Source organism: Klebsiella sp. RIT-PI-d (assembly GCF_001187865.1).
In the GTDB taxonomy this organism is placed as follows: Bacteria; Pseudomonadota; Gammaproteobacteria; order Enterobacterales; family Enterobacteriaceae; genus Superficieibacter.
The window spans coordinates 1-57671 of the sequence record NZ_LGIT01000017.1 but is presented as its reverse complement, the minus strand read 5'-3'; the positions used below and the strand labels follow the sequence as shown (position 1 = coordinate 57671).

Here is a 57671-nt window from a genome sequence, read left to right as displayed (position 1 = left end):
AGCCGCCATCAAGGATAATCACATGTTCAAACTCTTCGCCCTTGACGCCATGTACTGTGCTTAATAATACGCCGCTGCCAAAACGCACCTGACGACGCTGGGCATTCAGATACTCCTGTAAAAAAAGATCAAAATATTCTGCGGGAAGCGCCTCGTCTCCCTGAGCGCCCTCCCACTGATCGATCAGGTCGTGCAGCAAGATGTGCCAGCGGTTTGCCAGCGCCAGCGCGGGTAACGCCTCGCGTAATTCCTGCGGCGTAAGTGGCGTCAGCCGCTGCTCCCGTAGCCATTGCTGATAATCGACAATTTCACGGCAGGCGCGGACCGGAAAACCGGCGTCTTTATCAAGCGTAAAGCGGCAGGCAATATCGGCGTCGGCCAGTGCAGAGCGCACCCGAACCAGTTCGTTTTTATCAATGCCGTTACGCGCGAGCACTGCGATCTGCTCGTGCGGACAGGTGGGATCGATCTCGCGTATTCGCTGAACTTGCTGCACAACTTCGGCAGCCTGCTGCGCGCTGTCCTGACAACGGACAATTTCAATCGTGCCGCGGCAGGGTTCTGTGGCCTGCCATTTACCGCCGCGAGGCTCGAGGCGTCGATTTTCGTCAATCGTAATGGGATGGGCGTTTTTCATGCGGTTGTGGTTATGTTCAATCAGCTGATTTGACGCCGCAATGATGTTTGCCGTCGAACGATAGTTCCAGGTGAGATAGTGAGTCTGGGCCTCGTAGTCGGCGGCAAAACGCTGAATAAACGTTACGCTGGCATCACGAAAACCGTAGATAGACTGATCGTCGTCCCCCACCGCCATCAGGCTCAATTTCACGTCGTCTTCACCGGCGCTCATGCCGGCCAGCGCGGCAATAAGCTGATACTGCTGCTCATCAATATCCTGATACTCATCCACCAGCAAATATTCCAGCCCGCCCAGCAGGTGCTCGCGCTGTCCTTCCATTTCGAGGCCCAGCTGCGTTTCTTCACCCTTTAACAGGGCGATGGCATCCTGTAGCAGGCTGGTAAAATTGATCTCTTCGTTATCCTGACTGCCCACGGCGTGTCCGGTCAGGCTCAGTGCCAGACCATGAAATGTCTGCACCGTGACGCGGCTCCCGTCTCGCCCCAGCAGGGCTTTTAACCGGCGGCGCAGCGACTGTGCCGCATTATGGTTATAACAGAGCAGCAGGATCTTACGTGGATCGACCTGTTTCACGCGCATCAGATACGCGCAGCGATGGACGATCACTTTGCTTTTTCCCGATCCGGGTCCGGCCAGCACCAGCATATTTTGATCCAGACCGGCCTGTACGATCTGCTCCTGACTTTGATTATGCAGATCGTCGACGATCCGCTTCCACGAGCTTTCGCTGGTCGCCAGATCCAGCACCTTACGGCGGCCTTTAAAGTACAGCGGCAAGAATGACTCCGCGTCCAGCGCAAAATAATCTTTCACCAGCTTTTGTGCCGCTTTGGGCTTATCCAGTCCGAGCTTCGCATATTCGTTCATGACATGAATTTGCAGTATTTTTTGCTGGTAATGCTGTTCAAGCGGCTGGTAGTCAGCCTTCACGTAGCGGTGCGCCTTTTCGACGTTGAGTCTTAGCGACATCGCCGCACGGAACACCGCCAGCCCGTTTTGCAACGTAATCGCATGCTGCTCGTGCAGATAAAGCAGCGCCCGTTCCGCACCTTTTATCAGCCACTCTTGCTCATTACCGGGATCCCGCTCCTGCAGAAGTGGAATGATATCTACATCCTGGCGCAGATAATCGAGCACCTGCTCCAGGGCAAAGGACAGCATGATCCGCCTGACGCTGTTCTCATCGCTTGCTGCCGCCTGATGATACAAAAAGCCCAGCACGGCATTGGTTAAGCGATGACGCTGCTGAATAATTTTTTCGATAGTGGACCATTGACGATTAATGGCCATCTGATAGCTGTCGCGGCTGTCGTAACGAAATTCAATCGAGCCTTTTTGCCCGCTCTGCCGCCCGTCCTGCGACCAGCTATAAAGCAGATTACGCAGCAGCGACGGGTGGCTTCGCTCGTGACCCAGATCGATAATCAACTGGTTAAATTTGCGCAGATGCAGCGAATAAAATACGCCCAGTTCAGGATCGGGAAATTGCTCGCGTAACAGCGAAAGCATCGCTTTTTCGATCTCCTGGATCTGGCTGGCTGTCACCCGGGCATTGTCTTTCCCTTTCGGGCGAATATGTGCGGTAAGCAGCAGTCCTTTGGTGATTAGCCCCAGATCGGCCATCTGGGTCAGCACCCGCATCACGTCTTTGGCTTCGGTCATGCTGGAGCCATGACTAAGATACTTTGCTGCATCATCGGCAATCGTGTCGGCACTCAGCCCATCATCGTCGTCCGCGTTGATCAGCGCCTGCAATATCGCATTCCACAGCTGCGCGGCGGGAGGATTCAGATTCAGCGCCCGAATTTTTTCCTGCGCCTCCTCCAGCGAGGCGAAGGCGACTTTACCCTGAAAGACCTGAGTAATATTGTCGCTGCGCTCGACATAGCCTACCCGCTCCAGCCAGGCGATGCCGGTCTTCACCTTCGTATCCGCTCCGCTGTCGTCGGCGGTGAAACTGGTTTCTACCATCGGCTGATTAATCAGCTCCGCGCTGGTCGCCACCACTTCATTTTTATCATTGACCTTGCGTTTGATGCCGCTGAATATCTGGCGAATATCTTTAAAGCTGACTTCACTGATAGCCTGTAGCCGGAACTGTTTCTCAATATCCTGCTCGTCAAAAAGCAGTACGCAGTGCGCGTCCAGGGTATCGCGCCCGGCGCGACCTGCTTCCTGCAAATAGTTTTCCAGCGAGCCGGGGATCTCCGCGTGGACCACCAGCCTGACATCGTCTTTGTCGATCCCCATCCCGAACGCATTCGTTGCGCAGACGATCCGGTATTGTCCGGCAATAAAGCCTTCGAGGATCTCTTTTTTCTGCGCGCTTTCGAGGCGGGCATAAAATTTTGCTACCGGCAGCGACTGCTGTTGCATCAGCGCATCGGAAATTTCATCCACCGATTTACGCGTCGCGCAGTAGATCACGCAGGAGCCGGGCTGCCCGTCGCCGAAAAACTGTTCGAGCAGAGAGAGGATTTGACTGAGCTTGCTCAGCCCCCGGCTTTCGAGAATGTCATAATGCAGATTAACGCGCTCCACCCCGCCTTCAAAGCGCGCCAGCGGCTGCGGGATCTTATTCTGAAAGTGTGAGCAGATGTCGTTGATGACATCCAGCTTAGCCGTGGCGGTGTAGCAAAAAACTGGCGGGACCGGAACCTGCTGCTCTTTCGCCAGCGCATCTATAACGGTGGCGCAGTAGAGATAATCCGGGCGAAAATCGTGCCCCCATTTTGACAGGCAGTGGGCTTCATCAAATACCCAGCCGCCAATTTGCCGCTGGCGGATGGCATTTTTTACCGCCCGATTGCGTAGCTGCTCCGGTGACAGATACAGAATGGCGATATCGCCCTGTCGCACCTGCTCAAGGATCGCCCCGCGCTCCGGCAGGGTCAGCATACCGGAGATTGCCGCCACGCCCTCAATGCCCGCTTTCTGCCGCAGATTATCGACCTGATCTTTCATCAGCGCCTGCAATGGCGAAATAACGAGGGTCAGTGAACCGTTACGCTGGTTGCGCACAATCGCCGGAAGCTGGTAGCAGAGCGATTTACCGCCGCTGGTCGGCAGTATTCCCAGCAGTGGGCGACTGGCCAGCCCGCACTCTACGATGTCGCGCTGAAGCGGCGTTCCGTCAGGCAGATTGCGAAAATCCGGCAGTTCAAATATATGCTGTAAATGGCGTCTGGCATCGTGATTTTGCAGGCAGTATCCACAGGTGGCCTCCTGGCACTTCTCTTCTCGCAGTTCGCGAATAATATCGGCCGTGGCCGGAAATTTTCGCCAGACCCACGGTGGCAGCACCGAGTTTCCGCCGCTGACCGGCAGCCACGCACAGGCGAAGGCCAGCGGCAGCAGCTTCTGCGGCTCGCGCAGCGCATCACCAATCACCCGGCTCAACTGATTCGGGCAGACCTTATGTTGCGCGATGGCTTTAACCAGCGTCGGCAGCGCCGCCGCCTGAATCGACTTCTTACCGGTAAGCGCCGCAAAAACCTGCGCCAGTCCACGAGTAGTAAAATGCGCGGAGATGCCATGCTCAAACAGATATTGATAAAGCTGAAGCTGCTCCAGCGGCTTGCTTCGCAGCGCCGTCAGCTGTTCAGCGAAAATCTGCAGCGCCAGCCGCGAGTCATTCACCGGATCGTTAATCGTGTCCCTGACCAGCTTGTAGTCTTTGATCAGCCGGTGATAAGGATTGGCCGGAAAGGCCAGAGGCGAAAGATAAAGTGTATCAATGATGGGTTTATCAAGCAGGATATGCGGGCGTACCGGCTGAGCGGAGAGCCACGGTAAATCAAAATCTAAAATATTGTGCCCAAGAATGACATCGGCATCTTTTGCCAGATGATCCAGCCGGGCGATGGCATCGTCCTGATGACCTTTTATATTCAGGATCTCATCGGCCAGCACCGCGCCTAACTGTCTGAATGTATTATCTCTGCTTAACTCTATATCAAAGGACAGGACCCGTTTCAGATCCAGCACGCTAGTGGTTTGTTCCATTTAACCGACTCCATAATCTCCCGCAGAGAAACATGAAATCGCTAAATCTGACCGGAGATGACAGCTTTAATTTGCACCGATTAAATCATGTGCAGAAGAGGATATCCAGTCAACAGCGTGATTTCTAAGGAAAAAAATCTCATTAATAATACTTATCAATAATTGAGAACGCGTGATTATGCCGTCCCACATCGCTGTACAGCCCGATGTGCATCTTCTATATCCCTGTTAATTATACGATTAGTTAACAGGATATCGTGACGCCCGTCGGGCAGCCCCTGAGCAGCGAATCATTCCTGCCGGTTAAGGATCTTCTCCAGATAGCCTTCAAGCTGATGCCGCCGCAGATAGTCGCTGACCTCACGCGTCCAGCCATCACCTTTTCCCAGTATCGCCCGGCTGCTGGTAGACGCATACAGATAGCGGTTATCGTAGAGATTGATCAGCGTCTGATTCATGCCATCAACGTTAAAGTCCGGTTTTTTGCGCTGCTGAAGCTCCAGCGAACGTAATATGCGCGCCTGTTGTTCGGGATCCGGGGTAAAGACCTGCTCGTTAAGTTCGCTTATCACTAAAAATTCGGGCGGGATGCCCTCTTCACGCGCGGCCTGGAACCGGTAGTGTCCGTCGAGGATCACGAACGATGCCAGCCCGGCGATATACCAGACGAGGATCGGCGGAAGCTGACCTTCACGCGATTTTTTGCGCCACCACTTCAGCCGTCCGGCATCCGTATCGATCGGATAGCGCCCCAGCAGCAGATTACCGCCCCACCACCAGTCCACCAGCCTGACTTTTTCCGGCTGGGTAAGATCGGCCATGTCCTCCGCATACAGCGTCCAGTCGCAGCCCATTTTGTCCGTACTGGCCGGTGACTGAAAATGCCAGTTTTCCGCCGTTAACGGTGTTTTTAGCGCATAAGGGGCGCGATCTTTTACCTGCTCCATCGGTCTTATCAACCAGCGGCGCGGGGCCAGTAGCGGTGAGGGCAGCGTCATTAACTGACGGGCAAAATAGCGGCACCACTCGCCGGTCCATGCCTCCCGTCCCTTACGTGCAATGACTTCCACATCCTGTGATGTGACCGGCGGCAGCAGGTTTTGCCGGTCCGGATGATCGGCATTAAATACCAGCCAGACGCCGGAGTGGTCTGACAGTACCGTGGCCCAGAACAGCGTTTCACCGCGTACTTTCAGCGCCATACGCCCGTGATGACCGCTCAGCATTTGCAGGGTTTGTGCGCAATCCGTCTCGCGGACGATAAGCTCAAGACCCTGCCACTGCGCGTTACGGTCGAGAAGGTCTTTCCACCAGTAGTCAGTCATAAAGAGGATCCCGGTTAAGCCATTGTTTAAGGATGATAATATATTTTTATTATTACTCTTAACGTCTCTCACAGACAAACAACGGCGTATCGACAATCATAAAAACCAGCAAATCGTCGCTGCTTTTTATCACGCGGGTCAGCATTTTCATATCGCTACGGGTGGTGAAGAAAAATGCCGGCAGATACCGTTTAAAGGTGCTGAAGGCCTCTGCGCTACTGAAATTCATCACGCTCGCATCGTTAGACAAGACCATCACATCATTCTTTTTTAATTGATAATGAAAGGTCTTACGCAGCCTCAGTACCGCATCGCTGGCCGAATCTTTTGCCATCAGCGTGATAAATCCGTCGCCGTTATCAAATGAAATATTCATTCGAAAATTGAGGGTCCTGGCGTTATCAATGATGCTGAGTCTGGCATCACAGCTAATGGCCTCACTCTCTGAGCGAAAATAGCTAACCAGGTACAGACTAAGCATCAATATCATCAGGGAAATGAAAGCGATTGCATAATTAATGTTCACATTTATGTTCAACATACATCGTCAATCCATCAATAAAAAAAGTAGAACGACTGGCAGCCGGGGCTGAGCCCGGTGCCAGGCTGGTTACGGCAGGCAATAAATGATGGATAGTCAGCGACGTGATTTCCTGTAATGTAAACCCAGCGGCGGGCACCACAATCGACCGCCGAACGTTTGATTAGCGACTGAAAAATCACGCTGTCATCAGGAATGTTGTTCACAAACACTTTACATTCTTCGCTATCATTGATTTCAATGTAAGCGGAAAAATAGTTTCTCGGCGGCGTGATGATATGCCACAACACGACCACCAGCGGCAATAAAAGCGCGCCAGCCGCAATGAAACTCCGGATGCCCTTTCGCCTCAGGAAGACACCTTTTTCAATCGGCACTGCGGTCATAACGCCAGGCGGCGCAGCGACTTCAGCCATTTCATTTTCAGGAGGGTCAGACTCTACATCCTGAATTTTTTGCTGAATAGTCACGTCAGTCGGAATAGTGAATCCGCGTTTTGGAATGGTTTTTATAACGCTTCGGCCATTTTCTATTTGTGATAACGCTTTTCGCAATAGCGAAATATTTTGATGTAAAGTATTCGCATTCACATTCATCCCTCGCGCATTCCAGACGCGCGTAAGCAATGTTTCCTGACTAATAATTTCACCGTGATTATCGAGCAAAATTTTAAAGCAGTTACTGGCGGGAATAGGTAATGTCACCGTTTTATCATCGCACGTGTAATGCAGTAAATGTGCCTGAGCATCATAGATAAGTGCTTCATTTATAATATAAACCACAGCCACTCTACCAACCTCCTCCATTAAGATAGCTCAGACACAGTCTTTCTTTCGCTATAAATTCATAGCGAGAGATTATGTTCCACGACTGATTAATTGTTTTTAATTATATTAAAATCTCTTATGTCACTCAAACAAAATAACACCTTCTTTTGTGGTGTCATTGTACATTGATTTAACTTTACTTCATAAATCACAACTAAATCATAGCATTGTATTTGTCATACAAATAAATAAATCATTAATTTCACAAATATATGAGTAGCAACCACACGTCTTTAACGGATACATTCTGCCACCAGAGCAGGACACCTCATGCAATTATTTGATTGCCAGCAGAGTAATAACGTCAGTCATCAATCAGGTAATCGATACCGTTATGAGGCTGGCAACTGTCCGCGTTAATTCGTCAACAACACATCAGGATCATATTATGAAAAATAGCCACGCCCGCTACGCCTTATTTATTACCCGCACCCTCATAAATAGGTTTAGCAGGATAAACCGCGCCGGATGTCATTTACTGTCCTGCACTCTGTTTTCTTTTTCGCTAAATAGCGACCATAACCTTATCAGCGCCATATCGCCGAATACATCCTGAGCCATATTTAATATTGGCAGTAATACGGATGAAATATGCAGAACCGGCGATCGAACGTTTTTCCTGAAAAGGAAAATACAGAACGCCTCTTATTATGATTCGTAGTCTTTCTCTCGATTAAAAGGAATATTTCATGAAATTGAAAACGCTGGCGCTTACCGCCCTGTCTGCTCTGTGCCTGAGCCCGGTAGTATTTGCTGATACCACCGTGGTCAATGGCGGCACGGTGCATTTTAAAGGCGAAGTGGTTAACGCTGCCTGCGCGGTAGATGCCGATTCTCTCGAGCAAACCGTGCCAATGGGCCAGGTACGTACTGCCAAGCTTGCTACCGCAGGCAGCACCAGTAATTCCGTGGGCTTCAATATTCAGTTGAACGACTGTGATACTACCGTCGCAACGAAAGCGTCTATCGCGTTTTCGGGCACCGCGGTCAACAGCGAAAATGCCAATGTACTGGCGCTGCAAAGCTCTGCCTCCGGTAGCGCGACCAACGTCGGCGTACAGATCCTTGACCGAACCGGCACGCCGCTTGCGCTGGATGGTGCATCGTTTAGCACTGCAGTGACCCTGAACGACGGCAATAACGTTCTGCCTTTCCAGGCACGTTACTTCGCCACCGGAAAAGCCACTGCTGGTACCGCAAATGCGGATGCCACGTTCAAAGTGCAATACGAATAATTCGGCGTAAAGCAGGGAGGCACCGCGGGCCAGGATGGCTCGTTATGTTTAACGCGTGCAAGGTGACACCGATGCAAAGGATAACCACCGGTCTGTTGATGTTGCTCATCTCCTCGCAGGCCCCGGCGGAAGGCATGATGCGTTTTCAGGGCGTCATTATTGCTGAAGCCTGTCGCGTCGAGGCGGGCGATCGCCAGATGACGGTCAATATGGGGCAAATCGGCAGTTATCGTCTGCATGAGCCTGGAGAGGACACCAATCCCGTCCCTTTTGATATTCATCTTCAGGACTGCACCACGGCAGTCAGCGAGCGCGTCGGGATCGCCTTTCGGGGCGTCGCCGATGGTAAAAACCCGGACGTGCTGTCCGTCGGCGAAGGCCCTGGAATTGCCAGCGGCATCGGCATCGCCCTGTTTGACGCTGAGGATAACTTGGTGCCGCTGAACAGCCCGCCACTCGCCTGGACACCGCTGCATAGCGGCCCGTTGACCCTGCACTTTGTTGCCAAATACCGGGCGACAGGCAGACAAATTACCGGCGGCATCGCCAATGCGCAGGCGTGGTTTGCCCTGACGTACCAGTAAGCGAAAACACGATTAATAACCAAAGAGCATGAGATGAAGACCACGACAATGCGCCGCCTGCTGGCAGGATTAATGATGATGTTAACGTTTGGCTATGCGGCCCACGCCGATGCGGGTGTCGCGCTGGGCGCAACCCGGGTGGTATATCCCGCCGGACAAAAACAGGTCCAGTTACCGGTCACCAGTAACGCAGAAGGTAGCACTTATCTGATCCAGTCATGGGTCGAAAACGCTGACGGACAAAAAGAAAGCCGCTTCGTTATCACCCCACCGCTGTTTGCGATGCAGGGTAAAAAAGAGAACACCCTGCGCATTATTGATGCGACCAATAATCAGCTGCCGCAGGATCGGGAAAGCCTGTTCTGGATCAACGTTAAGGCAATTCCGTCTATGGATAAGGCCAAACTCAGCGACAACACGCTCCAGTTGGCCATTATCAGCCGCATTAAACTGTACTACCGTCCGGCAAATCTGGCATTGCCGCCGGATCGGGCTGCCGAAAAGCTGCGTTTTCGTCGCAGCGCCTCGCACCTGACGCTGAGTAATCCGACGCCCTATTACCTGACCGTCACCGAACTCAATGCCGGTACGCGGACGCTGGAGAATGCGCTGGTACCGCCGATGGGCGAAACCTCGGTGCCTCTGCCTTCCGATGCCGGAAGCACCATTACCTACCGGACCATTAATGATTATGGCGCGCTAACGGCCAGAACGCAGGGCGTTATGCAATAACACCGCGCCGCCGCTGAACCTGAACCAACACCATCATTATCGGGCAACGACGGGCCGGAGGGACTATGTCATATCTACACTATGGAACGCGCGGCGTCAGGCCCCACATGAACAGCGGCCCCGCCCTGCGTCCGGGACGGCATGTTATACAGACGCTGGCGCTGCTGATCGCCGCGCAGGCTTTTGCGGCGCGCGCCGAGCTGTATTTTAATCCGCGTTTTTTATCCGACGATCCTTCTGCGGTGGCGGATCTCTCCGGCTTTGAAAAAGGTCAGGAAGTACCGCCTGGCCTCTATCGCGTGGATATTTACCTCAACGACGGCTTTATGACCACACGTGATGTCAGGTTCAGTGCCGGCGATAACGGCTATGGCCTGGTACCGTGCCTGACGCGCGGGCAGCTTGCCGGCATGGGCGTTAATACCGCCGCTGTCGCAGGAATGAACGCCCTGGCGGTCGATGCCTGCGTGCCGCTGACTACCCTCATTCAGGACGCGACCACCCGATTTGATGTCGGTCAGCAGCGCCTTTATTTGACGGTACCGCAGGCTTTTATGGGTAATACCGCGCGGGGCTATATTCCGCCACAGCTGTGGGATGACGGGATCACGGCGGCGCTGCTCAATTACAACCTGACCGGCAATAACGTGCACAACACGCCCGGCGGCTCCAGCCATTATACCTGGCTTAATCTGCAAAGCGGGCTTAACGTCGGCGCATGGCGACTGCGTGACAATAGCAACTGGAGCTACAGCGGCGGGGCGTCCACTCGTCGCGAGAACCGCTGGCAGCATATTAACTCCTGGCTTGAACGCGATATCACACCGCTGCGCTCGCGGCTGACCCTTGGCGATAACTACACCAACGGCGATATTTTCGACGGCATTAACTTTCGCGGCGCGCAGCTTGCCTCCGATGACAACATGCTGCCGGACAGCCAGAAAGGGTTTGCGCCGGTGGTTCACGGCATCGCGCGGGGCACGGCGCAGGTTTCCATCAAACAAAACGGCTATGAGATCTACCAGAGTACGGTGCCGCCCGGCCCCTTTACGGTTAACGACCTGTATGCGGCGGGCAACGGCGGTGATTTGCAGGTGACCATTAAAGAAGCCGACGGCAGCACACAGATCTTTAGCGTGCCGTGGTCGACGGTCCCCTTCCTGCAACGTGAAGGGCACACGCGCTACGCCGTTACCGCCGGAGAGTATCGCAGCGGCAACGGGCAGCAGGATAAACCCGCCTTCTTTCAGACCACGCTCCTGCACGGACTTCCGGCGGGCTGGACGTTATATGGCGGTACGCAGCTGGCAGATCGTTACCGCGCCTTTAACCTCGGCATGGGCAAAAATATGGGCACCCTCGGCGCGCTGTCGCTCGACGTCACCCAGGCCAATGCGCAGCTGGCGGACGACAGCCATCATCAGGGGCAGTCGCTGCGTTTTCTGTACAACAAATCGCTGACTGAGACAGGCACCAACATTCAGCTCGTCGGTTATCGCTACTCAACGCGCGGCTATTTTAGCTTCGCTGACACCGCCTGGCGTCGAATGAGCGGTTACCGTATTGAGAGTCAGGACGGGCCGGTGCAGGTGAAACCGAAAATCACCGATTACTACAATCTGGCGTGGAATAAACGCGGTAAAGCGCAGGTCAGCGTTACCCAGCAGCTGGGGCGTACCTCAACGCTCTATATCAGCGGCAGCCACCAGACTTACTGGGGCACCGACGGTGCTGATGAACAGCTACAGACCGGGCTGAATAGCGTGATCAACGACATTAACTGGACTCTGAGTTACAGCCTGAACAAAAACGCCTGGCAGCAGGGGCGCGATCGGGTGCTGGCCCTTAACGTCAATATTCCCTTCAGCCACTGGCTGCGTTCCGATACTGCTTCCGTCTGGCGGCACGCCAGCGCCAGCTACAGCATGTCGCACGATCTGAACGGGCGGATGACTAACCTTGCGGGCCTGTACGGCACGCTGCTGGAGGATAACAACCTCAGCTACAGCATGCAGACCGGCTATGCGGACGGCGGGGAAGGCAATAGCGGCAGCAGCGGCTACACCGCCCTCAACTACCGCGGGGGCTACGGCAACGCTAACCTCGGCTACAGCCACAGCGAGGGCATTAAACAGGTCTATTACGGAATGAGCGGCGGCGTGCTGGCCCACGCCGACGGCGTCACCTTCAGCCAGCCGCTGAACGATACCAGCGTGCTGATTAAAGCGCCCGGGGCTGAAAACGTGAAAATCGAAAACCAGACCGGGGTGTTTACCGACTGGCGCGGCTACGCCGTCATTCCATATGCCACCGAGTATCGGGAGAACCGGGTGGCGCTGGATACCGGGTCGCTGGCCGACAACGTGGATGTGAATGAAGCCGTGGCCAGCGTAGTGCCAACTCACGGCGCGGTGGTGCGCGCCGAATTCCGCGCCCAGGTCGGCCTCAAACTGCTGATGACCCTGATGCACAACGGTAAACCGGTACCGTTTGGCGCGATAGCCACCTCCACGACCCGCCACAGCAGCAGCATCGTGGCGGATGGCGGTCAGGTCTATCTTAGCGGTATGCCGGCGACCGGTCAGGTCGAGGTGACATGGGGCAGTGGCGCAAACGCCCGCTGCGTGGCGGACTACCGTCTGGATCCGCGCCAGACGCTCAACCAGATCGTGGCTATCTGCCGCTAAGGAACCGACATGATCATTCTGCAACGCGTGTTGTTCGTGCTGCTATCCGGCTTGTTTATGGCGCACGCCGTCGCCGCAGACAGCACGATCTCTATCAGCGGCAGAGTTCGCGATAACGGCTGTGCGGTCGCCACCGACTCGAAGGAGTTTACCGTCAGGATGGGCAGTGAAGCGGATAAACAGTTTCCCACGGTCGGCGCAGCGACCCGGCCGGTGCCATTCAGCATTGTGCTGTCGCCGTGCGGCACGGCGGCAACGGCGGTCAAAGTGGGCTACACCGGCCCGGCGGATAATGACAACCCGACGCTATTAAGGCTCTCTGCCGGGGCCAGTTCCGCCGGTGGTATCGGCGTGCAGATCCTCGATAAAAACCGCCGCGCGCTGGCGCTTAACGCCAGTTCGTCGTCGCTTGAGTGGACAACTCTCACGCCGGGCCAGACCAACATTCTCAGCTTTCATGCCCGCTTAATGTCCACCCGGGTTCCGGTTACCGCCGGGCAGGTTACGGCGACCGCCACCTTCACCCTTGAATTTCAATAGCCGGAGACTGACATGCAACGCACTCTTTCCCGCTGGCTGCTGGCGGGCATGCTGGCGGCCAGTATCGCCCCCGGACACAGCGCCGACGTGACCATCACCGTTAACGGCCGGGTGGTCGCTAAACCGTGCACCATCGCCACCCCCACCGCGAACGTGACGCTGGGCGATCTCTATACCTTCAACATGATCGCCCCGGGGGCCGCCTCTGCCTGGCATGACGTGATCCTCGATCTCACCCAGTGCCCGGTCGGGACATCCATGGTCACCGCCACGTTCAGCGGCGCGGCAGACAGTACCGGCTATTACCAGAACCAGGGCACTGCCGGCAATATTCAACTTGAGTTGCAGGATGAGGAGGGCGCCACGCTCAACAACGGCAAGCGTAAAACCCGGCCGGTGGACGAAACAACCCAGTCAGCGCGCTTTCCGCTTAAGGTTCGGGCGCTGACGGTTAACGGCGGCGCAACGCAGGGCACCATCCAGGCCGTCATCAACGTTACTTACACCTGGGCCTGACAGGAGATCCTCATGCCAAAACTTATTGCTTTTATTACCTCGCTCCTGATGCTGGGCTGGTCCGCCAGCGCCTGGTCTTTTGCCTGTCGAACCGCCGCAGGGGTGACGATCCCGATTGGCGGCGGCTCGGCGAACGTCTACGTCAATATGGCCCCCTCCGTCAGCGTGGGGCAGAACCTGGTGGTTGACCTCTCGACGCAGATTTTTTGCCATAACGATTTCCCGGACACCATCACCGATTACGTGACGCTCCAGCGCGGCTCGGCCTATGGCGGGGTCCTCAAAAACTTTACCGGCACCGTCAGGTACAACGGGCTGGCCTATCCCTTTCCCACCACCAGCGAAACGGCGCGGGTGATCTATAACAGCAAAACCGATAAACCGTGGCCCGCCGTCCTTTATCTGACGCCGGTCAGTACCGCGGGCGGCGTCGCCATCAGCGCCGGCTCGCTGGTCGCCGTGTTGATCCTGCACCAGACCAACAGCAAAGACGCCGACGACTTTCAGTTCATCTGGAATATCTACGCCAGCAATGATGTGGTGGTACCGACCGGCGGCTGTGACGTCTCCGCCCGCAACGTGACGGTAAATTTGCCGGACTATCCTGGCACCGCCCCCGTTCCGCTTACGGTACGCTGCGCGCAGAACCAGAACCTGAGCTATTACCTCTCCGGAAGCACCGAGGATAGCGGCAATTCGATTTTCAGCAACTCCGCCGGGGGCCTTGCGGCTCAGGGCGTCGGGGTTCAGATTGCACGCAGCGGTACGACTCTGGCGGCCAACGACCTGGTGTCGATGGGCGTGGTCGGCACCTCCCCGGTGGACCTGGGGCTTACTGCCCGCTACGCCCGCACTCACGGGCAGGTCACCGCCGGCAGCGTGCAGTCGATCATCGGGGTGACGTTTGTCTACCAGTGACACCATGATCCTCTCCCCGTGCACGCTGGCTGCCGGCGGGCTGGCCGGTTTGCTGGCGGACGCGCATCCGCAGATCGTCTATCCACAGCAGGACACATTAGTACCGCAGCCGGCGCACCGGGTGGTGGTCTATCTCCCGGACGATCCCTACTGGCTGTTGATGACCCTGCAATACGCCGCCTCCCTGCTGCACCAGATGCATCGACCGATGAACATGCTGATCCTCAGCCGCCTCCCCGCCTGCTGGCTGTGGTCAACGCTGCAAAAACTCGTCAAAAAGCCGCAGGCGCTGGCCTGCGTCAGAGCAAGCTGTTCCGACCTGCCCTGTTCACAGCTTGCCGCCCTGCTGAACGGCGCGCTGTGCACCGGTTCGCGGCTCTCCTTGCAGGCGCAGAACGCGTCTTTATCAGGATTACCTCATTACGACGGTCTGACCCCGAAAGAGATCGTCGCGCTAATAGATCTTTTTCACGGCGACAGCATCCGTCAGCAGTCGCAGCGCCGACAGCGCAGCCATAAAACGCTTTATTGCCAGCGGGTATCAGGACTCAAAAAAATGCCTTTTCCCCTCACCTGCCTGCCGCGTGCCGCGCAATACCCGCAGAACAAGCGTTATCCGCCAATGGATGCCTTTGAACGCGAGTGTATGCAGGCGATATATAGCCACCAGCTGTTTTGCGTTTTTCAGCCCATCGTCAACCCGCAGCTGCGGCTACTGGGTTGTGAACTGCTTGTCCGCTGGTATCGTGACGGACATATTCTTACCCCGGCGGAGTTTCTGCCGCAGATCCACGCCCACCACGTCTGGCTACTGCTCACCGCCGCCGTCCTCCATCAGGCCGTGCGGCAGATTAACGCCTGTGAAGGCCGCTACTATTTCTCCGTCAATATACCGCCCTGCCTGGCCGGGCATCACGGTCTTATAGCGATGATGGACGCCGCCCGCCGTCAGCTTCACGATCCCGCCTGGGCAGGTCAACTGGTGCTGGAGTGCGCCGAGACCACCGATCTGCGCCCGGATGCACCCTGCGCGACCACTCTCCGGCACCTTCAGGAGCAGGGGTTTCGCATTATGCTCGACGACTGTTTTTCCCAGACCAGCGTGATACTGCCGGTCAGAACGCTGCAATTCAGCGACTATAAACTGGATAAAAGTATCGTCGACGCATGCCTGCACGATGCCCACGCCCGTGCGCTGGTCAAAAGCCTGGTCTATTTTGCTGAACTGACGGGAAGCGGGTGTATTGCCGAAGGGGTAGACAGTGAGAAGAAGCTGGAGATGCTGCGCGGAATGGGAGTGACGGGCTTTCAGGGGTATTTTATCTCGCTGCCGGTGACAGAGCAGGAACTGAGGGGGATGATGGGGAGGTTTGGGTGAGAGGCCGTTGTTACACGCCCCGGGCTAAGGATAGCCCGATGGTGACACACATACTTTACGCTTTCTGTTGATTCATCGAACGCATTAATTTTCGACGATCCACTAACATTCCATTTTCGTCATAATAGCGGCTGGGCCAGATCGCCGAAGGGTCCATTTCCAGCGCATCAGCAATCAGATACTCTCCTTTAGGCCATGGGCGGATCAGCGTATTTGCCAGTGTGGACGAACATAGCCCCGCCTGGCGCGACACCTTTGCCATCGATAAATGCTTTTTCTTAAGCTGGGCAATAATCTCTGCCGGGTGCATATCCGTTTTCTTCATTTCCTGTTCTCCTTTATCGCTAATAAACCGTACAAATTTGCGACACAAATACTAAGCAATACTTAGTACATTTTCAACTATCAGATCTCAAAATTGCGATTCTGTTTCCAGACTTACAGGATCGTCATGCTGCCGCACCGTTTGAAAGAAGCACGTCTCAACGCCGGTTTATCCCAGCAGAAACTGGGCATTCTGGCCGGTATTGATGAAGCCACAGCCAGTGCGCGCATGAACCAATATGAGCGCGGCATTCACACGCCTGATTTTGCGCTGGCGTGTCGGCTGGCCGAGGTGCTGAAGATCCCTGCCTGTTATTTTTATACGGTTGAGGATGATTTGGCGGAAGTGGTGATGGGATGGCTGAAGAGGTAAGCCTTACTTTATTCAATATGACTCAAATAACGCGTCTGGCCTGCAATGGGTTTACATCTCATGGCGCTAACTACATCAGCCATCGCCCCTGAACACTTCTTTTCGGTGCCAGTCCACAAACGGTTCGCCCGGATAATTCGCTTTAACCGAAGGTAGAGCAATGGCTTTACCGGCAAAATCCCGAAACAGTCGCTGCACTATCCCACCGCCGTTCACCGCATCAGAGATCACCACGCGCATGTTTTCATCCAGCCCAATCGACCCCCGATCGAACGCTTTATGATGAATGGCACACAGCGCCAGACCGTTGGGAACGTCACACGGACCACGATGCTGTTTCCAGCGGATATGTGCGGCTTCAAGCGCAATTAGCGCATTGTCGTGACGCATATTAAAGCCGCAAATCGCACACTGATAGTTGTAAGCACGCAGTACTTTCTGGCGAAAGGCGGGATCGCGCTGGCGAAGAGAGTGCTGAAGGTTAAATCCCATTTCGTCAGCGATATCATCCTGAATGCTGGCCGGAAAATGTGCCTCAAGGATTTGATGCGCCAGCGTGTCGATTAACGCCGGTTTTTTGGTAATTAGCGCAAAATTTTCGGCATCAAATCCACCCGCAACATGATGTTCGATAAGCTCCCGCCGGGGTGGCTGGCGGCTACCGCTGGTTGAGCATAATTCTGCGTTATGCAACTCCCAAAAACCGTCACCTTTCAGGCGCCAGAAAGGCATGTCCGGCCGCTGATCGCGACGCTGTGGTCCGTAACGTTCCAGAAGATCCAGCAGTGGCGCGTAAATTTCCGAACCATAATCAAAGAGCCGGGCATGACCCTGCCGATAGTGCGAAAGCACGTACAACAGAAGTAACGGCTTATGTGGCGCTCGCTGCTCGCCTTTACGCCAGAGGGTAATACTTGCTATCGCCTGCCGGAGAGTCTTATCGGAAACCATAATATCCGCGCGCCTGAATGCTTATGTTTGCGATCATGCTCGCAAAGTTTTATGCAATCAAGACGTTATTTTTAGAACTGGAAAACCGTGACGGTGGTATGACGCTGCGCCATATATCACAGCTTACTGAGGATACTGGCAGGATCGAGGCTTACCAGACGGCAGACGCGAACAAACTCGACAACATCCAGGCGACGCTCTCCATTTTCAACTTTTGCCACGAACGACTGCGGCTTGTCTAATGCCTTTGCCAGCTGCGCCTGCGTCATCCCCTTAGCAAGCCTGCCAGCACGAAGCGCTTTTATAATCAGCTGATAATCTTCTGAATAAATTGATGCCATTTTTAACATCCGATTTTAATCCCAAAATCGAATATCTGCTGTTTACATAATTATCCCAAAACAGGATAATCAAACATTCCATAACATACAGGAGTAATCGAAATGACAAAAAAAGACTGGCATCCCGCCGATATCATTGCCGCAGTGCACAAACGCGGCACCAGCCTGGCCGCGGTCTCGCGAAGCGCGGGATTATCTTCATCTACACTGGCAAATGCATTGATCAGACCCTGGCCAAAAGGAGAGATGCTAATTGCTCAAGCGATCGGTATGGATGCGGCGGATATCTGGCCAGAACGCTACTACGATAACAATCATAGACGGCTTGATCGGGAGAGTTTAATACGTTGTCGTTTACAGCCTGCCACTGAAATAAATTAATTATTCTTGCCACTGCGCGCCGACTTGCTTTGTACTGGCAAGATGCGGCGCGGCACGTAATTTATATCACTGATGCATTTTTTAGCTACACAGATGGTATGACGATTCCCTTAATCTAATTTCTGAAAAATTTACCAGCCTGTAAAAGATTTTTTATATATCTGCATCAAGATCAATGCGCCTCTATTACTCCAGCGCCTGACCAATAATCAGACTGCTTACTCTCTTACGGCTTCACAAATAACTGTTTTGAGATTCTGGATACAACATCTTTGGCTTATGTCATTAAGTCATATGTAAACTTAGGTGGATTACTGTCCCGGCATAGTGTTACCAATAACTGATTACTAATGCACAGAAATAATGGAGGGGACAAAAGCTCTCTTTCTTTAGGAATACTTAACTCAAAATTTAAATACGCTACATTAATAATTCTATTACGTCTGATCGTTTACTGTCCACCCACCTGTAGGTACACTTTTATTATGGATTTTATAACAACATGAGGAATAGAAAAAATGGCAATTCCAGCTTATCTATGGCTTAAAGATGACGGCGGCGCAGACATTAAGGGATCTGTAGACGTTCACGATCGTAACGGCAGCATTGAGATCACCGGATTTTCCCATAATCTCAGCATTCCAACGGACGGAATGACGGGAAAGATCACAGGAACCCGTAAGCCCTCACCTATGCATGGTTTTATCAGCAGGTAAGAGGGCATGGCCCGTGGGATTACAAACAGCGCGGGAGACAGTTCGAGAGTTTTGGTAACTTTCATTACGGGGCTGTTGGTCACGCTGCGGGAATTCCTGAAGAAGTATTACTTCGGGGTGCAGGATGGGCGCAAAGTCACGCAGAAACCACCGATCCGGCCTTTGGTAATTGGTATGGCTCAACGCCTTACGGTGATGACCCTAACGACCAGTATTGGATAAGAGCGGGTATCGACTATGCAAAACGCACAGGCTTTTAAGAAGCGTTATCTATTCTTAATCCTGCTGGCAGTTGTCGTCTTCGGGGCCTACAAGGCGCTGCACTTATCATCCCTTGAGCAAGAGATTATCAAGAAGGTCAAAGTAAACAGCCTGGCTAATCTCTACATCACGGAAACGAGCGCAGGAGCCACCACAGGCTTCTCCTATCGCTTCTATCTGTATGATGCAGCCAAAGACGATAAAGCGTTTATAGCGAGCCTGGAGGACGATCACGAACCTTTCATGATCACCACGGACAAAGACGCATTGACGAAGGCCGAGAATGACGCGATCTATCTGTCAGTGAAGGGAACCATCTACACCTTTCACAACCAGGCGGCTTACAAAGTACGTGATTCCATCCACTCCGTGCCTGTCTACCTTACCGCCTCTCCATTCTAAGAGCATGGCCAGCTTTGCGCTGGCATGCTCTTCTGATTTTAGGCAATAGAAGCCAATAAGCCCGTTGAGGGTAGGGCAACGACGTCTCGATATCACAACTCACAGCCTTTACGCCTGAATAAAGAAGTACGGTCCGGATTCTTCTACTCATAAAGAATAGTCAGGTGCCCAGGTCGAGATACGCCGTCTCCAGAAAGAGCTGAAGCGGGTTACCGACGAGCGGGACATATTAAAAAAGCCGCGGCATACTTCGCAAAGCCGTCTGACTGAGTTACGACTTTGTCCGTGACAACATCCGTTGTTGGCCTGTTTGCCTGCTCTGTCGGGTGCTGGATGTTCATCCCAGTAGCTTTTACGTCTGACCTTAGCAGCCGCATTCTCAACGCCATCAGGCAGACCTGAGACTGACAGCACAGATTAAACAGTTCTGGCTGGAATCGAGATGCGTCTATGATTATCACAAGATCCATCTGGATCTGAGGGCACGCAAAGGCGAGGCCAGTATCGTGTCGCCCAACAGGCTCCAGCGACAGTTCAATCCGGATGCCTTGGGTGAATGTGGGTAACGTATATAACCTATATCAGGATCCACGAAGAATGGTTGTATCTTGCCGTGGTTGTTGATTTGTTCTCACGCAAAATTATCGGCTAGTTTATGCAATCCCGGATGGCAAAGGACATTGTCCTGAACGAACTGCTGACAGCTCTATGGCGGCATAACCCCCAAAAAACAGGTGCTGATTCATTCGGATCAGGGCAGTCATTAAACAAGCTATGAGTGGTAGTCGTTCCTGAAATCACACGGTCTGTAGGGCAGCATGAGCCGTCGCGGTAACTGCCACGTTAATACGATAATGCGATTGCAGGCTTTTTCCAGTTGTTGAAACGCGAATGGATAAAGAAAAAGATTTACGGAATGCGAGAAGAAGCACGCAGCGATATTTTTGATTACATCGAAATGTTTTATAACAGTAAGCGTCGACATGGTTCCAGCGATTAGATGTCACCAAAAGAATATTAACCTAGCATTATCAATGATTTGTAAGTTTTTAGGTTATCCGTGGTATTCATTCTTTTAGCTAGTTAGGCCTCGTAACAAACTACTGCTCTGCCTGAGGGCAACAAACCCTAACGTAAGCAATCCTCCTTTAAGATCCTTCATAGCCCAAACATTTCATTTCTCAGCTAGAGGCAATGCAAACAATCCAACATCATTGTATAGTTCGAACAATTATTAACTCGCAAGGACGTGTAGATGTCGACTTTTGATAGCACTAAGCTTCCCCTTAAAGACCTTCTCAAAGAGATCATAGAGGGGAAAATTCAGTTACCAGATTTTCAACGAGGTTGGGTGTGGGATGATGAACATGTCCGTAGCCTACTCGTCAGCCTTGGTCGCTCATTTCCTGTAGGTGCAGTGATGCTTCTGGAAACAGGAGGTGAAGTCCGTTTTCAGGTCAGACCGGTGGAAAATGTTCCCTCTTCTGATTTGCCATCCCCAGAAAAACTAATCTTAGATGGGCAGCAACGGTTAACAACATTAACTCAGGTGCTAAAACTTCAGGGCCCAGTGAAAACAACGACCGATAAGGGAAAACCCATCGATCGCTATTACTATATCCATATTCCTACAGCTCTTACGGGAGCGGACAGGCTGGATGAAGCTATTATTGCAACTGATGGTAATCGTCAAATACGCAGTGATTTTGGTCGGAAAGTTGATCTTGACCTTTCAACCCGAGAACTCGAATGTCAGCAGCTTTATTTCCCATGCTCTGAGATCCTTGAGGCGATGACTTGGTTACAAGATCTTTACACCCACAATTCTAGGGCTGTTCCACATTTCTTTGAATTCAAAACACAGATACTGGATGCCTATAACGATTATCAAATTCCCTTAATTGTGTTGAAAAAAAACACTACCAAAGAAGCGGTGTGCCTTGTATTTGAAAAGGTTAATACCGGAGGCGTACCACTGTCTGTATTTGAGCTTGTTACCGCAAGCTATGCAGCTGACGGCTACAATCTTCGTGATGACTGGTATGGAAGTGATGACAGAGGTGTTTCCCCGCGTAAACAGCGCATTTCCGAAGAACAGATCTTAAATGGTATTGAAAGCACAGATTTTCTACAAGCCATCACCATGCTGCATACGCTGGAGAAACGCAAAGCGGATATAGCAGCAGGAAAAACGGGTAAACAAGTATCCCCAGTCAGTGCAAAACGCGCCTCTGTTCTTGAACTTCCCTTATACGCTTACAAAAAGTGGGCTGACGATGTAGAAAATGGCTTCACGTGTACAGCTAAGTTTCTTCGCCAGGAATGTTTTAGTTCTCAGCGTGAGTTACCTTACCGAACCCAGATTGCCCCCCTCGCAGCTGTGATGACCCTAATTTGCAGCAAGGACGAAGAACGTTGGAGAGAACCACAAATTAATCAGAAGCTTGCCAGATGGTTCTGGTGTGGTGTATTGGGCGAACTTTACGGTGGTGCAGTAGAAACGCGTATTGCTAATGATGTTGAAGAATTACTTACGTGGATTGAAAGTAACGGGGACCTTCCTCGAACAATTAATGATGCCAATTTCCAGATCGACCGTCTGGGATCACTCGCATCAAGGCTGAGCGCTGCTTATAAAGGTATAAACGTGCTCGTATTACGAGAGGGTGCACACGACCTCTTCTGGAAATCTCTGATTCGTGACCTTGAAAGTGACGACGTTTCATTGGATATCCACCATATCTTCCCGAAAGACTGGTGTGAAAAGAAAGGAATACCAAGACGTCAGTACGATTCAATCGTCAATAAAACACCAATTTCGTACAAGGCAAACAGGATGATAGGCGGATCAGCTCCATCGGCATATCTGGCCTCACTACAATCACACACCCAAGTACAACTAGATGATGACTCAATGAATGATCTCTTGAGAAGTCATCACATCCCAATTGAACCCCTACGAGCCGACGATTTTGAAGCATTCTATGAGCAGCGACAAAAAGAGCTACTCGGACTGATAGAGAGGGCGATGGGTAAAGCTTTGAGCTAATAGCATCCAACTAAGCGTGATTATTTAGTTGTTAAGCTCAGATTTATCCCCAGACATTCACGAGTCATGTTGAGATCAAGTCTAGCGCATTACTTTGAGCCAAAAGCTGATTTATTTTAAGATATAGAAACATAAAAACACATTGTTAATCAACAAGATAAAGTTATTAAAAACAACCTTAGTAACGGCCGATCCAAACGTTATCGACTACAGTTTCGTGTGTGGGTTATCATTAACTCATTGCATGACCTTATCTATGGAGCCTAGCGCACAATGAGCAATGTTGTTAACGCTTTAGATATTAATGCGAGTAAGCATGCTGTTCGTGGAGACGTCAGGAATGGGCAAGACGTACTTCGTGAGCTCCGGACCAATGAAGTATTTGTAGCTATCGTTGGACCTGCTGGCGCTGGTGCTGGAACTGCGGCTAAAATTCTGAGTGCATTTTTCAAAGAAAATGATTATCAGGCTGAAATTATAAAAGCGAGCACCCTGATACGGCAGGAAGCAGAAAAAGCAGGTCTAGCAGTACCTGCTCAAGGAAGCCGTAAGTCATTGGATAATGTCAAAATAATGCAAGATAGAGGTGATGAGTTAAGAAAAGGAGAACTCTATGGTCGACAAGAAGATCACTCTGCCGTTGCCCGGCTGGTATTAGGAAATATCAGCGAATGCCGAGCGAAGTTACAAGGTAATGAGTTTAATGGTGAACCTGTTGTTCCTAATGGTTTACCACGAGTATTTATTATCGACTCACTAAGACATCCAGAAGAAGTGTCTTTGTTTAGAGAACTTTATCAAGATTCATTTTCCTTGATAGGAATTGTTTGCGATCCAATTCAAAGAGAAGAACGCATACGGAAAAATTTATTTGATCGCTCTGAGATTGGAAAAGCATCTGTTAAGACGCAAGTTAGAGAATTTTTAAACCGTGATGAAAATGCAGAAGAAAAATATGGTCAGCATGTTTCAGATACTTTTTATGAGGCTGATTTTTTTGTTGATAACACTCAAGATGCAAATGAAGATTTGACAATTACAGGCATGAATGATCATTTGCGTCGATTCGTAAATCTTATTACGCAAAAATCTGTTATTAGCCCCACAATCTCAGAAACTGCAATGCACCATGCTCGCTCTTCCCAAATGAGAAGTGCGTGCCTTTCACGCCAAGTAGGTGCTGCATTAGTTAGTTCGGCTGGAAATATTGTAGCAACAGGAGCAAATGATGTCCCTAAAGCTGGTGGCGGTATTTATGGAAATTCTTTCTCGCTGAATGCAGTCAATGACCACCGTTGTGCTTTCCGAGAAACAAAGTATTGTAGTAGCAACAAAGAACAAAATAATATAATTGAAGAATTGATTAATGCTTTCCCTATTTTGGTGAGTGGGCAAGATAAAGACGAGATAATAAAACAGGTTAGAAAAACGAGGCTTGGTGGTTTAATTGAGTTTAGCCGAGCTGTTCATGCTGAAATGGATGCAATACTTTCTGCATCAATTTCAGGAGTGTCTCCAAAAGGTTGCCGGATGTATGTCACAACGTACCCTTGTCACTATTGTGCAAGACATATCATCGCCGCAGGAATTGACGAAGTTCAATTTATAGAGCCTTACCCTAAAAGCAAAGCGACCGAACTCCATAATGATGCAATAGCTGTGAATTCTCTAGATTGGCTTCCACCATCTGAAGGGGGAACTCATGTTCTTTTTCGACCATTCGTTGGCGTAGCGCCAAGATTATACAGACGTGTATTTTTAAAAGTTAGAGATTATAAAAATAAAATTACTGGTGATTTCTCGCTAGGAACACCCGCTTGGGGCAGACCATCTGAAGCATACAAAGAACCTTATTCGTCAATGGAGATAAAACTCTCTTGGCAAGGGGGAAAGAATGATTAACCAAAAGATACGACTAATTTATAGCGATTGCAGTTCAAATGAACAAAATCGCCAGCGTGAGAAAAAATATGCAGTTCCGGGAGATCAGCTTGGGCTATTTGATGACTTTACTACACTAAAAATCATTTTTATTCCTGTAGCTGATATTACTTCACATTTATTTATTAATACCATCGAAAAAAACGAGCCTTATTTACTATTAGACACTAGAGAGTTTCCAGATTTTTTCTCTATTTTTATTTCGACTGAAGATGCTTTAGATGAATTCAAAAAACATAAAATTCAATATGTTAGGTTACCAGTTACAGATACTCAAGACAAAAATGAAGGATCTTGGAAGCAATTGTCTAAACTTAAATCCATTCTGGTCGATCATCTTGAAAGAAAAACGAATTCTCCCATTATAATTCTTTCGAGTACAAAATCAAATCTTGAAAAGATATCGGAAAAATTAATTGGTTATATTAAACAAGAGATTGCACAGGTTAAATTCGAACATGTGATCGACTAATTAGTCCCCACAGAGACAAAGAAGCCAGATCTGTTCTGGCTAAATTATAATAACAATAATAATATATTACCTTTCAATAAATATTTTCAACTTAACTCATACTATAACTCATGCACATCTTACAAAGCCCAAATTATTACATTGATTTCCAATACGTTCATTTCGGATCTACCTAGAGCCCCCTCTAAATACCAGATACATTTACAATTATGCTTTCTGACAACATACTCCTTCGGAGTACAAATAATAATATATATCATTCATATAACATGAGCAGAAGCTAATAAAACTCTCATGAGTTAACCACTAGATTAAAATTAGAAATCATGGGATTGCGGAGATAATTATTCATGATCTAGCGACCCCATTTTAAATAATATAAAATAGTTAAAATCCTAACTCCAGACTAAGTAACCTCTTGCTAGCAGCTTCAGCAGATACTGCTGTAGTCACTCGAATTTCGTGTTTATCCCCAGCATCATTCAATGCATTGACATATGCATCTATAGCTTTGATTTGATTTTTGCTATATGAGGCATCATCATTTGCCGGTCTATATACTATCAACTCATGATGAGTTCTAGGAGCAATATGGCCTTCTTTCTCTTTCACGGTGAGAAGATCTAATAATCGTGATTTATTAATATCAAAATTGTATGAGATGTTTGCTCCAGGAATGAGCTTTCCAGTATTAACGGCAATATTTGGACTTAAAAAGAAAAGCCGTAAATCTCTTGATGAATATCCAGTAGTAAACTTCCCGCGAAAGTATTTTTCAAGCTCAGGAGCATTCGCAACAACGGTATCTTTAAATTTATTTGCCCAACTATCATTTTTATAATTATCTTTATCAATAGGAGCATCAAAATCCAAGGCTGATAGACTTGCAGACATCGACACTGCCTGCCTTAATATTCCAATTATATCTGCAGATAAAGCTGATCTTGGCTCACCTAGTTCTAAACCACTAAATGGGCGCATCCAGCCCTCAAAAGACTGCTTGGTATCCAAATGGAATTGAAGACTTTCAGTCGCTGTTTTTATAAGTTCTATAAATGGATCAGATTTTTCAGCATACATTGCTTTTGCTTTTTCCGGTCTCAAAGCAGAACGGACCATTGCAAAACCATCATGCCCTAATGCCGCTACAGCGATTGTAATTCGCTCCCCTGAAGCCATCATAGGTTCTAGATAAACAGGAACCCATTGTGCTTTATAACGAGGCAATTCCGGAACTTGTTCCAAAAGGCTATCAAAATTAATCATTTAAGTTCAACGCCCCTTGTTCAGGATTCAATTTACGATATAGCTCACTACTTAAACTCTCAATCCGAGCTGTAAGAAAATCAGACAGAGTTTCTCTATACTTGGGCTCAATGTATTCCGGAAATGCATCAGGACCATAGATTGAACTAAAGCCTTCTACATTAGCGGACCACTCCATCATCTCTTGAGCTCTAGCCGTCTTCTCTGTGCTAGAGCCTTGGCACCCTCCATTTACTACATCAAGTAATTGATTAGAATAATAATCGTCTGTCCAATCGCTAGAACTCATCCCCTGAGGAATTGCTAAGCCATGGTCAATCAAAATGAATCCATTACCATCAAAGAGTAAATTTTCATCCCCTCTATCAGGGTTGGCTATCCACTCATCAAAGCACGCAGCTCTAACTAAACCAGGCCATCTTTCAAGCTTGGCGATTATGGCTGCATCATCACAAACTGCCACTTGTTGTAGGTTTGGATGCCCGAGGTCTATGCTGCCAAAATGCCATTTTCCATCAGCGTTAAGTAGTAGAACCGGTTCAGGAATCGGCAGGCCGATTTCTCTACCAATGCAAGAGCAAACCAGTTCAATTGCTAATTCACGGTCAGGAATACTTTTTGCAATGACTGTGAACTCTTCATTATCAATTAGTGCAGTCCCTCTAACAGGGCGTCTTGAACCTATCCCCACCGACCTAAAACCCGGCAATAATCGCCCTATTTTTAATCGTGCCATAATTCCAGATAGTATCCATTTTTTGTGATGTTATCTGAGAATGATATGCAACTAATAACTGATCATTTGAACTGTCACCCAACAACTGTACAAAAACACAGTTCTTTTATCAAGGTAGTTTTATCATCTCACCAACTTATCCATTTATAAACTAACTTACCTATCACTTAGTGTGCAACCTAGACCAGCTGTGCTCAAAGTGTCTCAGTTGCATTCTGTAATCAGTGAATAAAGTTAATGCATTGAATAAATTCAATAATGTCCCTCAATGTACCCATACGCTTTCCGGAACAACTCTTTATCTTTCCCTAGTCCAAACTGAGCCAGAGTCAACAAAAGCGCCTTTTGGATTTCACGTGGGCCACTGTTGGAATTTTGCCAGCCATCAAAGCGGGTAGCTTTCACGATTTTATCAATTTGCTCTACAACATCACCGATTAACTTAGGGGTAGTTTCTGGGCGTGTTTCCAAGAAAAGCTTGGTCAACGCCTGTTTATTATCAGCTTCAGTTACTGGGTGCTCACCCGTTTCGCGTTCGGCTTGTACTGTATCTTTCGCAGCATCCAATAGACCTTTCAACCAGTCGATAGCCTTGATAACACCAGCTTCATAATCCTGACGAAGTTTTTCAAGGCGTTCACCCAAAGCCACAAATTTAGGATCATGACTGCCGCGCAAACGCCCCATAAGATCAATCTCCAGGCGTTTGGCGCGTTGTTCCTGTTCTTTAGCGGTCAGGGTAAAAATAGCGTGCTCGTCCATGATCAACTCGTCAATATCATCACGAATACGGTTGATATCGGTATGCTCATGAATCATCTTAATTGTTTCGGGGCCAAGGGCAGCCCAAACAAGCGCACCTGTCTGCCCCACCGGACGCACCGATTCATAAATTTGCGCCAGCCATTTATAGTCCTGACGATAAGGGGCCAAAAAAGGATCAGGGTTGATAGCCGACCATAACTTGGATAACACCCCAAAACTGGCAGCAAATTCATCGCGTTTTTCGTTGGTTGGCAGGCATTCCTGCGCAGCCATAATGCCTTCAAAACCTTCTATGGACCGATCCACACTAGGGAAGAAGGACAGACATTTATTCAGTTGTAACGGCAATAACTCTTTAAATGCCTCGATTCCCTCTACAACCCCTTCAATTTCTTCAGGGTTGTAGGCCAGAGCGGTACGCAGATTTTCGAAAACGCCGAGGTAGTCGATAATTAATCCCATGTCCTTGCGTACATCATCGGTTTCATACAACCGGTTGGTTCGGCACATGGCCTGAAGAAGAGTATGAGCACGTAGAGGCTTATCGAGGTACATGCAGTAGCAAATTGGCGCATCAAAGCCCGTAAGCAGCTTGGCGGTAACGATGATAAGCTGTAACGGATGCACAGGATCTTTAAAGCATTCAATCAGATCCTTCTGTACCTGCTCTTCCGCATCAATGTGCTGCCAGCGTTCGAAATCGACTTCTTTAACAGGCAGCTTCAACTCATCATGCCATTTAAGCCAGTCCTTGTTGAGCTTATCTTTTTTGCCGCCCTCTTCTACTTTAACCGGAGCCTGGTCAACGTTCATAACCACTTCAACTGCATCAAAACCGAGCTTTTCACCAAGCAAATAATACATCTGCACGCAGGCTTCGCGATCGTATACCACAACCATGCCTTTCATCTTTTTCGGCATAACATGGCTGGTAAAATGCTCAACAATGTCATTACTCACCGCAGCCATACGTCTGGGAGATTTCAGCATAATTGCCAGCTTGCCGGCACGTCTGGACAATGCTGCTTTTTCTTCTTCATTTAAATTATTATCAGTGGCAAGTTGCTCGAACTCATCATTGATGGCATCACGATCCACTCGGAGCTCAGCCAGCCGAGGTTCGAACTTCACCGGGTTAGTCGCGCCATCACGGATCGACTGCTTATAGCTATAGCGACTCATATAGCGACCTGGATCTTCTTCGGCACCGAACAATTTGAATGTATTACGATCAATGCCAGAAATCGGTGTGCCAGTCAGGCCATAGAAGTGGGCATTGGGCAACGCCCAGCGCATTTTCTCGCCTAACCCACCTTCTTGGGTACGGTGAGCTTCGTCAACCAATACAATGATGTTGTCACGGTTGTTCAGGCCATTGGGGTTGCTATCGTCAATGTCGATATCTTTAAATTTAAAGATGGTGGTGATTAAAATGCCACGGCTGTCTTGCTCAATGTATTCGCCAAGTTTTTTACAACTTTGCACTTTAATCAGATTCTTAACGTCGGCCCCACCAAAAGTTTCATTAATTTGACTGTCCAGATCCCTCCGGTCCACAACAATGAGTACCGTCGGGTTTTTTAACGCATTGTCGGCACGCAGCATTTTGGCGGCGTAAAGCATCAGCAAGGATTTCCCCGATCCCTGAAAATGCCAAATCAGACCTTTTTTTGGATAGCCTCTACGAACACGCTCAACAATTTGTTTTGCTGCTTCAAATTGCGGATAACGCGGCAGGATTTTAACGCGTTTAGGTGAAGTATTTTTGCCCATTTTGACGGTTGAAAATAATGCAAAAGATTCCAGTAGCTGCAATAAGGTCTGTGGATGTAACAAACTCTCGCAACTGTTGAGTACCGAAGCCAATCCCGGCAGAATCTCGTCACGAAGCTCAGTATTATGCCAGGGCCCCCAGTCTTTAACTCGGGCATTAATGGCACCATAGGCAAAGGTTTTACCTTCGCTGGCAAAACACAGCAAGTTAGGGACAAAGTAAGATTCAACATTTTTCCAATAGTACTTTTTGCCACCCATGAAGTCGGCGGCACCGTCTTGCCAGGTCACGCTGGGCCGCGTTGCAGTTTTAACTTCGCCTACTACTAGTGGTATGCCGTTCACATAAAGGACAATATCAAAATAGACTTCAGTGGCCGCGATATAGTGGACCTGCTGTGCCACCACAAAGTGATTATTTTCTATATTGTCAAAATCAATCAGATTGATGGTAATATGGTCGCCATTCTCGCCAAACGGCAAGGTTTTGTCGGCCATCAACCATTCCTGGAAGTTTTCATTGGCCTTTACTAAACCGGTATGGCGGGCTTCCAACACCACACCACGCAGCTTATAGATGACTTCATCGGCGTAATCTGGCTGCCTGTCGATATCAGGGTTTAACGAACAAAGAGCGTCTTTTACCCACTCATCAACGAAAATATCCTGCGCTTGTTTAGGCAAATTTTCACCGTGGCAGTATATCCACCTGATCCCGCTTAAACCTTTTAAACGGTCGATAATTCCATTTTCTGTGACGGTTTGTTCGTTAAACATATTAACCAACTAGCTCCTCAGTTATATTTTTCCTTATTTGAATCAAGTTTTCTTTTTTTAAACAAGACTCATCGAAAGCGAGACGGATATTTCTGACTACGCTGCAATACTTGCACCCTTCATTTTTTTCAATTATAGGTATCTTTATGGAAGAAAAACCTTTTTTATTTATTTTTTTCATGCTGCCGCTAGTACCTGCAGCTAACCTTTGAATAGAACACCGCCCTTGTGGAGATAGCAAGTAATTTAATACTAGTTCTTTATTGACATCTGGTTTAAATTTCAGCCTCCACATTGTATCGGGAAATATTACATCCTCACGTTGTTCATTAAAAATTCCACAGAGCCCTACTAGATCAAACGTATTGGCTCTTGAGATCAAAAAATCACCTTTTGACAAAACTAAATTTTTAACAAAATCCTTGTCAACTACAGGCTTCAACCTAGATTTTGTGAAGCCCGACTTAGATAAGCAGCTTAAATTCAAAACATATTTCCCAGTATCTTCCCAATGCTCATTAGGTGAATAACCACTTTCGGGCTGCGATTCCATTATAGTATCAATAGGTGAATAGCCAGTTGAATATGATTTGAAAAAATCATAAGATATAATCCGTTCAAGATTAAATAGACTCTCTGTATAAGACTCCAAGTACTTTAAATTTTGCTCAATTTTTTCTAGTAATTTCAATAACTCTTTTTGCCGTTTTTGTGAAGGAGGAGAAAACTCAAACTCTTTCAAATCCTTCCACTTAGTAAAAGGATTAGTTGACCCTACCTGGACGGATTTAGCATATTCATGGAATTTATCTGAGCTAAGTATATATTTTACAATTCCAGGTATTAGTATTGCATTTACTTCTTCATCAAGTACAAGTGTTGTATTAGCAGCAACACCTTCAAAGTCGGGTTGTGCAACTTTTCTTAGCCTTGGATTTCTGGTCATGTAAAGAATTTCACCAGGCTTGAAATGTCTATGAAAGGTGGGGCCAGCCTCACTTAGTGGAGTTTTCCTCCTAAAAAAAAGATAATCAGTGTCAAAATCTTCTCCTCTCACACAATATTTTACATGTTTTGCAACAGGGTGGGTGATTTTCCTAGGCTGCTCAAACAAAACCTGTTGAAGCTTTATCATTAAATATTTACCTCATAGCCAATCGAAGAAATACCCGATAAGGCATCTGTGACATAGTTTCTTGTTTTAACTCTTGAAGCGAGATATTTTTCAACTGCGTCTTGTGTAGTCGTAGCCTTTGACTCTTTAAAAATAAAGTATAACGCCAAATTCAAGCTGTACTGATTCTTTGCAACTTCATCTAAGTTAACATCTCTTGCTTGCTTTTCTTTTTCTCTACTTGTACATAGCTTAATAATTTTTTCTATGTTTATTTCGGATAGAAAGCTAAAATTCTTGCTTCTAGACAACTCATCCCTACAATTTACTAAGCGAATACTCCCTTTATTTTTCTTATTCTGATTTAAAATAATTACGCAAGACTCCATCGGTGAATTGTAGAAAAGATTAGGCCCTAAACCAATCACCGCTTCAATAATGTCCGATTCAATGACCTGTTTACGTATGGATTGCTCTGAATCGCGGAACAGCACACCGTGCGGCCAGAGCATGGCAGCGCGACCGGTATCAGGCTTCAGGCTTTTGATAATATGGGTGTAAAACGCATAATCAGCACAACCTTGTGGAGGCACGCCATAGAGATTACGCCCATATGGATCAGCAGCAAATTTGTCACGATTCCATTTTTTGATGGAGTACGGCGGGTTGGCAAAAATCACATCAAACTGCTTGAGACGATCGTTTTCAATAAACTTTGGCTCAGCCAAAGTATCACCACGCAGCACATCAAACTCTTCAATATCGTGCAGAAACATATTCATACGGGCGATAGCGGAAGTCAGCAGGTTCACTTCCTGGCCATAAAGGTGCACAGAGCGCCACTCTTCCCCCCTTGCACGAAGATCCATCACTGCATTTAGCAACATCCCGCCAGTACCGCATGTCGGATCATAGGCGGTTTCACCCGGTTTTAAGCCCATAATGCGCGTCATTAAATGCACGACTGTTCGATTGGTATAAAACTCTGCTGCCGTATGACCGGAGTCATCAGCGAACTTTTTAATCAGGTATTCGTAGGCTTCACCAAGATCATCCTGGGCGACAGATTTAATGCCAAGAGGAATTTTACTGAAATGCTCGATAAGATCAGCCAGCAGATGCTCGGGCAGGCGCTCTTTATTGGTCCACTGTGCATCACCGAAGACGCCATGTAAACGCGGGTTATTGGCTTCGATTAGTCGAAGCGCATTCTGGATAGCTTCACCAATGTTTTTACTGGTATTACGGACCTTTTCCCAAGCTGCCTCAGAGGGAATGTTGAAACGGTGAAACATCGGCATGGCGGCATATTCTGCATCACCTTCATGGAGTTCCAGTGCTTCGTTATATTCTTCCAGATAAACATCTGACAGGCGTTTATAAAACAGCAAGGGAAAGACATACTGCTTGTAGTCTGATGCGTCAATTTGGCCACGAAGAAATTCGGCGGCTCCCCAGAGCAGCTCTTCCAGCTTTTTATTACTCATAGTACTCATACCTCAAACCCTTCTTTGATAAACAGGGTTTCCAGCTCCTCTTCTGCTTTTTCCAGATCAGCCAGCTTCCGTTGAAAATCTTTGAGCGCTTCTTCCACAGTGATGGTTTCTTCTTCGAGTGGCTTTTGCACATAACGAGCAATATTTAGATTGAAGCCATTTTCTTCAATATCCTTCATAGGAACCCAGCGCGCAACGCCTTCAATTTCTTTTGCATCTGGCCCCTGTTGCGCCTGGTCATGATAGATTTGGTATATGTCATCGGCCTGCTTGTTGGACAGCGTATTCTGCGCACGCCCCTTGGTATAAATTTCTTCAGCATTGATGATCAATACATGATCTTTATGCGCTGCCGGCCGTGATTTGCGCAGCACCAAAATACACGCAGGAATACCAGTGCCATAGAATAGATTGGAAGCGACACCAATAATCGCCACAATGCGATTTTCTTGCAGCAATTTGGTTCGAATTACCCCCTCAGCTCCGCCGCGAAACAGCACACCGTGAGGCAATACGACAGCCATACGTCCATTGTCGTTAAGTGAAGCAAACATATGCTGCACCCAGGCAAAATCACCATTTGTTTTAGGCGCCAGACCATATTGCTTACGGCCATAGGGATCGTTCGACCACAGATCGTATCCCCATTCCTTCAAGCTAAATGGTGGGTTGGCAACAACGCAGTCGAAGGTTTCTAAACGGTCACTTTGTAAAAACTTAGGTTCACGCAGCGTATCCCCGCGAACAATATCGAAATCTTCCTGCCCGTGCAGGAAGAGATTCATACGCGCAATAGCTTCTGTAGTCAGGTTCTTTTCCTGACCTTTGATTTTTAGCAAGCGCGGATCGCCACCGCTTTCTTTTACATGGTGAATGGTTTCAAGCAGCATCCCGCCAGTACCGCAAGCAGGATCGTAAACGCTCTCACCAGCTTTTGGATCCAGAATATTGACCATTAAACGAACAATGGTACGTGGGGTGTAGAATTCACCAGCTTTTTTGTTGGCTTTGTCTGCAAAACGTTTGATTAGATACTCGTATGCGCGGCCCATATCATCGTCACGAACACTTGCAACACCCAAGTTCACCTTATTGAAGTGATTAAGTAGCGTAGCCAGTAACTCATCTGAAAGGCGTTCTTTATTGGTCCAGCTGGCATCGCCAAAAATGCCGTGCAGTTTAGGGTTTGCCAGTTCTATACCACGGAAGGAGTCTTTTAAGGCTTGGCCAATGTATTTGGTCTCCGCGAAAACATCGCGCCAGTGGCAATTCTCTGGTATCTGAATGCGGTGAAACATCTTCCCCTTGGCAAGCTCTGCATCCTCAACCTTCTCCATCGCATCGGCAAATTCTTCGTCATATACATCACAAATGCGTTTGAAGAATAGGATTGGGAATATGTACGTTTTGTAATCTGACGCATCAATAGGCCCAGTGATAATATGGGCTGCATGCCAAAGATGGGCCTCGAGATCCTTTAGGTTAATCAGTGTCATTAATTTTTCTCTGTACGATTCTGCGAAGCAGGAACCTTTTGCAGTAAATCGTGTATTTCACAGTCAAAAAGCACGCAAAGCCTTTCTAATGTATCCAGGTCCACCTTCTGAGCCGTCTCTTTGTAAAGCAAAGTGATAGTGTTGCGACTCAGGCCAGTTTCCCTGACAACATCAGCTATTCGCATCTTATGTTCGCCCATGAGCCGAGCAAGATGGCAGCGGATCATAATGGTCCTTATCGTTGTGCTTAACGATGCAAATCGTAACCCAAAATGCGAAAAAAATAAAAAAATTCAAGCTGAAATGAAATTACATCAGTTGGGAAAACACGTTTGGACAGGAAGACATGTATATTTAACATGTTTAAATTCAGGATACATGTCGGGCATAGATACCCGACATAGGTTTCAGTGAGGTCATATGTCAATTAGTGATACTTTGGACTGCAGGAACTTATAACAAATTATTGCTATCATTTTTTGTCTTTAGAGTAATCAAACGGACTCACCCCCCTTCTCCCTATTCGCATCCAGAAAATCAGCCCACCACTGCAACATTAACCTCCTCTCCCCCAGATGCTCTGCCTTATGAATGTAAGCCGCACGCACAGTGTTACGCTCCTGGTGACTCATCTGCCGCTCTACGGCATCCCTCGACCATAGACCCGATTCAATCAATGAGCTACAGGCCATTGTCCTGAAACCATGCCCACAGACTTCCGTTTTCGTGTCATAGCCCATCACTCGTAGAGCCTTGTTCACCGTGTTCTCACTCATGGGTTTACGCGGATCGTGATCTCCTACGAAGATCAGGTCACGGTTCCCATTCATGCTTTTGATCTTTTCCAAGATAGCGAGAGCTTGTCGCGACAAAGGAACGAGATGAGGAGTCCTCATCTTCGAACCACGTTGAGAATGCTTAACACCTTCCAGCGGTTCACGCTCACCAGGAATCGTCCACATAGCCGTTTCAAAATCGACTTCTGACCAGCGGGCAAAACGCAGCTCGCTTGAGCGGATAAAAACTAACAAGGTAAGTTCGACAGCAAGTCGGGTTAATGGTCTTCCAGAATAGTGATCGATACGGTGAAGCAATTCAGGTATACGATTGAGTTCCAGAGCAGCACGATGCTGTCTTTTCGCCGTAGCCACCGCACCGGCAATCTCTTGAGCGGGATTGTAATCGATTAAGCCGCTCTGAACAGCAAAGCGCATAATCGCGGTAGTACGCTGTTGCAAACGAGCCGCGACTTCGAGACGCCCGGATGACTCCACCGCTTTGATGGGTACAAGAAGATCCCGCGTCTTCAATTCAGCAATGTTCCGCTTACCGATGACAGCAAAGAGATTATCTTCGAGGCTTTTCAACACGCGAGCACTGTGCGACTCAGACCATTTCTGATTACTGGCATGCCAGTCTCTGGCGACCACTTCAAACGTTATCGCCTCTTGCTCCTGTTCTACCTTAACCGCTTTCTTGTTTTCACTGGGATCGACGTCGTTAGCTAAAAGCTTACGCGCTTCGTCTCGCCGCGATCGAGCATCAGCTAACGAAACTTCAGGATACTTCCCTAGCGCCAGCATCTTCTCTCTACCACCGAAGCGATAACGCAGTCGCCAATATTTGGAACCGTTGGGGTGAACCAGCAATACCATGCCGTCGCCATCAGTCAGCTTATAGGCTTTTTCTTCAGGCTTAGCCGAACGAACCTTCACATCACTCAGAGCCATGATGAGTATCCTTTCAAGGGTTCTGTGTGGGTACAAACATTATCGAACCGGGAAATACCCGCAGTTGTACCCGCATCAGTAAGTTGATGTGGATTGAATCAGGTTGACTTAGGTTGAGTGAAAAAGCGAGGAAAGCCTTGCGGATACTGGATTTCAGGCACAAAAAAAGTCGCCCTTAAGCGACTTTTTCTTGCATCATTTGGTGCCGAAGGCCGGACTCGAACCGGCACGTATTTCTACGGTTGATTTTGAATCAACTGCGTCTACCGATTTCGCCACTCCGGCACGGAAAGGTATGCGGAAAACGTTGTGGATTATACCTGTCACGCGCCACCATGCAAGCAACGTTACACACACCCGCTACCAAACGATTACTTTTTCATCGACATGACACATTACCGGCGCCCTCCACTTCCCGCTTACATAAGATCCCTCTGGTTTCTGCCCGTATCTCGCACGAATGAAGAAGGCTGGAGGCATTAGTCGGGTTTAGCGTTCGTGACCTAAGAGAGTAATTACTGACACCACCAGGGCTGGCAGCGTGCGGCCACCTGAGGCGGCCGCTTAACGTGTAAAGACCGGATTAAATACCGAGTACGAACTGGGCAATTTTGAAGTAAATAATCAGCCCGGTGCCGTCAATAAAGGTGGCAATAAAAGGTGCGGAGACCACTGCCGGATCAATATTCATTTTTTTAAGCAGCATAGGAATAATCGACGAAACGACAGCCCCCCAGACTGTTATTGCAACCAGAGTCAGGCTGACTACGACGGTGACGTCCGTGCCTACACCCATCATCCAGGCCCGAACCCAGGCCGCCAGCCCAATAGTGATCGCGATGAGTACCGAGGTGGAAACCTCTTTACGGATCACCGAGCCGACGTTTCTCAGGCTAACTTCACCTAAGGCCAGCGCGCGTACTAATGTCGAGGTGATCTGGGTGCCGCTATTGCCCCCGGTGCCGATAAGCAAAGGGATAAAGAACGCCAGGGCAATCACAGACTCCAGTTGCTCTTCAAAGGCTTTCAATACATTGCCGGTATAGGCTTCCGCGACAAAGAGCATCATGAGCCAGGGCGCACGCTTACGCCAGAGCGACCACACGCTGGTTTCCAGATAGGGTTTATCCAGCGGAATACTTGCCCCCTGACGTTGCGCATCCGCCGTATTTTCGTCTTCTACCAGCTCCGCCAGCTCTTTCTCTCCCAGAACGCCTATCAGGATTTTATTTTGAACAACCGGTAACACATCCAAATGCTCACTGATAATTTGGTGCGCCAGCTGGCTGCGCTCATCTTCAGGCGCAGCCTGGGTATAAGCGCAATTCATCATCATACTTACAGGTGCATTAGTATCTTCGCATTGCAGCAAATTTTTTACTGATAGCATTCCGCGCATTTGATGATGTTCGGCGGTTACGAAAAGCCATGCCGGTATTTCGTCAGTTTTTAGTTGATCGAGAAAATATTTCCGTGCTTCACCCACGGTGAATTGGCTGGAGACGGTAATAAAATCGGTATTCATATAGGATGCTACCGATGATGATTCTTTATCGGCATTAGCAGTGGAAGGCCAGTCAGCCTTTTTGTAGTGTAGAGTGTGAGCCATTTTGTTGCTGGTCCCTATTTCTGTTTGACTTCAACAGTGAATCGCATAGGGGCGTAACCAGAGAGGGAGTGTAGAGATCCTATCTCCATCGAACAGGTTTTAGCACTATACAACGTATCCACATGGATGATGCCATGCTGGAAGTTACTTTGGGCAATACCTTCATGTCGATAGAGCCTGTCTTAACCTTGGGTATCTCTCGATATCGTCAGATCAGTAACCTGTGTTTGTATAGGAGCCTCGCCAAACGAGATACTGCATACATATTGCCCGTGTAATATAAAGTATTAACGCAATAACGACGCATCTTTTTTCTATTTTATTGATTACGTTTAAGCATCATTTAATAAGTCAATTACTCCATCGCATCCTGGCACCTTCTATTGATTAAAAATAACGTATTACCATAATCCACTGGTTACTTAATTCTTAGAGTATCAGAAGGATATAGAACCTACCCCGGCGATATCGCCGCTTAGCGATCCCACGATCATCGTCCGGTTTAATCTGCATTTATCAAAATAATCATAAACTTAAAAAACACTAATGGCGCGATGTTGCCTGAATGTAAATAGTTGACTTGTTATTGAAGTATCCATTTTTGATTTATAACCCAGCAGGTTATAACCATTATTCACAGGAGAGTAGAGTGAGCAAAAAAATAGAAAATTATACGGAGGCGGCTGGCGGGTGGGGAGCTGTCAGAGCAGTGGCGCAGGCGCTGCGTGAGCAAATGAATATGCGTCACGATGTCATTGCATTGTTTGATATGAATAAGGTGGATGGCTTTGATTGCCCGGGCTGCGCCTGGCCCGATCCAAAACACACGGCCTCGTTTGATGTCTGTGAAAACGGCGCTAAAGCTATGGCCTGGGAGGCCACCGATAAACGGGCTACGCCCGATTTTTTTGCCCGCCATACCGTCTCTGAACTGTTAACCTGGAATAGTTTTGATCTGGAAAATAGCGGCCGTCTTACCCATCCGATGAAATACAACCCGGAGACGGATTGTTATCAGGCCATCGACTGGGAAACCGCTTTTAATGAAATCGGCACCCAGCTTCGCCAGTTCCCCGATCCTAATGGGGTGGAGTTTTATACCTCCGGGCGCGCCTCTAATGAAGCCGCCTTCCTCTATCAACTGTTCGCGCGGGAATACGGCACCAATAATTTCCCGGACTGCTCCAATATGTGTCATGAGTCCACCAGCGTCGGATTAGCAAACAGTATCGGGGTAGGTAAAGGGACGGTGGTACTGGACGATTTTGACCGCTGTGACCTGATTATCTGCATCGGCCATAACCCCGGGACTAATCATCCCAGGATGTTAACGTCCCTGCGGGCTGCCTCACTGCGCGGTGCGAAAATCATTGCGATAAATCCTCTCCAGGAGCGTGGGCTGGAGCGCTTTATCGCGCCGCAAAATCCGGTGGAAATGCTGACCAACCGCGCCACCCCCCTGGCCAGTGACTATTATCATGTGCGGATTGGCGGCGATACCGCGCTGCTAAAAGGGATGATGCGCCTTATCATTGAGCGCCACGAACATCACCTTGCCCAGGGGCAAACCGGTATTCTGGACGAGGCATTTATCACTGAGCATACTCAGGGCTACGATGAACTGCGGAACGACTTACTCAATACCGACTGGCAGGATATCGAATCTATTTCCGGCCTTGATCGCGAGCAAATTGACGCGCTTGCCAGCGCCTATATCGCTGCCGATAACACCATCATCTGCTACGGCATGGGTATCACCCAGCATCAGCACGGCACGCAAAACGTTCAACAACTGATTAATTTGCTGCTGCTCAAAGGCAACATAGGCAAGCCCGGTGCCGGGATCTGCCCGTTACGCGGCCACTCCAATGTGCAGGGCGACCGTACGGTTGGCATCACTGAAAAACCCAGTGCGGCGATGCTTGGCAACATTGAAAAAACCTTCGGCTTTGCGCCACCCAGAGAATCTGGTCATGCCGCCGTGGCCACCATGCAAGCTATCTGCGCAGGCAGCGCCCGGGCGCTGTTTTGCCTTGGCGGAAATTTCGCCGTCGCCATGCCCGATAGTCATGCCACCTGGCAGGCGGTAAAACGACTGGATTTATCTGTCCATCTGGCCACCAAACTGAACCATTCCCACCTGTTAACTGCCCGGGCCAGCTATCTTCTTCCGGTGTTAGGCCGCACTGAAATTGATATGCAATTGAGCGGCGCACAAATAATAACGGTTGAAGATTCTATGTCGATGGTCCACGCCTCTCGTGGCGTACTCAAGCCTGCCAGCGAACATTTAAAATCTGAATGCGCCATTATCGCGGGTATCGCGCAGGCGACGCTGCCGCAAAGCGTGATCGCCTGGCAAAGCATGATTGATAACTACGCGCGCATTCGCGAAGGGATTGAAGCCGTGTTCCCCGACTTCGCCGATTACAATCAGCGTATCGCGCAGCCGGGCGGCTTTCATCTGCCCAATGCGGCGGCAGAGCGCCGGTGGCTGACCAAATCCGGTAAAGCCAATTTTATTCCGACACTTAGCCTGCAGGAGGACCCGGCTTCGGCATTCAACAGCGAGCTGGTGCTGGCGACAGTACGCAGTCACGATCAATACAATACTACCCTGTATGGCATGGATGACCGCTATCGTGGGGTATTTGGGCAACGGGACGTCGTTTTTATTAGCCCTACGCAGGCGCAAAAAAGCGGGGTGAGCGCCGGCGATAAAGTTAATCTGATAGCCCTGGAGCCGGATGGTACTCCAAGTGAACGCCGCATGGATGGCCTGAAGGTAGTCATTTATTCGATGGCAGACCGTTCGCTGGTCACTTATTTCCCTGAATCAAACCACATGCTGACGCTGGATAATCATGATGCCCACTGCGGCATTCCGGCGTATAAAAGTATTCCGGTAATGATGGAGAAACAGCGTGTAAGTTAACTACGCTGTGAGTAATAAAGAGCGGACAGCCCGGCGGCGGCTTTACCCGCCATCGGGCCAAAGGCTGCGGCTAAGATGGGCGGGGTTGTCGTAACGCGCACGTCAAAGAGGCAACAGTAGCCATATAGCGTGGCTACTGTTTTTCCGTCCGGGTATGAAAGGCAAGGCGGGAATGAAAATAGGCCTTAACGCTTTCCCCCATTCCATGGATCTTCTTGTCAATCTGCTGGCAGAGAAACTCATCGTTATTAAGGGCTCTCACTCGCTGTAGCGCAAACTCATCAATCTCTGCCTTTTGCTTTTCACTTAAATCACTCATCGCTCTGATCCTGTTTAATCATCAAAAGGGATAATTTAATGCGTATATCGCACCCGTGCCAGTGCAAGCGAAAGGGCGTTGTCCATTGGTATAATAAACGTCGAAAAAAGCAGCCGTTTTCACATCATTCCTAAAATGCCGATGCCCTGCCGGTCATGCCCTCTTCGGCCAAGCGTGCCCTCTTCCGATACTCTACACTTCCCATTCAACACCACACGAGGGGTAAAACATGTCGACAATTAAAAGCTATGCCGCAAAAGAAGCCGGTAGCGATCTGGAACTGTACGAGTACGACGCAGGTGAACTGCAGGCGCAGGATGTCGAGGTTCAGGTAGATTACTGCGGGATCTGCCACTCGGATTTGTCGATGATCGATAACGAGTGGGGAATGTCGCAGTATCCGCTGGTAGCCGGTCATGAGGTGATTGGTCGCGTGGTCGCGCTGGGTCGTGACGCGCAGGATAAGGGCCTGAAAGTGGGTCAGCGCGTGGGGATCGGCTGGACGGCGCGGAGCTGCGGTCACTGCGATGCCTGTATCAGCGGCAATCAGATTAACTGTCTGGAAGGCGCGGTGCCGACCATTTTAAACCGCGGTGGATTTGCCGATAAGCTGCGCGCGGACTGGCAGTGGGTGATCCCGCTGCCGGAGAGTATTGATATTGAATCTGCCGGTCCGCTGCTGTGCGGTGGCATCACGGTGTTTAAACCGCTGCTGATGCATCATGTGACCGCCACCAGCCGCGTCGGGGTGATCGGTATTGGCGGGCTGGGGCATATTGCCATCAAGCTGCTGCACGCAATGGGCTGTGAGGTGACGGCGTTCAGCTCCAATCCGGCGAAAGAGCAGGAAGTGCGGAAGATGGGCGCGGATAACGTGGTAAACAGCCGCGATCCGGAGGCGCTGAAAGCGCTGGCAGGTCAGTTCGATTTGATTATTAATACCGTAAACGTTGATCTGAACTGGCAGCCCTATTTTGAAGCGCTGGCGTACGGCGGTAACTTCCACACGGTAGGTGCGGTGCTGAAACCGCTGCCGGTGCCGGCGTTTACCCTGATTGGCGGGGACCGCAGTATCTCCGGTTCGGCGACGGGTACGCCGTATGAGCTGCGCAAGCTGATGAAGTTTGCCGGTCGGGCGAAGGTTGCGCCGATCACCGAAGAGTTCCCGATGTCGCAGATTAATGAGGCCCTGAAGCACGTGCGCGAGGGGAAAGCCCGTTATCGCGTGGTATTGAAGGCGGATTTTTAAGGCAGGCTCAGGCGTAAATGCCGGGCGGCGCTACGCGTGCACCGTCCTGCGGTCAGAGTGCCTGAGTAAGCGCGTTTAACTGGCCGGGGAGATCCCCCGGCCTTTTTTATTACTCTTTTACCAGCGCGGCAAAGACCTCTGCCACCGCCACGGCACCCGGATCGGTAACGCCGTCGAGGTTCTGGCTGTTAACGTAGGATGAGCGACCCGCGCCGGCTTTTTGCATTTTGGCGGTGTCGTCTGCCCCCTGCCGGGCGGCGCTGGCTGCCGCGTTGATGTCGCTGTCCCGCAGCGCCTCCAGGGCCGGTTGCAGGGCGTCGATCAGCGTGCGGTCACCGAGATCCGCACCGCCGTAGTGTTTCATCTGTTTAAGGCCGGTGAGCAGCGCGTCCGGGAGCGATGCACCGTCCTGTAAGGCCTGTCCGGCAGCGGTAAAGAATATCGACATCAGTACGCCGCTGGAGCCGCCCATCACCGTTGCCAGCCGCTCGCCGATCAGTTGCAGGAGATGGGCCGGATGATTGAGCGGCAGTTTACCCTGCTCAAGCTGTTGAGCAATGTCGCGCGCGCCTTCGGCAAAGGTGGAGCCGGTGTCGCCATCGCCCACTTTGGCATCCAGCGCGTTGAGCCGATTTTCAAGGTCGATTAACGTGCGGGTGGCCGTGGAAACGATGCTTTTTACCTGCGGATTGTCGGACGGTTCGACCTCCAGGCTGTCGTGAACTTTACTGTACGTGGCCGTCTTTAACGGCACAAAGGCCACCGGCTTCTGCCAGCCGATGGTCTCAACGTCGGCGTTTAATGCCTGCTCAAAACGATCGTTAAGACGCAGCAGGGAAAGCGAGAATCCTTTCATATCCAGCGAACTGACCAGCAGTGCCGGGCCAATTAGACAGGCTATCTGGTTCTCCAGCGCCGAGTGCGCCAGCTCTTTGGTGAGCAGCGCCATCTCAAGGGCTGACACGCCGCCGAGGTTATTAATGAGCACGGCAAAGCGCCCTTCACCTGCCCGTTCGCGCAGCGGGGCGACCAGCGCGTCAATAATCGCTTTGCTGTTATGGGTGTTGAGCGTGGATGCGCCCGGCTCACCGTGGATGCCCAGCCCCAGCTCGGCCTGACCAGGCGGGATGCGGCCCTCTTCATCGTCGCTGCCCGGCAGGTTGCAGGTCTGCATGGCGACGCCGAGGCTGTAGAGGTTATCGCAGGCCTCCTGGGCTATATCGTGGACCTCCTGCAAACTCTGGCCCTGTTCGGCGGCGTAACCGGCAATTTTATGCACCAGCGCCGTTCCGGCAATGCCCCGCGGCTGCTTGTTGTCCGGCAGCGCAATATCGTCGGCCACAATGACCATCTCGACGTTCAGGCCGTGACGTTTGGCTTTCTCGGCGGCAAGACCAAAATTAAGGCGATCGCCGGTGTAGTTTTTGACGATCAGCAGACAGCCACGCTCGCCGGTGACGGCAATAATGGCGTTGAGTACCGCATCAACGCTTGGGGAAGCAAAGAGATCGCCGCAGACGGCGGCGGTAAGCATCCCTTTACCTACAAAGCCGGCGTGGGCCGGTTCATGACCGGAGCCACCGCCGGAAATCACCGCTACGCGGCTTTTATCCCAGTCGGCGCGAGCCACAATGCGGATGGCCGGATCGATGTCGAGACGCACGAGGTTAGCCTGTGGCGCAGAGCGGACAATCCCTTCGATTGCGTCGTTGACGAGATGCTTACGGTCGTTAAAAAAGAATCTGGACATAATTTCCCTGAAGTAAGTGGAACACAGGGAAAGCATAGTTGGCACAGCGGGATAAACCGAGAAATGAGGGAAACCCCTTCATCCGCGAACGGATGAAGGGAGGCACGTCAGGCCCGTTTCATCATTAATAGCAGGCTGATAAGGAAGAACAGCGCGCTCGGGAGTAGCGCCCCGATAAGCGGTGGAATGTTGTACACCAGCGTCAGCGGACCGAAAATCTGATCCATGACGTAGAACAGAAAGCCGAAGCTGATCCCGGTGACGACACGCACGCCCATCGGCACGCTGCGCAGCGGGCCAAAGATAAACGACAGCGCCATCAGCATCATGACCGCGACCGACAGCGGCTGGAAAATCTTACTCCACATCTTCAGCTGGTAGCGTCCGGCATCCTGACCGCTGGACTCTAAATAGTGGCTGTAACTGTAAAGGCCGCTGATGGAGAGTGCATCCGGCTCCAGCGCCACCACGCCCAGTTTGTCCGGGGTGAGGTTGGTTTTCCAGGTACCGGTTACCGTCTGCGTACCGGTGATCTGCTTAGGATCGGTCAGGTTAGATTCGTCAACCTGCGACAATTCCCACTGCCCGCGTGCTTTATCGAATTTTGCCGAGGCCGCATAGCGCACCGACTGCAACCGACGCTGGTCGTTAAACGCATATACGCTAACGCCACCCAGTTCATCTTCGCCTTTGATACGTTCGATATAGACAAAATTATTGCCGTCTTTCGCCCACAAGCCCTGCTGGGTTGACAGCAGCGATCCGCCGTACATCGCCTGCGCGCGATAGTTACGCGCCATCTGCTCGCCCTGCGGGGCAACCCATTCCCCGACGGCCATGGTCAGCAACACCAGCGGGATCGCGGTTTTCATTACCGCCAGCGCCACCTGAAGGCGGGTAAAGCCGGACGCCTGCATCACAACCAGCTCGCTGCGCTGCGCCAGCATCCCCAGTCCTAACAGTGCGCCCAGCAGCGCGGCCATCGGGAAGAAGATTTGAATGTCTTTCGGCACGCTGAGGAGGGTAAACATTCCCGCGCCCACCGCATCATAGCTCCCCTGCCCGGCCTTTTTCAGCTGGTCGACGAACTTGATGATGCCCGAGAGCGACACCAGCATGAACAGCGTCATCATGATGGTGTTAAAAATGGTCTTACCGATATAGCGGTCGAGTACGCCAAATGCCTGCATTATACCGCTCCTTTACGCATGAAACGGGCACGCAAACGGCGCATCGGCACCGTATCCCACAGGTTCAGCCCGACAGCGAGCGCGAAGTAAAGCAGGTTCACCGCCCACATCCAGATCATCGGGTCCAGCTTGCCTTTACTGCCGTTTGATTTCAGTGAAGTTTGCAGTAGGAAAAATATCAGATACAGCAGCATCGCCGGGAGCATAGAAAGTACGCGCCCCTGACGCGGGTTAACCACGCTGAGGGGCACCACCATCAGCGCCATGATGAATACCGTCGCCACTAGGGTAAAGCGCCAGTGCAGCTCGGCCCGCGCCCGGTCGCTATCGGTATTCCACAGGGTGCGCATGTTCATCTGATCGGTATCGTCAGGATTCAGTGCGACCGCCTGATGGCCAATGATGGCCTGGTAGTTCTGGAAATCGGTGATGCGGAAGTCACGCAGCATAGCGGTGCCTTCAAAGCGCGTGCCTTTATTTAAGGTGACGCTTTGAGAACCGTCTTTGTGCTGCGCCATCTGACCGGAATCCGCAACGACGACAGAAGGACGCGCGCTGCCTTTCGGGCGCAGCTGGGCGAGAAATACGTCGTGAAAGCTGCTGCCGCTGACGCTTTCAATAAACAGCACTGAGTTGCCGTCGGTCGCCTGCTGAAACTGCCCCTGGGCCAGCGCCGCCAGGCCGGGGTTGGCTTTGGCATCGGCCAGCACTTCATCCTGATGCCGGGAGGACCACGGCCCCGCCCACATGACGTTGACGGCCGCCACGATGCCGGTAAACAGCGCGAGGATCAGCGCCGCTTTTACCAGTACGGCCTTACTCAGGCCGCAGGCGTGCATGACCGTAATTTCACTTTCGGTATACAGTTTGCCCAGCGTCATCAGCAGCCCGAGGAACAGGCTGAGCGGCAGGATAAGCTGCGCCATTTCAGGCACGCCCAGTCCCAGTAGCGAGAGCACCAGGTTCGTTGGGATTTCACCGTCAACCGCCGCGCCCAGGATCCGCACCAGTTTCTGACAGAAGAAGATCAGAAGCAGGATGAAAAGGATCGCCAGTTGGCTTTTGAGGGTCTCCCGCACCAGATATCTTATGATTATCAATTTAAATACGCCTGTAAAAACCCGTGTTTTTGCTGGAAAATCGCTTGTTTCATGGCTTAAACGTCATTTATGCTCTTGAGTCGTTGAAAACATCGCTAAGATAGTTTTACTTAGCAGATGGCAGCTTCAGGAACGCTCTGAGGTGTTTAAACCATCACAGTAAGATTATCACGAAGTCACCGCAACAGCGGACATGAGTTACGAAAGCTTGCAATTCTATCCGTAGCGTCCGCCGTTGTCTTTAAGATTCAGGAGCGTAGTGCATGGAGTTCAGTGTAAAAAGCGGTAGCCCGGAGAAACAGCGGAGCGCGTGTATCGTGGTGGGCGTCTTTGAACCGCGTCGCCTCTCCCCCATTGCCGAGCAGCTCGACAAAATCAGCGACGGCTATATTAGCGCCCTGCTGCGTCGCGGCGAGCTGGAAGGTAAACCGGGGCAGACCTTGCTGCTTCATCATGTGCCAAACGTCCTGTCAGAGCGTATCCTGCTGATCGGCTGCGGCAAAGAGCGCGAGCTGGATGAACGTCAGTATAAGCAGGTAATTCAGAAAACGATTAATACTCTGAATGATACCGGCTCAATGGAAGCGGTCTGCTTCCTCACCGAGCTGCACGTTAAAGGCCGCAATAATTACTGGAAAGTACGCCAGGCGGTTGAGACGGCGAAAGAGACGCTGTATAGCTTTGACCAGCTTAAAACGAATAAAAGCGAGCCGCGTCGTCCGCTGCGTAAGATGGTGTTCAACGTGCCGACCCGCCGGGAACTGACCAGCGGCGAGCGTGCAATCCAGCACGGTCTGGCTATTGCTGCCGGTATTAAAGCGGCCAAAGATCTCGGCAATATGCCGCCGAATATTTGTAATGCGGCCTATCTGGCCTCGCAGGCGCGCCAGCTGGCGGACGGCTACAGCAAAAACGTCGTTACCCGGGTGATTGGCGAGCAGCAAATGAAAGATCTGGGGATGCACTCTTATCTGGCGGTCGGGGCAGGTTCACAGAATGAATCGCTGATGTCGGTAATTGAGTACAAAGGCGATGCTTCCGAAGACGCGCGTCCGATTGTGCTGGTGGGTAAAGGGCTGACCTTTGACTCCGGCGGTATCTCCATCAAACCTGCCGAAGGCATGGATGAGATGAAGTACGATATGTGCGGCGCGGCAGCGGTCTACGGCGTGATGCGCATGGTGGCGGAACTGCAACTGCCGATTAACGTGGTTGGCGTGCTGGCCGGCTGTGAAAACATGCCGGGCGGACGAGCTTATCGTCCAGGCGACGTGCTGACAACCATGTCCGGTCAGACGGTTGAAGTGCTGAATACCGACGCCGAAGGCCGACTGGTGCTGTGTGATGTGCTGACCTACGTTGAGCGCTTCGATCCTGAAACGGTGATTGACGTCGCCACCCTGACCGGCGCATGTGTGATCGCCCTGGGGCATCATATTACCGGTCTGATGGCGAATCATAATCCGCTGGCTCACGAGTTGATCAGCGCCTCTGAGCAGGCGGGAGATCGCGCATGGCGTCTGCCGCTGGCCGATGAATTCCACGATCAGCTGGAATCGAATTTTGCCGATATGGCGAACATCGGTGGCCGTCCTGGCGGGGCAATTACCGCCGGTTGCTTCCTGTCGCGTTTTACCCGTAAATATAACTGGGCGCACCTGGATATCGCCGGAACCGCATGGCGCTCCGGCAAGGCTAAAGGCGCGACCGGGCGTCCGGTGGCCCTGCTGTCGCAGTTCCTGCTGAACCGCGCCGGTTTCTCCGGGGAAGAGTAATATCGCGGGAGTCCGGAGAAAAATACTGTAGGCCGGGTAAGCGAAGCGCCACCCGGCATTGCAGGGTACTAAAGCACTGACGGGTCATCCCACTTCACATAACGTCATCACAAGAAGCCCTATATGAAAAACGCAACGTTCTACCTTCTGGACAATGACACAACTGCCGACGACCTGAGCGCCGTGGAGCAACTAGTGTGTGAGATTGCCGCAGAACGTTGGCGCAGCGGCAAACGCGTGCTGATCGCCTGCGAAGATGAGCAGCAGGCGATCCGCCTCGATGAAGCGCTGTGGGCAAGGCCCGCTGACAGTTTTGTCCCGCATAATCTGGCCGGCGAAGGTCCCAGAGGCGGTGCGCCGGTTGAAATCGCCTGGCCGCAAAAACGGAATAGCAGCCCACGTGATATCCTCATCAGTCTGCGCACAAACTTTGCAGACTTTGCCACCGCTTTCACAGAAGTGGTAGACTTCGTACCTTATGAAGACTCATTGAAACAACTGGCACGCGAACGCTACAAAGCCTATCGCGTGGCTGGTTTTAACCTGAATACGGCAGCCTGGAAATAATGGAAAAGACATACAACCCGCAAGATATCGAACAGCCGCTTTACGAGCAGTGGGAAAAGCAGGGCTATTTCAAACCAAATGGTGATGAAAGCCAGGAAAGCTTCTGCATCATGATCCCGCCGCCGAACGTCACCGGCAGCTTGCATATGGGTCATGCTTTCCAGCAAACCATCATGGACACCATGATCCGCTATCAGCGTATGCAGGGTAAAAACACCTTGTGGCAGGCGGGTACGGACCACGCGGGTATTGCTACCCAGATGGTGGTTGAGCGTAAGATCGCCGCTGAAGAAGGAAAAACCCGTCACGATTATGGCCGCGATGCGTTTATCGATAAAATCTGGCAGTGGAAAGCGGAATCCGGCGGCACCATTACCCGTCAGATGCGTCGCCTCGGCAACTCCGTTGACTGGGAGCGCGAGCGCTTCACCATGGACGACGGTCTTTCCAATGCCGTGAAAGAAGTGTTTGTCCGTCTGTATAAAGAAGATCTGATTTACCGTGGCAAACGTCTGGTCAACTGGGACCCGAAACTGCGCACCGCCATCTCCGATCTGGAAGTGGAAAACCGCGAGTCTAAAGGCTCCATGTGGCATATCCGCTATCCGCTGGCCGACGGCGCAACCACCGCAGACGGTAAAGATTATCTGGTTGTCGCCACCACCCGTCCGGAAACGCTGCTGGGTGATACCGGCGTCGCCGTTAACCCGGAAGATCCGCGTTATAGAGATCTGATCGGCAAATATGTGATGCTGCCGCTGGTTGACCGCCGCATCCCGATTGTGGGTGATGAACACGCCGACATGGAGAAAGGCACCGGCTGCGTGAAAATCACCCCTGCGCACGATTTCAACGACTATGAAGTCGGCAAACGTCATCAGCTTCCGATGATCAACATTCTGACCTTTGATGGCGATATCCGTGAAAGCGCGCAGATCTTTGACACCAAAGGTGAGGAATCTGAAGTTTATTCCAGCGCTATCCCGGCGCAGTTCCAGAATCTTGAGCGCTTTGCCGCGCGTAAAGCGATGGTCGCCGCTGTTGACGCGCTCGGCCTGTTAGAAGAGATTAAACCGCACGACCTGACAGTGCCGTACGGCGATCGCGGCGGCGTGGTGATTGAACCGATGCTCACCGACCAGTGGTACGTACGTGCCGACGTGCTGGCAAAACCGGCGGTTGAAGCCGTTGAGAACGGTGATATTCAGTTCGTGCCGAAGCAGTACGAAAACATGTATTTCTCCTGGATGCGTGATATCCAGGACTGGTGTATCTCCCGCCAGCTGTGGTGGGGTCATCGTATCCCGGCATGGTACGACAACGACGGCAATGTCTACGTTGGCCGCACCGAAGACGAAGTGCGCCAGGAAAATAACCTCGGTGCCGATGTGGCCCTGCGTCAGGATGATGACGTTCTCGATACCTGGTTCTCCTCCGCGCTGTGGACCTTCTCGACTCTCGGCTGGCCGGAAAATACCGATGCGCTGCGTCAGTTCCACCCGACCAGCGTGATGGTATCCGGCTTTGACATTATCTTCTTCTGGATTGCCCGCATGATCATGATGACCATGCACTTCATCAAAGATGAAAACGGCAAGCCACAGGTGCCGTTTAAGACGGTATACATGACTGGTCTGATCCGCGATGACGAAGGACAGAAGATGTCCAAGTCCAAAGGTAACGTGATCGATCCGCTGGACATGGTTGACGGTATTTCTCTGGCCGATCTGCTGGAGAAACGTACCGGCAACATGATGCAGCCGCAGCTGGCGGAAAAAATCGCTAAGCGTACCGAGAAGCAGTTTCCTGACGGCATTGAGCCGCACGGGACCGACGCCCTGCGTTTCACCCTGGCTGCGCTGGCCTCAACCGGTCGCGATATCAACTGGGATATGAAGCGTCTGGAAGGTTACCGTAACTTCTGTAATAAGCTGTGGAACGCCAGCCGCTTTGTGCTGATGAATACCGAAGATCAGGATTGCGGCTTCAACGGCGGCGACATGACGCTGTCGCTGGCAGACCGCTGGATCCTCGCGGAATTCAACCAGACCATTAAAGCCTACCGTGAAGCACTGGATAACTTCCGCTTCGACATCGCCGCAGGCATTCTGTATGAGTTCACCTGGAACCAGTTCTGCGACTGGTATCTGGAGCTGACCAAGCCGGTGATGAACGGCGGTTCTGAATCTGAACTGCGCGGCACCCGCCACACGCTGGTGACGGTACTGGAAGGTCTGCTGCGTCTGGCGCATCCGATCATTCCGTTTATTACGGAAACCATCTGGCAGCGGGTGAAAGTTATTTGCGGCATTACGGCTGATACCATCATGCTGCAACCCTTCCCGGCATTTGACGGCGCACAGGTTGATGAAACCGCGCTGACTGACACCGAATGGCTGAAACAGGCCATCGTTGCGATCCGTAACATCCGTGCAGAAATGAATATCGCTCCGGGTAAACCGCTTGAGCTGCTGCTGCGCGGCTGTAGCCAGGATGCAATGCGTCGCGTAAACGACAATAAAAGCTTCCTGCTGAATCTGGCGCGTCTGGAAAGCATTACCGTACTGCCTGCGGACGATAAAGGTCCGGTATCGGTGACCAAAATCATCGACGGTGCGGAGCTGCTGATCCCGATGGCAGGCCTGATCGACAAAGAGGCCGAACTGGCGCGTCTGGCGAAAGAAGTGGCGAAGGTCGAAGGTGAAATTGGCCGCATCGAAAGCAAGCTGTCCAATGAAGGCTTTGTGGCGCGCGCACCGGAAGCGGTGATTGCCAAAGAGCGCGAGAAGCTGGACGGCTATGCTGAGGCAAAAGCGAAGCTTATCGAACAGCAGGCGGTTATTAGCGCGCTGTAAGCACGCCATGCCGGGTGGCGCTGCGCTTGCCCGGCAAGTCTGGTAACGTCGGGGAAAAGGCCGGAACATGTTCCGGCCTTTTGTATCTTAAAGGAAAGGTAGTACTGGCATGACGCTGCGCGATAATAGTAAAAAAGCAAACAAGCAGGCTAATCAGGTCCTGTTACCGAATTGCCATAATTCGGGCTGTCTGATTTCGTTCTGAAATAGCTAGAGACCGTGTAATATACTGCTTTAAAAAATATTGCTCCCCGTCACGCCATAATAAAAAGACTGCCTCTTGACCTGCCTGTTCGCATAAATATAACGGCAGCATTTTATTATCGCCCAGAGCAAATAAATTCCCAGGGTTATAATGATCAGCAAAGTATTACCAGACAAATTAGAAAATAGTCACTACCCGTGCCGCGAAACATAAACGTATGGTACTGTACCTCATTATTATGTGTAGCTTTACTCCTGTATATTCCTGATTAGAAAAATCTATAATGCATCAAAGAGGTAAAAAAGGCGTCAACCTGCAACTTTACAGGACCATTTACTGTTATAACGTTCAAAACTTTTTCTCTCTTTATAAGTTGCTTGCGCCGCCTCAGAGACAATGGTATTAAATAAATATATTCGTTTTGATTGTGTCATTAGGTAATATCATGAATGTAGTGAGCACACTGACGCTGCGCCGCCTGACGGCTCAGGATAACCCGGCTATTGCGGCTGTTATCCGTCAGGTTTCGGCAGAATACGGCCTGACCGCTGATAAAGGCTATACGGTTGCCGATCCGAATCTGGATGAACTTTACACACTCTACAATCAGCCAGGTCATGCTTATTGGGTAGTAGAGCAGGACGGAAATGTCGTGGGCGGCGGCGGTATTGCCCCGCTAGCCTGTAGCGAACCAGATATTTGTGAGCTGCAAAAGATGTATTTTCTGCCGTCGATTCGCGGTCAGGGACTGGCGAAAAAACTGGCGTTAATGGCAATAGATCATGCCCGTACGCTGGGTTTTAAACGCTGTTATCTTGAAACCACCGCGTTTCTGAAAGAAGCGACAGGGCTGTATGAACGGCTCGGCTTTAAGCATATCGACGGCCCGCTAGGCTGTACCGGGCACGTCGATTGTGAAGTACGAATGCTTAAAGAGATTTAACCCCAGGCCGTTATACGCGTCTGCGCGCATTTTAATGCATTCAGACGCGTAATAGGGTTTTCAACCTGGTAAGCATCTGCCGGACTTATTCAGTAGAAGCAATCGCAAAGCGGATCACCGCGGCGGCTTTATTCTCAGGCAGTGCCAGCACGCTATTCCACAAATCCTGTACGAGGTTACAGGTGATTTTCTCTTTCCCCACGCCGCTGCGCGGATTAGACATAATTTCCATATTCTCGCCGTAGCGCTGAGTCAGCTGCAGCGCGAGTGGTTTAATATCCTGCTGCGCGTGTGCACGTTCCTGCGGCGTTACCGTATGTTTATCCGGTCCAACCGCCGCACGCATCATGGCGGCATCCACAGCCATACGACGCTGAAAAAGTTCCTGCGACAAAATTCTGACCGGGTTAATTCCGCCTTTCACCTCAGGAAACAGAAAGCGATAGCAATCATCATCACTGACTTTTTGCACAGCCGCAGTCTGTTCCATATTGATTTTCATATAGGCCACCACGTCTTTATCCGGCGCGGTTTGCAGACGTTGCATTTGCAATGCCAGCACCTGCGGCTGGATCTCATCGACGATCTGCTGTTCAGTCTTGCCGTCCTTTTGCATAGTCAATGCGCGGGTACGAATAGCATCCCACAGCTGCGGCTCCTGCTCTTTTAATACCTGATAGGTCGGCATGGTACTGACGATCGCATCGAACTGCTCATCGTCCGTTTTACCCGGGGAGCGATGCGCTATCCAGGCGACGGCCATAAAAGAGATAACGCCTGCCAGCAGTGCGGTGGCCCATTTTTTCATCGGAAATCCTCAGGTGTTATACCGGGACGCCGCTGTGAAAACGGAATTCATCGTCCGCAGTGGTGATAAGCGCCGCTTCGGTTTGCCCGAAATGCTGCACGCGTGATGCAATATCGTGACCGGCGATTTGCCGGGCCAGCGCAAGGTAATCCTGATAATGGCGCGCTTCCGAGCGCAGCAGGGAGAGGTAGAATTTCTGCAGATCCTCATCCAGATACGGAGCCAGCGCCGCAAATCGCTCGCAGGAGCGGGCTTCGATATATGCGCCACAAATCAGTTTATCAATCAGCGTCAGCGGTTCGTGGGTGCGAACCTCTTTCAGCATGCCTTTAGCATAGCGGCTGGCGGTAATTTTGACGTAGGGAATATTACGCGCCGCCATAGCCTCACGCACCTGCCAGAAATGGTGTAATTCTTCTTTAATTAACAGCAGCATGCTGTCGATGAGCTGGCGCCCCCACGGATCGCTGGTGCGCGGCATGACGCTTTTACTCATCTGCTTATGCAGCGCCATAAAGTCGGGCTCAGGCCCTTCACGAAAGGTAAACGCCTCATAAGGCTGTAGCCAGGCCAGCAGCGCGTCGCTGCCGTCTTTATCGGCAACATATTTACGCACCAGCAGCATGGCGGTTTGCGCCGCTTTCAGCTCGCACACCATGTGATCGGTGAGCAGGAGCGGCAGGTTTGCCGGATCGCGGGCCTTGTCGATCCATGCCTCGGGCGTCGGGCAGTGCAGAAATTGAGTAACGGGAGAAAGCAGGCGCTGGTAATCCATGGCGGGTCCTGAAAATACGGCAGCGTACGCTGCCGTACCGGGTTTAGTGCTTAGTGACGGGTGCCGTCATCATCCTCATCGACATCATCCTCGTCACCGTCTTCGGCGTTCGGATCTTCGAAGTAGGTGCCCCAGCCGTCATATTCAACGTTGAATTTTTCAGCCAGCGTCATGAGCTGCTCGGCCTGGGCGTCGATCAGATCGGCGTTCAGCGCGCATTCACTGAGAATATCGCAGCAAATCACCGTGTCGCCCTCTTCCACTTCCAGCTCTTCCGGCTCGGTTACTTCGTAACCCAGCTTAAACGCTTCTACCGCAAATTTCTCCAGCGTATCGAAGTCGTCAGCAGAGAGATGGTGTTCAATGGTATACAGGGCATCGGGATCGCTGCCGTCTTCAATAAGCTCTTCAATGGTTAAGCGCGTCTCTTCGCGTTGCTCTTCCAGGTATTCCGGGTTTGCCATGGCGGGTTCCTCTTAAATTGCCGCAGTTACTTATATTGTCACACACCACTGACATTGCCTCCAGCCTATCACGCAAAGATTTATGCATCAGGGTTGATTTTGCATATTCATACATATAAATTGAATTTTAATTCAATAGATAAACTGCATCATGAGAGGGAAATATGTCGTCTTTCTATCAGAAGCATTTTTTAAAATTACTCGATTTTACCCCCGCCGGGATCCAGTCGTTGTTACAGCTTGCTGCCAAATTGAAAGCTGACAAGAAGCTGGGTCAGGAAACGCCGCAGCTTAGCGGTAAAAATATTGCGCTCATCTTCGAAAAAGACTCGACCCGTACCCGTTGCTCTTTCGAAGTTGCCGCATTCGATCAGGGCGCTCGCGTGACTTACCTCGGCCCCAGCGGCAGCCAGATTGGTCACAAAGAGTCGATCAAAGATACCGCCCGCGTGCTGGGGCGGATGTATGACGGCATCCAGTATCGTGGCTACGGTCAGGATATCGTTGAGACGCTGGCCGCGTTTGCGGGTGTACCGGTGTGGAATGGCCTGACCGACGAGTTTCACCCCACTCAACTGCTGGCTGATTTACTCACCATGCAGGAACATCTGCCGGGTAAAGCATTTAATGAGATGACGCTGGTTTACGCAGGCGATGCGCGGAACAACATGGGAAATACCCTGCTGGAAGCCGCCGCGTTGACCGGTCTTGATTTGCGTCTGGTTGCACCAAAAGTATGTTGGCCACAGGCAAGCCTGGTCGCTGAATGTCAGGCGCTGGCCGCCCAGACCGGCGGGAAAATTACCCTGACGGAAGATATTGCCGCCGGCGTGCAGGGCGCGGATTTTATTTATACCGACGTCTGGGTATCGATGGGTGAAGCCAAAGAAAAATGGGCCGAACGGATCGCGCTACTGCGTGATTACCAGGTAAACAGCGCAATGATGCAGCTCACCGGTAATCCGCAGGTGAAGTTTCTTCACTGCCTGCCCGCCTTTCACGACGATCGCACCGCGCTGGGTAAACAGATGGCAGAAGAGTACGGCCTGCACGGCGGAATGGAAGTCACGGATGAGGTGTTTGAATCCGCCGCCAGTATTGTTTTTGATCAGGCAGAAAACCGGATGCATACCATTAAGGCGGTGATGGTGGCGACGCTGGCGAGATAATCGCCTGAGCAGAAATATACGGTAGCAGCTAGGACAGCGAAATCGGTGACGGCCTTTAGGTTCTTCACCGGTTTTTCTTCAACGCCAAAAATCAATGGTGAGCGTGTGGCGTGAGCATAAGAGGTTGATGAACCGCGCGCATCACATTTACGCATCAGAATATAGCACGATATTTCCTGGTCTATTATTCAGGCTGAAATTCTTTTTTAAATCAATTAATCCCTGCTTATATATTTATTTTTTAAATGTGTACAGGTATTGATTTAAAAAATAATGACTGCTTAGGTAAGATGAGCACCTTTAAATTTTTCTTAAAATATAACAATGACTTGCATGGAATTTTAAATGCAAAGCGAAAGTAAAACCTCTCTTTTTATTTATATTGTGAATACTTTCAACTGAACTCCCACACCATCATCATCGTCAGATAGTCAATATATTTATTGAAATTTAAATTTATTTACCTCCCTTCAACCAACCATTGATCTTTATCAGTTATCACTTCCCGTTGTTCATTCCACAATATTGTTTATGCGTGCGTGTCTGAACACAAGCAGACGAACAAGGAGTGAGTCATGAATAACAAACCCTGCCAGGAAAAGAGTCGCTTATGCCAACCATGACTGAATTATCCGGATATCTCAATATCCGGCAGGATGAATATCGTTATCTGCTGCTGGATCCGCTGAAGCGGATTACATCATGGGATCCGTTACACCCGGCCCGCCTGAATGATGCCACGGGAAGGGAGACGCTTCGTCGGGTACTGCGCCCGGATCTGGCCTGGTCGCCGGAACATTGCCCGCTGTTGTTATGCCTGGCCTCCCCCGGCGAATTCTGCGATGAAACCCTGGTACAGAATAGCGGTGAGCATGCGCGCAATGAGCGGTTAGCTGAAAAGCACTATATCTGTGGCTGGCTGAGTTCATCGCTGGAGCCTGATGCAATGGCTGAATGGCTGGCCGGGTTGTGCAGGGATATTGTCACCAGCACCACCGTGCCGGTGCATGAACCGCTGCGCCTTGAGCTGCTACAGGCTACGGTTGACCCTGCCATACTGTCTGCCCTGCTGCATCCGGTCAGCCAGTGGCATCTGCTCTCCTGCACCGACGCACTGATAACGCTTTGCGGGCAAAATAGTGACACAGAGCGACGGCTGAACTGGGGCGCTGAACAGGCGCAGCGCAATGTCCGCGAAATCCTGCGCCTGTTGTCCGCCTGGCATGACGTCATACCCACCCTGCCGGCGGAGGCTGTCCGGCTTGCCACTAATGCCTGGACGGCATCAGGAAAAACCGGTCTGCATCATCCGGGTGACCGGTTTTATCTGGCACTGAGCATCCTGACACAGCCTGTCGATATAACCCGGCACGATTCAGTAAAAACCCGCCTGCAACAGGCCGCCGACAACTCTGCCCTGCGGTTTACGCAGCTGATGCAGAGTCTCCCCGATGAGACATGGCAGGAACTGCGTCATCTGCCCCCGCCACTAAAAGGATGTTGAGAGTGAATATGAAAGCGCAGTCCGACAAAAATATTGCCGCCAGCCAGCGGGCGGCGATCCTCCCTTCAGGCTGTAAAGCCTGCGAGCGCCAGGGCGTGGCGATTTATCCGCTGCGGGTGGCGGCGGTCCCCCGGCGCCTGGTGAGTCAGGGGTGGCTGCCGG

General features: G+C 50.7%; 45 protein-coding genes, 1 tRNA gene, 4 pseudogenes and 1 riboswitch (1 of these 51 running past the window's edge). Of the genes and pseudogenes, 25 read left to right on the top strand and 25 right to left on the bottom strand.

Annotated features, from left to right (window positions below; translation table 11 throughout):
- From AC791_RS17665 to AC791_RS17650, 4 genes are all read right to left on the bottom strand, one after another.
- Positions 1–4645 carry the 5' portion of a RecQ family ATP-dependent DNA helicase gene (locus AC791_RS17665; protein WP_049841793.1) on the bottom strand. 542 nt of this gene lie to the left of the window's left edge, so only the first 4645 of its 5187 coding nucleotides appear in the window; the start codon lies at positions 4643–4645; the stop codon falls past the left edge of the window.
- 290 nt (positions 4646–4935) lie between these two features.
- Entirely contained in the window at positions 4936–5970 is a 1035-nt protein-coding gene (locus AC791_RS17660; protein WP_049841792.1) for a ParB/Srx family N-terminal domain-containing protein, read from the bottom strand.
- Positions 5971–6028: 58 nt separating this feature from the next.
- The gene (locus tag AC791_RS17655; RefSeq protein WP_049841791.1) at positions 6029–6511 is read right to left on the bottom strand and encodes a hypothetical protein; all 483 of its coding nucleotides are present in this window, start codon (positions 6509–6511) and stop codon (positions 6029–6031) included.
- A gap of 14 nt (positions 6512–6525) precedes the next feature.
- On the bottom strand, positions 6526–7293 hold the full coding sequence (locus AC791_RS17650; RefSeq protein WP_158443039.1) for a winged helix-turn-helix domain-containing protein: 768 nt from the start codon (positions 7291–7293) through the stop codon (positions 6526–6528).
- Between the two features lie 734 nt (positions 7294–8027).
- Between AC791_RS17650 and fimA the strand changes: the two genes are divergently transcribed.
- The 8 genes from fimA (at position 8028) to AC791_RS17610 (ending at position 15928) form a co-directional block, all read left to right on the top strand.
- Positions 8028–8573 (top strand): type 1 fimbrial major subunit FimA, encoded by a 546-nt coding sequence (gene fimA, locus AC791_RS17645; protein ID WP_049841789.1) that lies wholly within the window; start codon positions 8028–8030, stop codon positions 8571–8573.
- Between the two features lie 71 nt (positions 8574–8644).
- Positions 8645–9157 (top strand): fimbrial protein, encoded by a 513-nt coding sequence (locus tag AC791_RS17640; RefSeq protein ID WP_049842032.1) that lies wholly within the window; start codon positions 8645–8647, stop codon positions 9155–9157.
- Positions 9158–9190: 33 nt separating this feature from the next.
- Entirely contained in the window at positions 9191–9889 is a 699-nt protein-coding gene (locus AC791_RS17635; protein WP_049841788.1) for a fimbria/pilus periplasmic chaperone, read from the top strand.
- Between the two features lie 107 nt (positions 9890–9996).
- Entirely contained in the window at positions 9997–12576 is a 2580-nt protein-coding gene (locus AC791_RS17630; RefSeq protein WP_049841787.1) for a fimbrial biogenesis usher protein, read from the top strand.
- A gap of 9 nt (positions 12577–12585) precedes the next feature.
- Positions 12586–13116, top strand: coding sequence for a fimbrial protein (locus AC791_RS17625; protein ID WP_049841786.1), 531 nt, complete (start codon positions 12586–12588; stop codon positions 13114–13116).
- Between the two features lie 12 nt (positions 13117–13128).
- Positions 13129–13632 carry a fimbrial protein gene (locus AC791_RS17620; RefSeq protein WP_049841785.1) on the top strand — a complete coding sequence of 168 codons (504 nt, stop codon included), beginning with the start codon at positions 13129–13131 and terminating at the stop codon, positions 13630–13632.
- Between the two features lie 12 nt (positions 13633–13644).
- Positions 13645–14550 carry a fimbrial protein gene (locus AC791_RS17615; protein WP_049841784.1) on the top strand — a complete coding sequence of 302 codons (906 nt, stop codon included), beginning with the start codon at positions 13645–13647 and terminating at the stop codon, positions 14548–14550.
- Entirely contained in the window at positions 14537–15928 is a 1392-nt protein-coding gene (locus tag AC791_RS17610) for an EAL domain-containing protein (protein ID WP_228136918.1), read from the top strand. The genes AC791_RS17615 and AC791_RS17610 overlap by 14 nt, the downstream gene beginning before the upstream one ends.
- 55 nt (positions 15929–15983) lie before the next feature.
- On the opposite strand, the gene AC791_RS17605 is transcribed toward AC791_RS17610, so the two are convergent.
- Positions 15984–16253 carry a helix-turn-helix domain-containing protein gene (locus AC791_RS17605; protein ID WP_049841783.1) on the bottom strand — a complete coding sequence of 90 codons (270 nt, stop codon included), beginning with the start codon at positions 16251–16253 and terminating at the stop codon, positions 15984–15986.
- A 126-nt stretch (positions 16254–16379) separates the two neighbouring features.
- Here AC791_RS17605 and AC791_RS17600 point away from each other — a divergent pair, with 126 nt between their 5' ends.
- Complete coding sequence (locus AC791_RS17600; protein ID WP_049841782.1) at positions 16380–16625, top strand: helix-turn-helix transcriptional regulator; 246 nt, start codon at positions 16380–16382, stop codon at positions 16623–16625.
- A gap of 75 nt (positions 16626–16700) precedes the next feature.
- Here the strand turns inward: AC791_RS17600 and AC791_RS17595 are convergent, their stop codons facing one another.
- The gene (locus AC791_RS17595) at positions 16701–17576 is read right to left on the bottom strand and encodes a phosphorothioated DNA-binding restriction endonuclease (RefSeq protein ID WP_049841781.1); all 876 of its coding nucleotides are present in this window, start codon (positions 17574–17576) and stop codon (positions 16701–16703) included.
- A 116-nt stretch (positions 17577–17692) separates the two neighbouring features.
- Positions 17693–17917 carry a helix-turn-helix domain-containing protein gene (locus tag AC791_RS17590; RefSeq protein WP_049842030.1) on the bottom strand — a complete coding sequence of 75 codons (225 nt, stop codon included), beginning with the start codon at positions 17915–17917 and terminating at the stop codon, positions 17693–17695.
- Between the two features lie 102 nt (positions 17918–18019).
- Here AC791_RS17590 and AC791_RS17585 point away from each other — a divergent pair, with 102 nt between their 5' ends.
- The 8 genes and pseudogenes from AC791_RS17585 to AC791_RS17545 all read left to right on the top strand — a co-directional run bounded on the left by AC791_RS17585 (position 18020) and on the right by AC791_RS17545 (position 25139).
- Positions 18020–18298 (top strand): helix-turn-helix domain-containing protein, encoded by a 279-nt coding sequence (locus AC791_RS17585; protein ID WP_077264664.1) that lies wholly within the window; start codon positions 18020–18022, stop codon positions 18296–18298.
- 518 nt (positions 18299–18816) lie between these two features.
- A pseudogene (locus AC791_RS17580) lies at positions 18817–18993 on the top strand (type VI secretion system tube protein Hcp); the annotation flags it as partial.
- Between the two features lie 62 nt (positions 18994–19055).
- Positions 19056–19274, top strand: a pseudogene (locus tag AC791_RS17575) (polymorphic toxin type 44 domain-containing protein); the annotation flags it as partial.
- Positions 19252–19677 carry a hypothetical protein gene (locus tag AC791_RS17570; RefSeq protein WP_049841777.1) on the top strand — a complete coding sequence of 142 codons (426 nt, stop codon included), beginning with the start codon at positions 19252–19254 and terminating at the stop codon, positions 19675–19677. The pseudogene AC791_RS17575 and the gene AC791_RS17570, both read left to right, overlap by 23 nt.
- A gap of 368 nt (positions 19678–20045) precedes the next feature.
- Positions 20046–20677, top strand: a pseudogene (locus AC791_RS20990) (IS3 family transposase); the annotation flags it as partial.
- Between the two features lie 255 nt (positions 20678–20932).
- The gene (locus AC791_RS17555) at positions 20933–22726 is read left to right on the top strand and encodes a GmrSD restriction endonuclease domain-containing protein (RefSeq protein ID WP_049841775.1); all 1794 of its coding nucleotides are present in this window, start codon (positions 20933–20935) and stop codon (positions 22724–22726) included.
- Between the two features lie 273 nt (positions 22727–22999).
- Positions 23000–24628: an anti-phage dCTP deaminase gene (locus tag AC791_RS17550; RefSeq protein ID WP_072094403.1), complete on the top strand. Its 1629-nt coding sequence runs from the start codon at positions 23000–23002 to the stop codon at positions 24626–24628.
- Entirely contained in the window at positions 24621–25139 is a 519-nt protein-coding gene (locus AC791_RS17545) for a hypothetical protein (RefSeq protein ID WP_049841774.1), read from the top strand. Before AC791_RS17550 ends, AC791_RS17545 begins: the two co-directional genes overlap by 8 nt.
- A gap of 387 nt (positions 25140–25526) precedes the next feature.
- On the opposite strand, the gene AC791_RS17540 is transcribed toward AC791_RS17545, so the two are convergent.
- The 10 genes and pseudogenes from AC791_RS17540 to AC791_RS17495 all read right to left on the bottom strand — a co-directional run bounded on the left by AC791_RS17540 (position 25527) and on the right by AC791_RS17495 (position 37901).
- Positions 25527–26405 carry a hypothetical protein gene (locus tag AC791_RS17540; RefSeq protein ID WP_049841773.1) on the bottom strand — a complete coding sequence of 293 codons (879 nt, stop codon included), beginning with the start codon at positions 26403–26405 and terminating at the stop codon, positions 25527–25529.
- Complete coding sequence (locus tag AC791_RS17535; protein WP_049841772.1) at positions 26398–27141, bottom strand: HipA family kinase; 744 nt, start codon at positions 27139–27141, stop codon at positions 26398–26400. Before AC791_RS17535 ends, AC791_RS17540 begins: the two co-directional genes overlap by 8 nt.
- Positions 27142–27393: 252 nt before the next feature.
- Positions 27394–30456 (bottom strand): type I restriction endonuclease subunit R, encoded by a 3063-nt coding sequence (locus AC791_RS17530; protein ID WP_049841771.1) that lies wholly within the window; start codon positions 30454–30456, stop codon positions 27394–27396.
- A gap of 1 nt (position 30457) precedes the next feature.
- Positions 30458–31591, bottom strand: coding sequence for a restriction endonuclease subunit S (locus AC791_RS17525; protein WP_049841770.1), 1134 nt, complete (start codon positions 31589–31591; stop codon positions 30458–30460).
- Positions 31591–33057: a type I restriction-modification system subunit M gene (locus AC791_RS17520; RefSeq protein ID WP_049842029.1), complete on the bottom strand. Its 1467-nt coding sequence runs from the start codon at positions 33055–33057 to the stop codon at positions 31591–31593. Before AC791_RS17520 ends, AC791_RS17525 begins: the two co-directional genes overlap by 1 nt.
- Before the next feature lie 5 nt (positions 33058–33062).
- Positions 33063–34562 carry a type I restriction-modification system subunit M gene (locus AC791_RS17515; RefSeq protein ID WP_049841769.1) on the bottom strand — a complete coding sequence of 500 codons (1500 nt, stop codon included), beginning with the start codon at positions 34560–34562 and terminating at the stop codon, positions 33063–33065.
- On the bottom strand, positions 34562–34789 hold the full coding sequence (locus AC791_RS17510) for a helix-turn-helix domain-containing protein (protein WP_001608810.1): 228 nt from the start codon (positions 34787–34789) through the stop codon (positions 34562–34564). The genes AC791_RS17515 and AC791_RS17510 overlap by 1 nt, the downstream gene beginning before the upstream one ends.
- A 245-nt stretch (positions 34790–35034) precedes the next feature.
- A pseudogene (locus AC791_RS17505) lies at positions 35035–36292 on the bottom strand (tyrosine-type recombinase/integrase).
- Between the two features lie 200 nt (positions 36293–36492).
- Positions 36493–36577: transfer RNA gene (locus AC791_RS17500), tRNA-Leu, on the bottom strand.
- Between the two features lie 298 nt (positions 36578–36875).
- Positions 36876–37901: a magnesium transporter gene (locus AC791_RS17495; protein ID WP_049841768.1), complete on the bottom strand. Its 1026-nt coding sequence runs from the start codon at positions 37899–37901 to the stop codon at positions 36876–36878.
- 76 nt (positions 37902–37977) lie between these two features.
- Positions 37978–38160, bottom strand: a riboswitch (M-box (ykoK) riboswitch).
- Positions 38161–38550: 390 nt separating this feature from the next.
- On the opposite strand from AC791_RS17495, the gene AC791_RS17490 reads away from it, so the two are divergent.
- The gene (locus AC791_RS17490; protein WP_049841767.1) at positions 38551–40836 is read left to right on the top strand and encodes an FdhF/YdeP family oxidoreductase; all 2286 of its coding nucleotides are present in this window, start codon (positions 38551–38553) and stop codon (positions 40834–40836) included.
- 133 nt (positions 40837–40969) lie between these two features.
- Here AC791_RS17490 and AC791_RS17485 read toward each other — a convergent pair whose 3' ends face one another.
- Complete coding sequence (locus tag AC791_RS17485; protein WP_049841766.1) at positions 40970–41155, bottom strand: hypothetical protein; 186 nt, start codon at positions 41153–41155, stop codon at positions 40970–40972.
- Positions 41156–41384: 229 nt separating this feature from the next.
- Between AC791_RS17485 and ahr the strand changes: the two genes are divergently transcribed.
- Positions 41385–42404: an NADPH-dependent aldehyde reductase Ahr gene (ahr, locus tag AC791_RS17480; protein WP_049841765.1), complete on the top strand. Its 1020-nt coding sequence runs from the start codon at positions 41385–41387 to the stop codon at positions 42402–42404.
- A gap of 109 nt (positions 42405–42513) precedes the next feature.
- Here the strand turns inward: ahr and AC791_RS17475 are convergent, their stop codons facing one another.
- The 3 genes from AC791_RS17475 to lptF all read right to left on the bottom strand — a co-directional run bounded on the left by AC791_RS17475 (position 42514) and on the right by lptF (position 46444).
- Positions 42514–44154: a glycerone kinase gene (locus tag AC791_RS17475; protein WP_049841764.1), complete on the bottom strand. Its 1641-nt coding sequence runs from the start codon at positions 44152–44154 to the stop codon at positions 42514–42516.
- Positions 44155–44261: 107 nt separating this feature from the next.
- A complete protein-coding gene (gene lptG / locus AC791_RS17470; RefSeq protein ID WP_049841763.1) occupies positions 44262–45344 on the bottom strand; it encodes an LPS export ABC transporter permease LptG in 1083 nt (360 codons plus the stop codon).
- Entirely contained in the window at positions 45344–46444 is a 1101-nt protein-coding gene (lptF, locus tag AC791_RS17465) for an LPS export ABC transporter permease LptF (RefSeq protein WP_049841762.1), read from the bottom strand. The genes lptG and lptF overlap by 1 nt, the downstream gene beginning before the upstream one ends.
- A gap of 263 nt (positions 46445–46707) precedes the next feature.
- On the opposite strand from lptF, the gene pepA reads away from it, so the two are divergent.
- The 3 genes from pepA (at position 46708) to AC791_RS17450 (ending at position 51641) form a co-directional block, all read left to right on the top strand.
- Positions 46708–48219, top strand: a complete 1512-nt coding sequence (gene pepA, locus AC791_RS17460) for a leucyl aminopeptidase (protein WP_049841761.1) — start codon at positions 46708–46710, stop codon at positions 48217–48219.
- 123 nt (positions 48220–48342) lie between these two features.
- Positions 48343–48786, top strand: a complete 444-nt coding sequence (gene holC / locus AC791_RS17455; RefSeq protein WP_049841760.1) for a DNA polymerase III subunit chi — start codon at positions 48343–48345, stop codon at positions 48784–48786.
- Positions 48786–51641, top strand: coding sequence for a valine--tRNA ligase (locus AC791_RS17450; protein ID WP_049841759.1), 2856 nt, complete (start codon positions 48786–48788; stop codon positions 51639–51641). Before holC ends, AC791_RS17450 begins: the two co-directional genes overlap by 1 nt.
- 234 nt (positions 51642–51875) lie before the next feature.
- Here AC791_RS17450 and AC791_RS20035 read toward each other — a convergent pair whose 3' ends face one another.
- Positions 51876–52007 carry a DUF898 family protein gene (locus AC791_RS20035; RefSeq protein ID WP_228136917.1) on the bottom strand — a complete coding sequence of 44 codons (132 nt, stop codon included), beginning with the start codon at positions 52005–52007 and terminating at the stop codon, positions 51876–51878.
- Between the two features lie 284 nt (positions 52008–52291).
- Here AC791_RS20035 and AC791_RS17445 point away from each other — a divergent pair, with 284 nt between their 5' ends.
- Positions 52292–52789, top strand: a complete 498-nt coding sequence (locus AC791_RS17445) for a GNAT family N-acetyltransferase (protein WP_049841758.1) — start codon at positions 52292–52294, stop codon at positions 52787–52789.
- An 85-nt stretch (positions 52790–52874) separates the two neighbouring features.
- Here the strand turns inward: AC791_RS17445 and AC791_RS17440 are convergent, their stop codons facing one another.
- From AC791_RS17440 to rraB, 3 genes are read right to left on the bottom strand one after another with little or no spacing between them, the layout of a single operon-like run.
- Complete coding sequence (locus tag AC791_RS17440) at positions 52875–53597, bottom strand: hypothetical protein (RefSeq protein WP_049841757.1); 723 nt, start codon at positions 53595–53597, stop codon at positions 52875–52877.
- Positions 53598–53613: 16 nt separating this feature from the next.
- A complete protein-coding gene (miaE, locus tag AC791_RS17435) occupies positions 53614–54372 on the bottom strand; it encodes a tRNA isopentenyl-2-thiomethyl-A-37 hydroxylase MiaE (RefSeq protein WP_049841756.1) in 759 nt (252 codons plus the stop codon).
- A gap of 50 nt (positions 54373–54422) precedes the next feature.
- Positions 54423–54836: a ribonuclease E inhibitor RraB gene (rraB, locus tag AC791_RS17430; RefSeq protein ID WP_049841755.1), complete on the bottom strand. Its 414-nt coding sequence runs from the start codon at positions 54834–54836 to the stop codon at positions 54423–54425.
- A gap of 164 nt (positions 54837–55000) precedes the next feature.
- Here rraB and argF point away from each other — a divergent pair, with 164 nt between their 5' ends.
- A complete protein-coding gene (gene argF, locus AC791_RS17425) occupies positions 55001–56005 on the top strand; it encodes an ornithine carbamoyltransferase (protein WP_049841754.1) in 1005 nt (334 codons plus the stop codon).
- 610 nt (positions 56006–56615) lie between these two features.
- Entirely contained in the window at positions 56616–57509 is an 894-nt protein-coding gene (locus tag AC791_RS17420) for a hypothetical protein (RefSeq protein WP_049841753.1), read from the top strand.
- Positions 57510–57671 lie beyond the last annotated feature (162 nt).

Bases quoted from the DNA above. Each gene is read 5' to 3' on its own strand.
- AC791_RS17660 (WP_049841792.1), bottom strand. From the start codon at position 5,970: ATGACTGACTACTGGTGGAAAGACCTTCTCGACCGTAACGCGCAGTGG.
- AC791_RS17655 (WP_049841791.1), bottom strand. From the start codon at position 6,511: ATGTTGAACATAAATGTGAACATTAATTATGCAATCGCTTTCATTTCC.
- fimA (WP_049841789.1), top strand. From the start codon at position 8,028: ATGAAATTGAAAACGCTGGCGCTTACCGCCCTGTCTGCTCTGTGCCTG.
- AC791_RS17640 (WP_049842032.1), top strand. From the start codon at position 8,645: ATGCAAAGGATAACCACCGGTCTGTTGATGTTGCTCATCTCCTCGCAG.
- AC791_RS17635 (WP_049841788.1), top strand. From the start codon at position 9,191: ATGAAGACCACGACAATGCGCCGCCTGCTGGCAGGATTAATGATGATG.
- AC791_RS17630 (WP_049841787.1), top strand. From the start codon at position 9,997: ATGAACAGCGGCCCCGCCCTGCGTCCGGGACGGCATGTTATACAGACG.
- AC791_RS17625 (WP_049841786.1), top strand. From the start codon at position 12,586: ATGATCATTCTGCAACGCGTGTTGTTCGTGCTGCTATCCGGCTTGTTT.
- AC791_RS17620 (WP_049841785.1), top strand. From the start codon at position 13,129: ATGCAACGCACTCTTTCCCGCTGGCTGCTGGCGGGCATGCTGGCGGCC.
- AC791_RS17615 (WP_049841784.1), top strand. From the start codon at position 13,645: ATGCCAAAACTTATTGCTTTTATTACCTCGCTCCTGATGCTGGGCTGG.
- AC791_RS17605 (WP_049841783.1), bottom strand. From the start codon at position 16,253: ATGAAGAAAACGGATATGCACCCGGCAGAGATTATTGCCCAGCTTAAG.
- AC791_RS17600 (WP_049841782.1), top strand. From the start codon at position 16,380: ATGCTGCCGCACCGTTTGAAAGAAGCACGTCTCAACGCCGGTTTATCC.
- AC791_RS17595 (WP_049841781.1), bottom strand. From the start codon at position 17,576: ATGGTTTCCGATAAGACTCTCCGGCAGGCGATAGCAAGTATTACCCTC.
- AC791_RS17590 (WP_049842030.1), bottom strand. From the start codon at position 17,917: ATGGCATCAATTTATTCAGAAGATTATCAGCTGATTATAAAAGCGCTT.
- AC791_RS17585 (WP_077264664.1), top strand. From the start codon at position 18,020: ATGACAAAAAAAGACTGGCATCCCGCCGATATCATTGCCGCAGTGCAC.
- AC791_RS17570 (WP_049841777.1), top strand. From the start codon at position 19,252: ATGCAAAACGCACAGGCTTTTAAGAAGCGTTATCTATTCTTAATCCTG.
- AC791_RS17555 (WP_049841775.1), top strand. From the start codon at position 20,933: ATGTCGACTTTTGATAGCACTAAGCTTCCCCTTAAAGACCTTCTCAAA.
- AC791_RS17550 (WP_072094403.1), top strand. From the start codon at position 23,000: ATGAGCAATGTTGTTAACGCTTTAGATATTAATGCGAGTAAGCATGCT.
- AC791_RS17545 (WP_049841774.1), top strand. From the start codon at position 24,621: ATGATTAACCAAAAGATACGACTAATTTATAGCGATTGCAGTTCAAAT.
- AC791_RS17540 (WP_049841773.1), bottom strand. From the start codon at position 26,405: ATGATTAATTTTGATAGCCTTTTGGAACAAGTTCCGGAATTGCCTCGT.
- AC791_RS17535 (WP_049841772.1), bottom strand. From the start codon at position 27,141: ATGGCACGATTAAAAATAGGGCGATTATTGCCGGGTTTTAGGTCGGTG.
- AC791_RS17530 (WP_049841771.1), bottom strand. From the start codon at position 30,456: ATGTTTAACGAACAAACCGTCACAGAAAATGGAATTATCGACCGTTTA.
- AC791_RS17525 (WP_049841770.1), bottom strand. From the start codon at position 31,591: ATGATAAAGCTTCAACAGGTTTTGTTTGAGCAGCCTAGGAAAATCACC.
- AC791_RS17520 (WP_049842029.1), bottom strand. From the start codon at position 33,057: ATGAGTAATAAAAAGCTGGAAGAGCTGCTCTGGGGAGCCGCCGAATTT.
- AC791_RS17515 (WP_049841769.1), bottom strand. From the start codon at position 34,562: ATGACACTGATTAACCTAAAGGATCTCGAGGCCCATCTTTGGCATGCA.
- AC791_RS17510 (WP_001608810.1), bottom strand. From the start codon at position 34,789: ATGATCCGCTGCCATCTTGCTCGGCTCATGGGCGAACATAAGATGCGA.
- AC791_RS17495 (WP_049841768.1), bottom strand. From the start codon at position 37,901: ATGGCTCACACTCTACACTACAAAAAGGCTGACTGGCCTTCCACTGCT.
- AC791_RS17485 (WP_049841766.1), bottom strand. From the start codon at position 41,155: ATGAGTGATTTAAGTGAAAAGCAAAAGGCAGAGATTGATGAGTTTGCG.
- ahr (WP_049841765.1), top strand. From the start codon at position 41,385: ATGTCGACAATTAAAAGCTATGCCGCAAAAGAAGCCGGTAGCGATCTG.
- AC791_RS17475 (WP_049841764.1), bottom strand. From the start codon at position 44,154: ATGTCCAGATTCTTTTTTAACGACCGTAAGCATCTCGTCAACGACGCA.
- lptG (WP_049841763.1), bottom strand. From the start codon at position 45,344: ATGCAGGCATTTGGCGTACTCGACCGCTATATCGGTAAGACCATTTTT.
- pepA (WP_049841761.1), top strand. From the start codon at position 46,708: ATGGAGTTCAGTGTAAAAAGCGGTAGCCCGGAGAAACAGCGGAGCGCG.
- holC (WP_049841760.1), top strand. From the start codon at position 48,343: ATGAAAAACGCAACGTTCTACCTTCTGGACAATGACACAACTGCCGAC.
- AC791_RS17450 (WP_049841759.1), top strand. From the start codon at position 48,786: ATGGAAAAGACATACAACCCGCAAGATATCGAACAGCCGCTTTACGAG.
- AC791_RS17445 (WP_049841758.1), top strand. From the start codon at position 52,292: ATGAATGTAGTGAGCACACTGACGCTGCGCCGCCTGACGGCTCAGGAT.
- AC791_RS17440 (WP_049841757.1), bottom strand. From the start codon at position 53,597: ATGAAAAAATGGGCCACCGCACTGCTGGCAGGCGTTATCTCTTTTATG.
- miaE (WP_049841756.1), bottom strand. From the start codon at position 54,372: ATGGATTACCAGCGCCTGCTTTCTCCCGTTACTCAATTTCTGCACTGC.
- rraB (WP_049841755.1), bottom strand. From the start codon at position 54,836: ATGGCAAACCCGGAATACCTGGAAGAGCAACGCGAAGAGACGCGCTTA.
- argF (WP_049841754.1), top strand. From the start codon at position 55,001: ATGTCGTCTTTCTATCAGAAGCATTTTTTAAAATTACTCGATTTTACC.
- AC791_RS17420 (WP_049841753.1), top strand. From the start codon at position 56,616: ATGCCAACCATGACTGAATTATCCGGATATCTCAATATCCGGCAGGAT.